Here is a 56,501-nt window from a genome sequence, read left to right as displayed (position 1 = left end):
GCGACCTCGGCGCTAGATGCCGAAAGCGAGACGCTGGTGCAGACGGCGCTGGACCGGCTGATGAAGGGCCGCACCACGATCGTCATCGCCCATCGGCTGGCAACCGTGCTGAAGGCCGATCGCATCCTGGTCATGGATGGCGGCCGCATCGTCGAGGAAGGCACGCATCAGAGCCTGGTCGCCAAGGGCGGCATCTATGCGCGGCTGGCCAAGCTGCAGTTCGACACCGGGGCGAGTGCTTTCAGGGGCGCGGCCGAGTAGCATCGCTCCATCCCGATGAAATCGGGATAAGGCTCCATCTTCTTGTTTGACCATGATCTTTTCCGAAAACCGGCATCCACTTTTCGGGATCATGGAGCCCCGCGGCGGCCGAGATTCTTCAGCTACCGAAAGCTCGGCGTTTGCCGCGTCGATAGGCGATGAACAGGGGAACGCCGACAAGCAACGACAGCAAAAGCATGCTGGCGACGGTCTGTCGCTGCTCCTTTGCCGGATCGCTGAGCTGCACATCGGCAGGCGGCTCTTCATAGGTAAAATCGTACTGCCAGCGAACCTGGTCTGCGAGGTCATCGACGGTTTTCAGATAATCGGCAATCGCCTTGGCCGGTACTTCAGTCGCCAGCGTCTGAAAGTTCCATTCAACTTGAAATTCGGTGGGCGTGTTGGACCAGGATGCCTTGAGAGACAGATAGGGCGTCACGACGTTTTTCATCGACTCGCCGGAAAACCTCGCCTTGAGGTTGCGCACGGTCACCTTGTGGCGGCGGTAGAACTGGGGGCCGAGGGAGACGGGCCCGGTTCGGTCGACGATTGTCGGGGTTGGAAGAGAGTTGTTGCCGAGATCGGCCGCGCGGATCGGGAAATTCTTTGCCAGATCGTTGGCCGTCAGCGCTTCCGCCGGCAAGCGATAACTTTCCTTCACGCTCACTATGTTGCCGTCGCGGCGATCCACGATTTCCGGCTTGGCGATGGTTTGGATGCCCGGATATTGCTTGTTGTAGTATTTCAGGTAGGCGTCCGACACCTCGCTCAGCGACCGGCTGGCGAAATTGCCGCGCATCCAATCGGCATCGGCGTCCTCATATGTCGAGAAGACCGTCAGCACGAGGGGATCGCCCGGTTTCCGCGGAAAGTCGAATTCCTCGGCGATCTGGATTGATGGGCTGGTAAGCACAGGGCTCGGCATCTTCTCCAACCCGCCGGTGCTGGAAAGCGGCAGCGCGAAGCCGTAGTCGGGCTGTGCGAGATTGTGCGCCCCGCCGCCCTGAAGATAGTTCGTGGCGTCCAGCCAATATGTCTTTGCTCCGATCCTTGCCTTGACGATGGCATGGTCGAAATCGCGGAGCGCCGGCAGATGCTGGTCCAGGGCCCGTCCCTCGTCGAGATCGGCCAAGGCGACCTCGGCAGCAATGCCAAGCCGCACAAGCGACGAAACCAGCAGCAGGGCCTTGTCCTTGCAGTCACCGAACCCGCTCAGGATGACCGTCGCGGGATCACGCGGAACGTAGGAACCGGCACCCATCGACAGGCTTACATAGCGGATCTGGTCCTGCACCAGCCGCATTGCCTCGACCATCCGGTCTTCGGGCACCGGATGCCGCAGAGCGATGTCGTCGAGCTTTGCGGCAAAAGCCGGGGGAAAAACGGTCGCTGGCTTGTAATAGGGCGCAACGGCATCGACCACACTTTGCCAATTCGCGGTAGACGCGACATCGATGGAGCCCCAGCCTGGATAGGTCACGGGCAGGTTGTCGTCGACATTGACCGGTTTCGGGTTTGGAATCTCCCACAGATAGGTGGTATCCGGCCCAGTCGGGGAGATTGAGGGCTTGAGTCGGGTTCCCCTTGTCTTGATCTGGAGCGGCTGGTCCGAAGGCCAAATGATGCTTGTGCGGATAAGCGCTACCGGCTCTTCCCATTCGGTGGAGAAATTCTTGAAGAAAAGGTCCTTGCCGACCAGCGGCGTTATCTCATAGGTCGACCCGTAGTCGACGATGTCGCCGGTGCGCACATCATCGATGTTGACATGTGCTGTCAGCCAGCCGTCGAAGACACCCTTCTCGGCGTCTCTTTCCCTGCGGAAGATGTCGAATTCGACGCCTTCCAGCCGGTCCAGAACGGCACCATCGCGGATGATGTGAAGATGGTTGAGCGTGACCTTGTGCCGGGACGGATCGAACTGCAGATCGATACTCGCGCCACGATCCAGGCCGGGACGGTCGACGATTTTATAGACGGTGCGCGAGTACTCGACATAGCCGCCGGCGCGATGCGTGATCTGGTCGTCCGAGAGCAGCCATGAAACGCCATTCTTGATTTGATCCGATCGGGTGGGATCGGCAGCCGGAATATCAAGCTGCTTTACCCAGCTTTCTGCCGGCCCCTTGAGAACCATGTCGTCGGCCATGGCCGGAGAACTCAGGCCGATCAATAAGATGAAAAATACCAAGCGGGGCCAGAAAGACTTCATCCTATGAAAACTGTAACAGACAGACATCTACGCTCGCCCAACTTGGAAGAACTCCTTTTTCAGAGGCTTTCCCACCAAAGTAAAGGCCAGTTTCGCGGATTTCTGCAGTCACCGCGGCAAGAACCTGGAATAGACGAAGCGGCTCAGTTCCCGTACCGCTTCTTCAGGTGATCGGTGAAATGCACGGCATTGAGCTTTTCGCCGGTAGCGCGTTCGAGCAGTTCTGGCGTCGACCAGCGCGAGCCTTGCGACCAGATCCTTTTGCGGCGCCAGTCGTTGATCGCGGCGAAATCTCCCTTGGCGAGGTCTTCGTCGGCTGAAGGATGATCCCTGGTCAGCGCCGCCCATTGCTGCGCCGCCATCATGGCGCCCAGCGTGTAGGAGGGGAAATAGCCGAAGGCGGCACCCGGCCAGTGGACGTCCTGCATCGGACCATCAGCCGGATTGTCTGATGTCGACAGGCCGAGATAATCGCGCATCTTGGCATCCCAGGCTTCGGGCAGCTCGGCTGCTTCCAGCCGTCCCGAGACAAGCTCCTGCTCCAGCTCGTAACGCAGGATGACGTGCAGCGGATAGGTGACCTCGTCGGCATCGACGCGGATCAGGCCGCGCTCGACCCGGTGCACATGCGGCAGGATGTCGTCGATCCTCCAGCGCTCGCCGAGGTGTCTTTCGACCACCGGCAGCGCCCAGCGCCAGAATTCTGGATTGCGGCCGATCTGCTTTTCGACGAACAGGCTCTGGCTTTCATGCACCGCCATGCCGCGCGCTCTGCCGAGCGGCCAGTGCGCCCACGCCTTCGGCAGATTCTGCTCGTACAGCGCATGGCCGGTCTCGTGCAGCACGCCCATCAGCGCCGACAGGAAATCCGAGGTCTTGTAGCGGGTGGTGATGCGCACGTCGCTCGGCACGCCGCCGCAGAACGGATGGTGCGAAACCGACAGCGAGCCGTGGGTGAGGTCGAAGCCGACTGCCGCCATCATGGCGAGGCCGAGCTCGCGCTGTTTGTCCAAGGGGTAGCTGCCGGAAAGCGGCTTCAGCGGATGTTTCGCCAGCCGCTCTTCCTGCACGGCCAGTGCCTCCGGCACGAAACCTTTCAGGAAGGTCTTCAACTCGGCAAACACAGGCGTGACGTCGGCGGTGCGATTGCCCGGATCATATTGCTCCATCAGCGCGTCGTAAGGCTCGAGCCCGAGCACCTCGGCGCGAAGGGCCGCCTCCTCGCGGACCAGCGCCACGACGCCTTCCAGCGCCGGCAGGAAGCCGGCCCAGTCGTTCTTGGCGCGCAGGTCGCGCCACAGCTGCTCGGAGCGCATGCGCGCGGTCGTCTGGCGCTCGACGAACTCGACCGGCAGGCAGGTCAGGTTGGTATATTGCCGGCGGAATTCCCTGACCGCGGCCTGCTGCTCTTCGTTCAGCGCTTCCTGCTTGGCCGCCGCGATCCAGTCGGCAATCTCCGGCGCAGTTGCCCGGGCATGGTGCATGCCGGCAAGCGCCGACATTGCCTCTGCGCGCTTCTCGCCGCCGCCGACCGCCATATGGGTCGCCTCGTCGGCGCCGAGGATGGCGAGGGCGTGTTCCAGTGCTTCGAGCTTGTGGCCGAGGTCGTCGAGTTTTTGAAAGGACATTGTGGGTTCCGCTGATTTGACGGCGGGAAAAGATACCAATGCAAAACTGTTGGCAACCCCGAAGCCGTCCGCGATCGATGCATCGACTGCCGGCCGCGACGGCCGAAAAGCAACTAGCGGAAGCGGTGGCGTGCGTGATCAATGTCATCCGCGGCGGCAGACCGCGATGGGGAGACGAAACATGATCGCCAATGTGCTGGTCGGGCTGGTGACCGTGATCCACCTCTGCATCGCCTATCTGGAGATGGTGCTGTGGGACACGCCGCGCGGCCACATGGTGTTCAGGCTGACGCCAGAATTCGCCAGGGCCTCGAAAGTGCTTGCTGACAATCAAGGGCTTTACAACGGCTTTCTCGCAGCCGGGCTGATCTGGGGCTTTACCTCGGCGAAGCCGGTTTCCCGTTCAAAGTCTTCTTCCTGCTCTGCGTCGCCGTCGCCGGCCTTTACGGCGCGGCAACGGCGGGCCGCAAAATCCTCTTCATCGAGACAGTGCCGGCAGTACTGGCGCTGATTGCGCCGGCGTTGGACTAGCGCATGATCCCTGAACCGAAAGCTGGAAAAGGATCATGGGCAAAATCAATTGCCACAGCGCCGGGCATTGCGGCCGATTTCAGCCGCCTGGATAAGTTGGGCCATAGCCGTTGGGATAGTATCCGCCATCGGCGCCGTTGCCGATGAGGAAGGCACTGCCGGTGTCAGCGCGCAGCTTTTGGCTGATATCGTCGAGCTGCGCCATCAACTGCTGATATTGCGTGCTCGGCATCGTTCCACGGCGAGCGGCCCTCTGGGCGGCCCGATCGAGCTGAGCGACCTGCGTGCGCAAGTCACGTGCCTCGCCCGGCTCGAGCTTGTTCGCCCGGATGGCGCCCTGGATACCGGTCTCCACACTCTGGATCTGATTGATCAAGGCCGTCTCACGCGGGCCGGCGTAAGCGCCAGCAAACGGAACGGCGAGGAGAAGTGTGGCGAGCGTAGCAGTCCTGAGATTCCTGGGAGCGAAGAAGCGCATGGTTGCGTCTCCTTTACTGGGGAAGGCGGTGGTTGGGAGGGTTCTGCCTTCCGGCCTCGGGCCGTCAGGTTCCGTCGCGTCGCGATGAGCGGTTCCACCGCCGGCGGTTCTCGGCCCATGACCAAGGCTAAAAGGCCACGGCGGCATAGTGTAATTAAAAAAAGGTAATTTTTTTCAGCTCTTGCCGCTGCCGCACCAGTGCCCTAAATGCCGCCGACTTGAGCCGGCTCGACCTGGCGCATGATACAAGCCAAAGGCTTGCAGATCACCGCTCGGTCAGCTTCAACTCGATGCGGCGGTTCTTGTTGCGCGCCTCTTCGGTATCGGCGGGGTCGAGCGGCTGGAATTCGCCGAAGCCGGCCGCGACCAGCCGGTTGGCCGGCACGCCGTTCTCGATCAGGAACTTGACCACCGATGTCGAGCGCGCCGTCGACAATTCCCAATTGTCGCGGTAGCGGCCGGTACCGGAGAGCGGCTTGTTGTCGGTGTGGCCATCGACGCGCAGCACCCAGTTGATCTCCGGCGGGATTTCCTTTTGCAATTCGATGATGGCATCGGCAAGCTTCTTCATCTCGAGCTTGCCGGCATCGTTGATCACCTCGGAGCCGGTCGGGAAAAGCACTTCCGACTGGAAGACGAAGCGGTCGCCGACGATGCGGATGTTCTCGCGGTCGGCAAGAATTTCACGTAAGCGGCCGAAGAAATCGGAGCGGTAGCGGTTCAGCTCCTGCACGCGTTGCGCCAGTGCGACGTTGAGGCGGCGGCCGAGATCGGCGATCTTGGTGTTGGATTCGCGGTCGCGCGTTTCGGACACGTCGAGCGCTTGTTCGAGCGCTGCGATCTGCCTGCGCAGCGCCGAAATCTGCTGGTTGAGGATCTCGACCTGGCTCAACGCCTGCTGGCTGATCTGGCGCTGGCTGTCGAGCTCGCCGGAAAGTGCCGTCGCGCGCTGGTTGGCGGCATCGCCGGCACCGGCGCCTTGCGCCAGCAATTGCTCGAGCCGGCTCTTTTCCGCCTCCGATGCGGACAGCGATGCCTGCAAATTGGCAAGGGTGTCCTCCTTGTCCTGCGTCGTCGAGCGTTCCAGCGCCAGAAGCTGGGTCAACTCGTTGATCTGCGAATTGAGGCGGTTGAGCACCGTGTCCTTGCCGGAGATCTCGCGGCCGAGCAGGAACTGCGCCAGCACGAAAACAGTCAGCAGGAACATGATCGCCAACAGCAGCGTCGACAGCGCATCGACGAACCCCGGCCAGTAATCGATGCGGCGGTCGGAGCGCCGGCCTCGTGCCAACGCCACGTCAATGCACTCCAGGCTTCTTCAAGGCGTCGGCGATCTTCTCCAGGGTGTTGCGCATCGCCTTCTGCTCGTCCGACTGGGCCTCGACCCAGTCGCGCATGATCTGCTGTTCCGAGCGCATGTTCTTGACCAGGCCGGAAATGCCGTCGGCGAGATTGGCCATGGCGGTGGCGACGCGCGGATTGGAGCCGCCGCCATTCTCCTGCAGAGTGCGCAGCTTTTCCGACAACAGCCGGATTTCCTCGGAGGGTTCGGTCTTGGCCGTGTCGGCAACGACGATGTCGGAGGACAGGTCGGTGACCGAGGACAGCCAGTTTTCGAGTTCGGTATAGAAGCGCGTCTGGGCGCGGCCGGCCTGCAGGTCGAGGAAGCCGAGCACCAGCGAGCCGGAGAGGCCGAACAGCGAGGACGAGAAGGCGGTGCCCATGCCGGCCAACGGAGCGGAAAGCCCCTGCTTCAGGGATTCGAGCACGGCCGCGGCATCGCCTGTGCCGGGATCGAGCGACTCGATGGTTTCGCGGATCGAGCCGATCGTGTTGAGCAGGCCCCAGAAAGTGCCGAGCAGGCCGAGGAACACCAGCAGTCCGACAAGGTAGCGCGACGTGTCGCGGCTTTCGTCGAGCCGGGTGGCGATCGAATCCAGCATGGTGCGCATCGAACTGGTCGAGAAGGCAATCGTCGAGGAGCGGCCGATCATCGCCTTCATCGGCGCCAGCAGCACCGGTTCGGTGGTTTCGGAACCGGCACGAAACGAGTTGACCCAGCGCACCTCGCGGAACAGCCGGCCGACCTGGACGAAGGCCAGCAGGATGCCGACCGCCAGCACGCCGATGATCAGGCCGTTGAGGCCGGGATTGGTGACGAAGGCGGTCGAGATCTGGCGGGTCAGGATGGCGGCGATGAAGGCCACGATGAACAGAAAGATCACCATGGTCAGCAGAAACACCTGAGGGCTCGACAATTTGTGCGGGTCGTAGATCAGAACGTCGGAGCGCCTGCCCATGCCGAAGGATCTGAGAAGAGTCATCCGTGCCCCGTTTCCGATGCCGTCGCCGCCGATCAATTTGTGTTTGCGACTCTAAACGGAATTGTGACGAAATTGAATGGCGCTTGGCAATATTGCCACTGTCCGCGACCGGAGGTCAAAGCCGGTTGATGACCAGGCAGTCGACCATGGCGGCCAGATGCAGGCCGGCGCCGGTGACGACAAAGCCATGCCACAGCGCATTGTGGAAGCGCAGGCCCTTCCAGGCGAAGAAGATCACGCCACAGGAGTAGACGATGCCGCCGGCAACGATGAGCGCGATCGATGTCGCCGGCAGCGTCCGCACGAGCGGCTCCACCAGAACGATACCGCTCCAGCCGATGGCTAGGTAGAAGACGATAGCCAGCCGGTCGAAACGGCCGGGAAGAAAGACCTTGATGGCGATGCCGACCGCCGCGGCGGTCCAGACCAGGACGATCATGGAAACGGCCAGCGGCGCGCCGCCGAGCTGCGCCAGGAAAGGCGTGTAGGTGGCAGCGATCAGCAGATAGATCGCGGCATGGTCGAAGCGCCGCAATATCCATTTTGCCGGCGACGACACCGGCCAGACATTGTAGGCCAGCGAAACCGACAGCACGGTGAGCAGCGAGACTACATAGAAGGCGGCGGCGACGTATTCGCCGGGGCCGGTTCGATAGGCGGCCAGTGCCAGCAGCGTCGAGCCGGCAGCGATCGCCAGCACGATGCCCACGGCGTGGACAATGCCGTCGGCGATGATCTCGGCGCGCGAGTAATGCCAACGCCCCATGAAGGGAATGTCGAGCTGGGAGAGTTCGCTCTGGGGTTGGGGCCGGCTGTTCGTCATCGATGATCCTGCGCCACCTTATCTGGGCGGCAGCGGGACAGTATTTCAAGCTTTGGTTGCGGTTTTGCGACTGCGGCGGTTCAGCGCGGCGTGCCTCTATCAGCCGGCTGAGAGTGGCCTTTTGATAGTCTTCAACAGCGCGCGCTGGATGAGTTCGTTGCCGGCGACGAGTGAACCGGCGTTCAGCACATCCTGTCCCCCGGCGAAATCGGAGACGAAACCGCCTGCCTCGCGGATCAGCAAAATGCCGGCGGCGACATCCCAGGCCGACAGGCCGGTTTCCCAGAACCCGTCCATGCGGCCAGCGGCGACGTAGGCGAGATCGAGCGAGGCGGAGCCGAGACGGCGGACGCCAGAGACCTCGGCCATGACATTGCGCAACTCGATGAGGAAATTGCCGTGCTGGCCACGCCCGAGATGCGGCATGCCGCAGCCGATCACCGCATCGACCAGCTTGGTGCGGCCGGCGACGCGCAGCCGGCGGTCGTTCATGAAAGCGCCGCCGCCGCGCTCGGCGGTATAGAGCTCATCCATCGCCGGATTGTAGACGACGCCGGCGACGATCTGGCCCTGGCGCTCCAGCGCGATCGAAACGGCAAAGAGCGGAATGCCGTGCAGGAAATTGGTGGTGCCGTCGAGCGGGTCGACGATCCAGCGGTGCTGGCCGTCGTCGCCCTCGATCACGCCGCGTTCCTCCATCAGGAAGGCGTAGCCGGGCCGCGCCTTGGAGAGTTCGGCAAAGACGATGTCTTCGGCCTTGCGGTCGGCCTGGCTGACATAGTCGCCCGGCCCCTTCATCGAGACCTGCAGGTTCTGCACTTCGCCGAAGTCACGCGACAGCGAGCGGCCGGCCTTCATTGCGGCCTGGACCATGACATTGAGGATCGCGGAACGCGCCATTGCTGTTCTTCCTGTCGCTGCGCCTATTTGCCTTGACGCATGATCTTATCCAAAAAGTCTGCAACTCTTTGGGATCACGCCTTAGTCGGCGCGGCGCACGTAAGTGATTTCGTTGGTATCGACGATGATGCGCTCGCCCGAGCCGATGAACGGCGGCACCAGCACGCGGATGCCGTTTTCGAGTATCGCCGGCTTGTAGGACGAGGCTGCCGTCTGGCCCCTCACCACCGGGTCGGCCTCGGTGATGGTCAGCGTCACCTGGTCGGGCAGCGAAATGCCGATCGGCCTTTCGTCATAGAGCTGGACCGTCACCATCATGCCGTCCTGCAGGAAGGCGGCGCGATCGCCGACGAACTCCTTTTGCAATTCGAGCTGCTCGTAGCTTTCGGTGTCCATGAACACCAGCGCGTCGCCCTGCTCGTAGAGGAAGGAAAAATCCTTCAGATCGAGCCGGATCTGCTCGACCGTCTCGGCCGAACGGAAGCGCTCGTTGAGCTTGGTGCCGTTGATCAGGTTCTTGAGTTCGACCTGGTTGTAGGCGCCGCCCTTGCCGGGTTTGACGGTGTTGGTCCTGACCGCCACCCAAAGGCCGCCATCATGCTCGATGACGTTGCCGGGACGGATTTCGTTGCCATTGATCTTGGCCATGGTGAGGTGATCCGGAAATGAGATGATCGCCGCAAAGGGCAATTTGGCGCCTCCAAGACCACAAATCGCCAGCAGAGGCAAGGAGCGCCTTCCGATGAAGCGGGAACGAAGCTGGCCCGGCAGCGCGGCGTGGTGGCCTCAGTCCGCCCTGACAGTCGCGGTGACGGCCTCGGTCACCGCGTCGGCGACCTCTCTCAAAAGATGCAGGTGCGGCGAACGCAGCACGACAATTCGCAGCGACAGCTCGAGGCCGGGAGCGTCGACCAGGGCAATGCCCTCAGGCAGCTTTTCCCGCAGCAGCCGCCTGGGCAGCAGGCCAAGGCCTTGGCCTCGACGAACCCAGTCGATCTGCAGCGCGCTGTCCTGAATCTCGGCGCCGACCATCAACCTGTGGCCGCCCTCGGCCAGGGCAGCCGCCAGCCGCCGGCGCGCGTCGCAGGGTTCAGGGCTGAGGATCCAGGGCATGGTCTTGACGTCGGCTTGCCGGACAGTGCTTTCGGCAGCGATGACGCCGAGGGCCTCGGTTCCGACAACGCCGTCGCCAGCTTTGGAATTGCTGCCGTCCAGGATGACGGCGAGGTCAAGCTGTCCGCGCTTGTGCTGGTCGGCCAGCTCAAGGCTCCAGCCGCTCTTCAGACGCAGCGAGACCTTCGGAAACCGCGCCACGGCATCACCAATGGCGGCGGCCACGGCTTTGTCGCAAAGTCCATGCGCGAGGCCGAGCCGCAGCAGGCCCCCCGGCTCGTCGCCCTTGGCGAATGATCTCAGCGCGTCGACGGCGGCGAGAATGTCCTTGCCGCGTGCCAGCACCTCTACGCCGGCCGGGGTCAGTCGCGACGGCTTTAGCCGGCGGTCGAGCAATTCCGTGCCGAGCATCTCCTCCAGCCGCTGGATCTGGCGGGTGACGGCCGGCTGCGTCAATGGCAGGCGTTGCGCCACCTTCTGAATCGAACCCTCCTCGGCAAAGAGCGCCAGTGTTTTCAGTTCTTCAAGCACGACACACCCGAACATGTCAGAGAAGCATAATTATCCTGAACATTATGAATTTGAAATCCGATCGATGGCAAGCGATTTTCCTCTGGCAGGACCCAGCTGGAAAGGAACGACGATGAAGGCGATCGAATTGCAGAGCCCGGGCGGCCTCGAGAGCCTCAGAATGGTCGAGCGGCCGATGCCTGAGCCAGGGCGCCAGGAGATGATTGTGAAGGTCAAGGCGACGGCGCTGAACTACCGCGATGCCGAGATCGTTCGCGGCAGCTATCACACGAAGTTTGCATTGCCGCTGGTGCCGCTGTCGGACGGCGTCGGCGAAGTCGTTGCCATCGGTGCCGAGGTCAGCCGGTTCAAGATCGGCGACCGGGTCTGCGGCACGTTCTGGCAGCGCTGGGTCGGCGGCAGTTTCGCCATGGCCGAGCCATCCTATCAACGTGGCGGCCCGATCGACGGGCTGCTCAGCGAATTTGCCCGGCTCGACGAACAGGCGGCGGTGCTGGCGCCGGCCAATCTGAGCGACCTCGAGGCGGCGACGCTGCCATGCGCCGGCGTGACGGCATGGCATGCGCTGTTTACGGAAGGCAGCGTCAAACCCGGCGACACCGTGCTTTGCCTCGGCACCGGCGGCGTTTCGCTGTTTGCGGTGCAGTTCGCCGCCGCTGCCGGGGCGCGCGTCATCGTGACGTCGAGCAGCGACGAGAAGCTTGCGCGGGCAAAGCAACTTGGCGCGCAGGATGGCGTGAACTATCGCAGCGTCCCCGATTGGGCATCGGCCGTGCTGGGATTGACGGATGGCCGCGGCGCCGACCATATCATCGAGGTTGGCGGACCGCAGAGTTTTGCACAATCGCTGAGGGCAGCGGCGCGCGGCGCCCAGATCAACGCCATCGGCTATCTCGGCGGCAGTGACGGCGCCATCAACCCGCTCGACATCTTCCGCCGGCAGGTCAGGGCGCGAGGCATACCGGTGGGCTCACGCGAATCCTTTGAAGAGATGAACCGCGCCATTGTCGTCAACCGGTTGAGACCGGTGATCGACCGGGTCGTGCCATGGAGCCGGGCCGCCGAAGCCTTTCGGTACCTTGAACACGGCTCTCCCTTCGGCAAGGTCGTGCTCGATCATACCCAATGAGCCCGCCTGACGAGCCCGGTGCGATGAGTCTCGAGACCGCGGTCAGGGCAGGCGGTTGGCCCGTTGCAGCGCCTGCTGCGTCTGGTCGTCGGTCAGGCCCTGCAGGAAATCGTCCATCTCTTGGTCGATGAGCCCGGCGCGGCGGGCGACAACATACCAGGCGCCAGCGAGGATCAGATCCGGGTCGGTGCCGATGCCGTTCATGTAGAGCTTGGCGAGACGGTTCTGGGCGGCGACATTGCCGCCCTCGGCGGCCTGCTTCATCCAGTTGAAGCCGGATTTCAGGTCGCGGGCGCCGCCGCGCCCCTCGATCATCCAGGTTGCGAGATCGATCTGTGCCGTGTCGTAGTTCTGCCGCGCGGCCTGTGCCAGCAGGCTGCGGGCGCGGACATCGTCGCGCGGCTTGCCGCCGGCGCCATTGGCGTAGACCTGTGCCATCGCATATTGTGCGTCGGCAAGCCCGGTCGCGGCAGCGCGCTCGTAATAGGATACGGCTTTGGCAATACCGGCATCGCCGGGCTCTTGTTCGACCATCAGCTGCGCAAAATTGAACTGCGCCAGGCGGTTGCCGGCCTCGGCGGCGGCCTGCATCAGCGCATAGGCCTCCTTCTCGTCCTTTTTGACGTAGCGGCCGTCGAGCAGCATCAGCGCATACTGGAATTGCGATTCCGGGACGCCCTGCTCGGCGGCAAGCGCATACCACTTCGCCGCCCCTGCCGCGTCGACCGGCACGCCGAGGCCGCGCGACAATATCTCGGCCACCAGCGTCTGTGCCGCCGGATCGCCGTTTTGAGCGCGCGAAAGCGCAAGGTTGTAGGCCGTCTTGTAGAGCCCGCGCTGAAAGGCGCCGTAGGCAGCATCGGACGGCTTTGCGCCGAAGCGGTCGGGGTTGATGGTATCGGCCGACGGCAACGGGGCGGTGGTGGCGGGCTGCGGCAATTGTGCGGCGATCGGCTTGTCGGCGGGTTCGCTGGAATCCGGCCTGGGCTGCGGCAGCGGAACGGGTTCCGCCGCTATCGCCTGCGTCACGGCCGTTGCGAGAAAGGCGCTGAAAAGGATTTTCCGCGAGAGCACGTCAGTCCTCGAAGCGCGGCGCGGTTTCGTCGAGCAGCGCGTTGGCGGCGGCAACCGCCATCTTCGGATCGACGCCGTCGGCAAAAACGGCGCTGGACAGCGCCACGAATTCAGCGCCGGTGGCGGCGACCGCTTCCACCGAGGCAAGATCGGATCCGGCCATGACGATGCAGGGGATCTGGATGACGTCCGCCCACCATTGCCCGAGCGACAGGTTGCGGGGGTGCGGCTCAGGCTTGTTGTCGTAACCGAAACGGCCGAAGAAAATGTAATCAGGCCTGACCTCGCCGAGTTCCAGCGCATCATCGCGGGTCTTGGCGCCGCCGGTGCCGACCATCATCCTGGCCTGGAAGTGTTCGATCGTTTCGGCGAGCTCGTCCTTGCCGACCTCGACATGAATGCCGTCGGCCTGGACGCGGCCGGCGATGCGGGTGTCGCCGGCAATGATGACGGCAATGCCGGCCGCTTGCGCCACCGGCACGATCTGCTCGGCAAAGGCTTGGAAAGAGGCCTCGTCCATACCGTTTTCCGGCAGGATAAGCGAGGCGACGTCACCGCCCTCGAAGGCCGCGGCGATGCGCTCGGCCGGCACGTTCGGCGGCGCGATCAGCACGATACGGCAGCGGTTGGGCGGCGTTGCGTCATTCATTGGTGTTCGATCCCGGTTATCGCCTATGCCGGGCGAAGATGGTTGCATTGCGGCATAGAGCAAAGTGCGGGGATTGAACAGGCGGCAGGGGGATCACGATTGCCGTCAACGATTCCATAGGGCTCGGCGCATGACTGCCGTTGGCCGAAATTCTCCTCGCCTGGTCGCCTGCGGCCCTACGCAGGCACCTTCGATTTCCACAGCGACCAGCCGAGATTCATGCCGGCCGCGGCGACCAGGATGGCGGCGGCGCCGACGATCTGCGCCGGATGCAGCCGATGGCCGAAGGCGACGACATCGACGAGGATGGCGACGACGGGATAGATGAAGGACAGCGATCCCTGCAGATGCGTCGGCAGCTTCTGGATGGCGCCGTACATGAGGATGTACATCAGGCCGGTATGGACGATGCCGAGCGTCGCCAGCATGACCCAGCTTCGCGCATCGGCGGGAAGGTGGGTGAGATTGGCGAAGGGTGCCAGCATGAGAACGCCGACGCAGACCTGGATCAGGGCGATCAGGTGCGGCGGCGTGCCTTTGAGCTTCTTGGTGACGATAGCCGCAACGGCCCAGAAGAAAGCCGCGGCCAGCGCCATCGCAATGCCGGTAAAGTAATCCGTACCATGATCGCCTGCATCGGGCGCGGCCTGCACGATCAGCAGCATGCCGGCAAAGGCGATGCCGAGCCAGGTCAGCTTGGTCACCGTCAGCCGTTCGGAGAAGAAGAGCGCGCCAAAACCTACCAGCATGAAGGGCTGCGTGTTGTAAACGGCCGTGGCGATCGAGATCGACGCGCGGGAAAACGCGCTGAACAGCAACAGCCAGTTGATAACGATGGCAGCACCGCCGAGAGCCGCGATCGCGACGATGCGAAGCGACAGCCTGCCACGCAGCAGTCCCAGCGCCGCGCAGATGATCAGCAGCGTTACCGCACCGAAAGCACAGCGCCAGAACACCACGTCCATGATGGGCTGGCCGGAAAGGACGACGAACCAGCCGATCGTGCCGAGGATCGCCATCGCCGCCGTCATTTCGATCGTGCCGCGTACCGTGTTGTCCATGGATGCTCCTGAAACCCGTTGAGATTTTATAATCCCACGGCGGATCGGGTATTTCCATGACTTGCAGCTGGTGATATGCAGGACGAACCTCATTTAATTAGGTAGACATCGGCTTTTTCTTGGAATTGTAAAATGCTGGACGAGCTCGACAGAAAGCTCCTCGATATCCTGGTCAAGGATTCACGGACCTCGCTGAAGGAACTGGCGCTGCAGGTCGGGCTGTCGTCACCAAGCGTTTCGGAGCGGCTTCGGCGGCTAGAGGATCGCGGCGTCATCCGCGCGTTCACCATCGACATCGATCCGCAGGCGCTCGGCTACGCCTTGCAGGCGATCGTTCGCATCCGGCCATTGCCGGGCAAGCTGCACATCGTCCAGAAGCTGATCGAGGAAATCCCGGAATTCGGCGAATGCGACAAGGTGACGGGCGATGACTGCTTCGTTGCCCGGCTGTTCGTCCGCTCGATCGGCGAGCTCGACGGGATTCTCGACCGCATCGCCGACAAGGCCGAAACCAGCACCGCCATCATCAAGGCGCAGCCGATCCGGAGACGCCCGCCGCCGCTCGACATGCCAAACATGTGACGGATTTCGGTGGCGTGGCCCACATATTTGCGTTTGCGGTCGCGGTCTGGCCATTTCTGGTCTATTCCAGAGTTCAACTTTCCCTCCAGCGTCCCTTCCCCATGTCAGGCCTGCTCGTCGATCCCTGGTTCTATGCCGCGGCCATTCCGGCCGTCATCCTCGTCGGCCTGTCGAAAGGCGGCTTCGGAGGCGCCGTCGGTTTTGTCGGCGTGCCGTTGATGGCGCTGACCATGCCGCCGGTTCAGGCTGCCGCAATTCTTCTGCCAATTCTGTGCCTGATGGACATTGTCTCGGTGTGGACGTGGTGGGGTATCTTCGACCGCAAGATGCTGGCCGACATGATGCCGGGCGCCGTGATCGGCATTGCCCTTGGCTGGCTGACGGCGGCACTTGTAACCGAAGAGATGGTGCGGCTGATCGTCGGCGCGGTTGCCCTGATCTTCGTGCTGCGCTGGCTCTATTTGCAACTCCGCCACGGTGCCGGCCACGCAGCGGAGCCCAACCGCGTCGCCGCCGGCTTCTGGGGTACCGTTGCCGGGTTCACCAGCTTCGTCGCCCATGTCGGCGGCCCGCCTTTTCAGGTCTATGCGCTGCCGATCAGGCTCGATCCGAAGGTGCTGTCGGGCACCGCGGCGATCTTTTTCGCCGTCACCAATGCGCTGAAGCTCATCCCTTATTTCGCGCTCGGCCAGTTCGATACCACCAATTTGACGGCGTCGGCGGTGCTGATGCCACTGGCGCCGCTGTCGACCATCGCCGGCGCCTGGCTGGTGCGGCGGATGCGGCCGGAGCTGTTCTATCCCTTCACCTATGCGACCGTGGCGGTCGTCGCGGTCAAGCTTCTGTGGGACGGCATCGCCGGCCTCCTGTAAGACGGCGGCCCCATTCGGCCGCCGCCGGATATCCTTACACCTCAGGCGGCACTCGGCAGCAGCTGCCGCGTCCTGCCAAGCGCCAGGGCAATGCCGGTTGCGAGTACGAGCGCCATGCAGCCCAGAATGGTGATGTCGTGCAGCGTCGGCTTCAGCACCATGTCCGCGATGATCACCAGCATCACCGAATAATCGAAGCGCGCGGCGCTGAGGACGCGCTGGCCCTGGGCAAGCACTGCCGGCGTCAGGCCATCCTTGGCGATCATGCCTGCCATGCGGTCGGCAGTCGGCTTGAAGATGAACATGCCGATGCAGAAGGTCGTCGCATAACCGGCAAGGCCGATCAGCACCCACAGATCGGAAAAGCCGACCCAGAAGCCGCACATGATGAGGCCGAAAAGCAATGTCAGCATCGACATCGGCGCGAAGAACCGGTTGCCGAGCTCGCCGGTGGCGCGCATCGCCTGCAGCATGCCTTCGACGTTTCCAGCGCGGTCGGCGCGTACCGCGAGCAGCATCAGCGTGAAGCCGCCGCCGACCCAGAGGATCGCCGAGACGATGTGCAGAAATTTAACGGCCGAGTACCAGTCCATTGTTCGCTCCTTGAGAGATTGTCATGATTGCCGGAGCGCAAGGTTTGCTCCGCCTCGTTGCGAGGAACGGGCGTTTAGCGCGGCGCCTGTTTCGGAACGATGTCGCGCGGCGAGCGGATCTGTTTCGATATGTCGGTCACGATCTGGAGGAAACATGGCGCAAGCGCGTCGCCCCGACTTTCCAGCCGGTAGTGGGAACGGGTGCCGTGGCCAGTCAGCTGTGCTGTTACGGCACAGATGCTGGGCGCTTGATCGAAAAATATGCCCTGCGTTAAGGCTTCGTTAAGCTTTACAGGCGTTTACTATGTCCATCCAGTGATCTGGATTCTTACCGAGTGGTTGGAGCCACTTTGTTTGACGCCTCCCTGTTAAACTCCTGAGAGCCGCCTTATCCGCGGCTCTTTTTTTGTCCGCCGGCATGGGCGTCCTTCCGGCTAAATGCGTCCGTTAACCGTTTGTTAAACATGTGCTTGCCTTCGCTGGCAGCGAAGCGCATTTTCAAGCTTCAGTCGTTTAGGCTGCCGGATATGGCGGCCAAGAGCCGAATCGGCCGGCTGTCAGGCAAGTGCAGGGGCGTAGCGATGAACGAGCCTTCGAAGGCGAGCGCGAAAACCATCAAGCTGGCGGAGCGCCGGGTTTTCTCCCAATCCTTCAAGCCGCTCTATCAGGAAGGCATGGGCCTGGTCGAGCAGGCGGCCGAATATCTCGACGGCAAGGGCCGCGCCGAGGCCAAGAAGCTGTCGAGGCTGGCGGCGACGCTTTATGCGGCCGAATCGATGCGGCTGACCACCAGGCTGATGCAGGTCGCCTCGTGGCTGCTTTTGCAGCGGGCGGCGAATTCCGGCGAGATGACCCGCGATCAGGTGGCCTCAGAAAAATCCAAGGTGCGTCTCGACACTGCCTCGGCGCATGACGAGGCGCCCGGCTGGGCCGAGCTGCCGAAGGATTTCATCGACCTCGTCAACCGTTCGCTGCGGCTGCAGGCGCTGGTGCGCCGCATGGACGAGGAGATCTATGGCGGCCTTGCCGAGGTGCCGCCGTCGAGCCGTCGCCTCAATCCGGTCTCCGACCAGATCACGCTGCTCAACACGGCTTTCGCCCGCGGCTGAGAGACCGTTTCATAATTCTACTCCGGCGGCCATCTAGACTAACCGCGAAGGGATGGGCTCGCGATCATCAGGCGGGGAGAATCACGCAGCAGCAGGCGCGATCCGACCTCCACGATAGACCTGATCGCTGGGAGCAGCTCCTGCCCCAATGACGTCAGCTCATACTCCACGGTCGGCGGCGATGTCGGCATCACGTGGCGTGCGAGGACGCCACGCTCCTCGAGATCGCGCAACCTGCCGGTCAGCACCTTCGCCGAAATGGCTGGGATATCGCGGCGCAATTCGGAGAACCGGCGCGGGCCGTCGCTCAAGGACCAGAGCACCTCGGGTGTCCAGCACCCGCCAAGCAGCGCCATGCACCTCGACATGGGGCAGCCGGGAAGCGCCTTCACCTTCGTTCGCATCCTGAGGACCATCGCGCATCTTCCATGAGAGTTTCCAGTTGGTTACCGGAAAATGATGGTAACTACAAGATACGTGGTTTCCGCGGGTAACGAGAGCCGCTATCTGAGGCTCTCAATCCATCCAACCACGAAATGGACAGAACGATGTACGCAATAACTGGAGCAACAGGACAGCTTGGCCGTCTCGTGATCGACGCACTGCTGAAGACAGTTCCGGCCAGCCGGATCGTTGCGGCGGTTCGTGATCCGGCAAAGGCCAGCGATCTTGTCCAACGCGGCGTAGTCGTGCGGGAGGCGGACTATGATCGTCCCGACACGCTCCCGATGGCGCTGGCCGGCGTCGATAGACTGCTGCTGATTTCCTCGACCGAAGTCAGCGGCCGCTTGCCGCAGCATCGGTCAGTGATCAAGGCCGCCCAACGGGTGGGGGTTTCGCTGATCGCTTACACAAGCATGCTGCATGCGGACACGTCTCCCGCGAGGCTCGCGGTCGAACATCGGCAGACGGAGGAGGTCATCGCGGCCTCCGGCCTACCCGCCGTCATCCTGCGCAACGGCTGGTACACCGAGAACCATCTGATGGCGCTCCCGGCGGCTCTGGAGCACGGCGCCTTCATCGGCGCCGCAAATGAGGGGCGCTTCTCGTCCGCGGCGCGGCAGGATTATGCCGAGGCCGCGGCCGTGGTGCTGACGAGCGAGGATCAAGCAGGGAGGATTTACGAGCTCGCGGCGGACCAAGCGTTCACGCTCGCCGAGCTTGCGGCGAAGGTCTCGCGGCAATCGGGCAAGGCGATCGCCTACAACGATCTTGCCGGGGTGGCCTATGAGGGCGTGTTGACAGGCGCCGGGCTGCCCGCCGATCTCGCCGCTATCCTGGCCGATGCCGACATTGCAGCCTCACGCGGAGCGTTGTTCGATGACGGCGGCGCCATGAGCCGGCTGATCGGTCGACCGACAACGCCACTGGAGAGCGTCGTTGCGGCAGCATTGCGCGGTTGAAACCGAGATGGCTGTCACATCCGCCAAAGGATCAGAGGACCGTCTGTCGCTCGCGCCAACAGTTATTCAAACGACGAGACTAGCGCCGCTTTCTGCGCTTCCGGTGCTCGCGTACTTATGTACGCTCCGCTCCGGTTCTCGAAAACCAAGCCATCTGTCTCGCCAGAGCGACTCTCAAACATTCTCTAAACAGACTCGGCTTGCTGTTTCTGGTTTGTTCACATTTCGCTGGCATCGCTGTCCCCCCGAAGGTAGACTTGACGGATGGGGGAAGCGATTCGCATCATCGGCATCGATCCGGGGCTGAGGCGCACCGGCTGGGGCATCGTCGAGAGCCTCGGCAATTCGCTGCGCTTCGTCGCTTCCGGCACGGTGCGGTCCGACGACAAGGCCGCGCTGGCGGTGCGTCTTTGCCAATTGCATGACGGGCTCGCCGAGGTCCTGCATGCCGCGATGCCGCACGAGGCGGCGGTCGAGCAAACTTTCGTCAACAAGGACGCGGCGGCGACGTTGAAACTTGGCCAGGCACGCGGCATCGCCATGCTGGTGCCGGCGCGTGCCGGCCTTGTCGTTGCCGAATATGCGCCAAACGCCGTCAAAAAGGCGGTGATCGGCGTCGGCCATGGCGACAAAAAGCAGATCCACATGATGGTCAAGGTGCTGATGCCGAAGGCGACGTTCGACAGCGATGACGCTGCCGACGCGCTGGCTATCGCCATCTGTCACGCGCATCACCGGCAGAGCATCGCCTACAGGATGGTGGCGCTGGCCGGATAAGGTTGTTCTTGACTTGTTCTCCAGTGGGCAATAAGTAATACCAACGAGGTATTACCATGCGCGTTACCACCAAGGGCCAAGTGACCATCCCGAAGGAAATACGGGATCATCTGGGTATCAGCCCGGGCTCGGAGGTGGAGTTCGTCCCCACCGAGGACGGGGCTCGTGTCATAGCCGTCGACGAAAACATGTCGGAGGAGGAAGCCTCGCGCAGATTCAGCCAGATGCTCGGCCGTATGGCCGGTACGCTGGATCTGGGAGGCATGACGGCGAACGAATATATGGAATGGCTGAGGGGCCCACGTGAAGATCTCGACATTGATTGACACAAATGTCCTGATCGACGTTTGGGGTCCTGCCGGACGGGAGACGAAATGGTCGGCATCCGCGATTACCGCATGCCGGCGCGACGGCGCACTCGTAATCAATGCAATCGTCTGGTCCGAGCTCGCGCCGTTGATTGCGACCGAACAGGCCCTTCGCCAAGCAGTCGACATGCTCAAGATGGATCGCGAATTCCTGCCGTGGGAAGCAGCCTTCCTCGCTGGTCTCACGCACTCGCGCTATCGCCGGGCCGGCGGCATTGGCGAACGAACGCTGCCGGATTTCTTTATCGGCGCCCATGCGGTTGTCGCCGGGCATCGGCTGCTGACGCGCGATGCCGCGCGCTATCGCAGCTATTTCCCGGACCTCGATATCATCTCTCCGGAAACCCACCCGGCATGATCGGCAAGCTCAAATGATCGGCAAGTTAAAAGGCACGCTGGACGAGATCGACGAGGATTTCTGCGTCGTTGACGTGCATGGCGTCGGCTACGTCGCCTACTGCTCGGCGCGCACGCTGGCGGCATTGCCGCGGCCGGGCGAGGCGGTCGTGCTGTTCATCGAGACCTATGTGCGCGAGGACATGCTGCGGCTCTATGGGTTCCAGTCGGTGCTGGAGCGCGAATGGTTCCGGCTGTTGATGAACAATGTGCAAGGCGTCGGCGCCAAGGTGGCGCTGGCCATCCTATCGACGCTGGCGCCGGCCGATCTCGCCAATGCGATTGCGTTGCGCGATATCGCCATGGTCAGCCGTGCGCCGGGCGTCGGCAAGAAGGTGGCCGAGCGCATCGTCACCGAATTGAAGAACAAGACGCCGGCCTATGCGGGCACTGCCTCCGGCACCATCGGCCTGAAGCAGGAGCTCGGCGAGGGCGTCGCCTCGGCGCCGATCACCGATGCCGTCTCGGCGCTGGTCAATCTCGGCTATTCGCGAGACACCGCCGCCAATGCAGTGGCGGCGGCGCTGAAGACGGCAGGCGAAGAGGCGGACGCGTCGAAGCTGATCCGCTTCGGGCTGAAGGAGCTGGCACGGTGAGACGTTGCCCGACAAATAAATTCCGACTAGGAACAAGAGCATGGTCGGATATGCAAGCTTGACCTCCAGGGGGCAGCTTACGATTCCAAAGAAAGTCCGGAACGAGTTGTCGCTCAAGTCAGGCGATACTGTTGCGGGGACGGTCGTGGATGGTCTCCTGATAGGAACGCCGCGCAATCTCGAATTTGCCGACGTCGCTGGATTTCTAGGCGATCCACCTGACGGGCCTGCTGCGCTGGAACAGATCGACGCGGTGGTAAGAGATGCAGTGGGCCGCCATGTTGTTGGCAAGGAGCACGGCGACGAACGAGAGGGTGCCGGGTGACGTTGATCGGTATCGATACAAACTTTTTCTTTCGGGCGGTATGCGCATGAGCCTTTCGCCACGCCTCATTGCTCCCGACAGACGCGGCGAGGACGCCGAGCAGACCTTGCGGCCGCAGACGCTTGGCGACTTCGTAGGCCAGGCGGCGGTGCGGGCCAATCTCAAAGTCTTCATCGAGGCCGCCAAGGGCCGCAGCGAAGCCCTCGACCATGTGCTGTTCGTCGGCCCGCCCGGCCTCGGCAAGACGACGCTGGCGCAGATCATGGCGCGCGAGCTCGGCGTCAATTTCCGCTCGACCTCGGGTCCGGTCATCGCCAAGGCCGGTGATCTCGCGGCGCTGCTCACCAACCTCGAAGACCGCGACGTGCTGTTCATCGACGAGATCCACCGGCTCAACCCGGCGGTCGAGGAAATCCTCTATCCGGCGATGGAGGATTTCCAGCTCGACCTGATCATCGGCGAGGGGCCGGCGGCGCGCTCGGTCAAGATCGACCTGGCCCGCTTCACGCTTGTCGCCGCCACCACCCGGCTCGGCCTTTTGACCAACCCGCTGCGCGACCGCTTCGGCATTCCGGTGCGGCTCAATTTCTACTCGGTCGAGGAACTCGAGCAGATCGTGCGGCGCGGCGCCCGCATCCTTGCCATGCCGCTCGGCGGCGACGGTGCCTTGGAGATCGCCCGGCGGGCGCGCGGCACGCCGCGCATCGCCGGCCGGCTGTTGCGCCGGGTGCGCGACTTCGCCAGCGTTGCCGGCGACGGTCATGTCGACCGCAAGGTCGCCGACGAGGCGCTGACGCGGCTGGAGGTCGACGGGCTCGGCCTCGACGCGCTCGACCGCCGTTATCTGTCGATGATCGCCCGGAATTTCGGCGGCGGGCCGGTCGGCATCGAGACCATCGCGGCCGGGCTTTCCGAGCCACGCGATGCCATCGAGGACATCATCGAACCCTTTCTGATCCAGCAAGGCTTCATCATGCGTACCCCGCGCGGCCGCGTGCTGGCGGCCAATGCCTGGCGGCATCTCGGCCTCGACGCGCCAAAGGACCTGGCGCAGCAGCAGATCAGCCTGTTCCAGGAAGAACCCTAAGTTCCGCTGCTTATGGCTTCGGTGCTGGCAGTCCCCGGCCCAGCCCTCCAGGTCTTGATCATCGCCGGTCTATGCGCAAAACAGGTGTTGCTTGAAACAGGGCCTGTCGGGCCAAAAGGACAGCAATGGACGATCACGGTGAATCGGCATTGTCCGCCGGACTTTCCGGCGCGCTCACGGAATTCGGCCATCGATTGATGGCGCGGGTCTATTATGCAGACACCGATTTTTCCGGCGTCGTCTACCACGCGCGCTATCTCGAATTCTTCGAGCGCGGCCGGTCCGACTATCTGCGGCTGGCCGGCGTCCACCACACCGAGCTTGCCGACGGCAAGCATGGCGAGAAAATAGTCTGGGTGGTGCGGCGCATGGAGATCGATTTCCGCGGTTCGGCCCGCATGGATGACATCCTGACCATCGATACGCGCACCGAAGACATTTCCGGCGCCCGCATCGTCATGGCGCAGCAGTTGAAACGCGGCAGCGAAGTGCTGGTCGAGGCGCGGGTCGAAGCGGCGATCGTCGGCGAGAACGGCCGGCCGCGGCGCTTTCCCAAGGATTGGGTGGCAGCCTTCATGCCCGGAACGCGCAAATAAGAGTTCAGAGGCGGAAGATCCGGAGCTCCCGGTCGAGGCGAGGATCGCCGGGCTGGTCGTCGGGGCGCGGCAATGCGCCGCGCTGTACGTCCTAACCCATCCTTAACCATAACGGTCCATGAAGGGATTGGTTAAGATTGGAAGAATCCAAGCGCCTTCCTTTCACCAATATTTGCCCCGAAAAGGCCGCCAACGGTGCATTTGGGGTTATTCCGCAAGCTTAACGCGAACGGACCACAAGGGATGCCCATGGGCCAGCCGCCAGCCACGCCCGGAAAATCTTTAAGGACGTAACATGGAAAACATCGCTCTCGCCGAACCGGGCGCGCATTTATCGATTTGGGCCTTGTTCATGCAGGCCGGTTGGGTGGTCAAGCTGGTCATGATCGGGCTGCTTGGTGCCTCGATCTGGACCTGGGCGATCATCGTCGACAAGCTCGTCGCCTATGCCCGCATGCGGCTGGCGCTCAACCGCTTCGAACAGGTGTTCTGGTCGGGGCAGTCGCTGGAAGAGCTTTACCGCACGCTCGCCGACCGCAAGACGACCGGCATGAGCGCGATCTTCGTCGCCGCCATGCGCGAATGGAAGAAGAGCTTCGAGAAGGGCGCAAAATCGCCGCTCGGCCTGCAGACCCGCATCGACAAGGCTATGGATCTGGCGCTGACCCGCGAGATGGAAAAGCTGGAAGGGCGGCTCGGCTTCCTCGCCACCACCGGCTCGGCGGCGCCCTTCATCGGCCTGTTCGGCACCGTGATCGGCATCATGACCTCGTTCCAGGCGATCGCCGCTTCGAAGAACACCAGCCTGTCGGTGGTCGCGCCCGGTATCGCCGAAGCGCTGCTGGCGACGGCCATCGGCCTGCTCGCCGCCATCCCCGCCGTCATCGCCTACAACAAGCTGTCGTCCGACGCGAGCAAGATCGCCGTCCGCATGGAAGGGTTCGCGGATGAGTTCTCCGCCATACTCTCGCGCCAAATCGATGAAAAAGTCGCGCAGAAGGCCTGAGGAACGATCATGGGAATGTCTGTAGGCGCGGGTGGCGGAGGACGCGGTGGTCGAGGCCACAGGCGGCGCGGCCGCCATCACGCGATGATATCGGAAATCAATGTCACGCCGATGGTCGACGTGATGCTGGTGCTGCTGATCATCTTCATGGTCGCCGCACCCATGTTGACGGTCGGCGTGCCGGTCACCCTGCCGGAGACGAAGGCCAAGGCGATGAACGCCGATACCCAGCCGATTACGATTACGATCGACGGCACAGGCAAGATCTTCGTACAGGAGACCGAAATCCCGCAGGAGGAGCTGATCGCCAAGCTGAAGGCGATTTCTAAGACCGGCTACGAAGAGCGCATTTACGTCAAGGGCGACAAGACCACCAATTATGGCGACGCGATGGTGGTGATGGGTCTCATCCAGGACGCAGGCTACAAGAACCTCGGCCTGATTACACTGCCGAAACAGGATCAATAAACGCGAGATGAGGACCGGCCTCACCACATCGGTGATCTTGCATACGGTGGCGATCGCCTTCGGGCTGTTCACGCTGTCGGCGCCGGCTGCGCTTCCGTCGTCCGATGTCGAGTCGGTCGCAGTCGACATTGTGCCGATGGAGGCCGTCTCGCAGGTTTTGCAGGGCGACAAGAAAGCCGTGATGCACGAAAAGCCGGCGCCGCTGCCGACACAGCGTCCCGACATCGTTCCCGATGCCCAGAAAGTCGGCGAGAACAGCATCGATACCGACAAGCCGCCGACGCCTGAGGCCAAGCCCAAGCCGGTCGATATGACGGCGGCTCCGCCACCCGCGCCGACGCCGGTCGAAAAGCCCAAGCCCGAGGACGTGCCGAAGCCGCCGGAAAAGCCGAAGCCTATTCCCGCAACGGAGGTAGCGCCGGTGCCGCAGCCGAAGGAAGAGGTCAAGCCCGAACCGGTCAAGCAGACCGATCCCAAGCCGACGCCGGCCAAGGAGCCGACGCCCACGCCGCCGCAGGACAAGACCGCCGCGATCGATCCGCAGCCCGAGGTCAAGCCGGATGCCGTCGCCGAGGCGATTGCCAAGCAACCGCCGACCGAGGAGGCGCAGCTTCCGGACTCGGCGCCGGCGCCCGAGGCTCGGCCGAAGCCGCAGCCGGCCCAGGCTGAAAGCGCGAAGGCGCCGGAGCGCAAGGACACCGACAAGCCGGTCAAGGAAGCCTCGTCCAGGCCGAAATCGGACGACAAGCAATTCAATGCCGACGAGATTTCGGCGCTGCTGGACAAGCAGAAACCGTCCGGCGGCGGCGCCAAGCGCTCGACCCAGCAGGCTTCGCTCGGCGGCGAGAAGAACCAAGGCACCAAACTCTCGCAGAGCGAGCTTGATGGCCTGAAGGCCCAGATCAAACGCTGCTGGAGTGTGACACCCGGCACATTCGATGGCGACAGCCAAAAAGTCACCATCAGGATGAAGCTCACTCAAAATGGCGAGATCGACGGCGCTCCGGAAGTCGGATCCGCAGGCGATGGCTCAATGGGCTCCCGAGTTGCCTCGGAAGCAGCGCGGCGCGCAGTGCTGCGATGTGCGCCCTACAATCTGCCCGTCGCAAAGTATGACGGCGAACTGGGATGGAACGAGGTCGAGGTCAATTTCATCCCCAGCGACATGTATTGATTGCCGAGAGAACAACGAGGCTGAACGAATGAAGAAGTTGCTTACGACGCTGATGCTGATCGGCACGATTGCGACCGCCATGAGCGGGCTCGCCACGCTGCCGGCAAAGGCGTTGGTCCAACTCGATTTGACTCAACCCAATATCGAGCCTCTGCCGATCGCCATCACCGACTTTCAATCGGGCGACGCGTTGGGCGCGGAGATATCGGGGATCGTCATCGACGATTTGAAGCGCTCGGGCCTGTTTGCTCCGATCGACAAGAGCGCTTTCATTGAAAAGATCTCCAACCCGGATGCCACGCCCCGCTTCGAGGACTGGAAGGTAATCAACGCCCAGGCTTTGGTCACCGGCAGCGTCGGCAAGGAAGCCGACGGCCGTGTCCGCGCCCAGTACCGGCTGTGGGACGCCTTCGCCGGCCAGCAGCTCTCGGGCGAACAGTTCTTCGCCAACGACGCCAATACCAGGCGCGTCGGCCATATCATCGCCGATGCGATCTACGAGCGGCTGACCGGCGAGAAGGGCTATTTCGACACGCGCGTCGTCTTCATCGATGAGTCCGGTGCCAAGAATGCGCGCAAGAAGCGGCTTGCCATCATGGACCAGGACGGCGCCAACGTCCGCTATCTCTCGAACGGCAAATCGATCGTGCTGACGCCGCGCTTCTCGCCGAACCGGCAGGAAATCACCTACATGTCCTACGAGAGCGGCCAGCCGCGGGTTTACCTTTTGCAGATCGAGACGGGGCAGCGCGAGCTGGTCGGCAATTTCCCCGGCATGACGTTTGCGCCGCGCTTTTCGCCGGACGGCCAGAAGGTGATCATGAGCCTGCTGCGCGATGACGGCAATTCCAACATCTTCGCCATGGATCTGAGAAGCCGCTCGACGACCAGGCTCACCAATTCGACCGCGATCGACACCTCACCGTCCTACTCGCCTGACGGCAGCAAGGTGGTGTTCACCTCGGATCGCGGCGGCCGCGCGCAGATCTATGTGATGGGCGCCGACGGCTCGGGCCAGACCCGCATCTCGTTTGGCGACGGCGTCTATTCGACGCCGGTGTGGTCGCCGCGCGGCGATCTCATCGCCTTCACCAAGCAGACCGGCGGCGAATTCCAGATCGGCGTCATGCGCACCGACGGTTCGGGTGAGCGCATCCTGTCCACCGGCTTTCAGCAGGAAGGGCCGACCTGGGCGCCCAACGGCCGGGTGCTGATGTTCTTCCGCGATTCCAATGGTGGACCAAAACTTGTTTCGGTCGATCTCACCGGCCGCAACGAACAGTCGATCCCGACGGCGAACTTCGCCTCGGATCCGGCCTGGTCGCCGCTGCTGGAGTGATGGAAGAAGAACTGAGGAATTGAAGAACTGACGAGTTGACGAGTTGAAGAACTGAAGAATGGAGAAGGCAGGGGTCTACATCGAGCACGCGAGGGATTTAGAAGTCTATAAGCGTGCCTATGCGGTTTCCCTTGGGGTACACAGAGCCACGCTTGCTTTTCCGAAATGGAGCAATACGCGCTCGCCGATCAACTACGTCGTTCCAGCAAGGCGATCTGCGCCAATTTCGCCGAAGGCTTTGCTAAACAGACTCACTCCAAGCCCGAATTCGCACGCTTCATTTCGATGGCCATAGGATCATACAGTGAGGTGGAGACCTGGATTTCGTATGCGTTCGACCTCGAGTACATCACGCAGGCGCAACGCGACGATTGGTTGCAATCCTATGCCCGTATCTACGGAATGCTGGTCAATCTCAGAGAGAAGCTGAGGTGATCTCTTTGCTCAATTCCTCAATTCCTCAATTCCTCGGTTCTTCAGTTCCTCAATTCCCTCTTTTTCATGTTTTAGCCGCATTTCCGCCTACGGTCCGCGCTCATTGTCGCCCCTCGGCAGAACGGTTGCGGACGGCAGCCGAAAACCAAATTTTAACCGTGTTTCTTGAGCGCCGGTTAACCCAAACGTGGTTACTGGACGATCAATGAAATCACTCGAATTGCGAAGGAGAGGCGGCATGGGCCGTATCGCAGCACTTACCACAAACCCGGTCATGATCGCGCTGGTCGCGATGCTCGCGATCACCGGTTGCGCCTCGAAGAAGACGCCGAACAGCGCCGCCGATCTCGGCCTCAACGGCGCCGGCGCGGCAACGCCCGGATCGGCCCAGGACTTTACCGTCAACATCGGCGACCGCATCTTCTTCGACACCGATTCGTCCTCGATCCGCGCCGATGCGCAGACGACGCTGTCGCGCCAGGCGCAGTGGCTGAACCAGTACAAGCAGTATGCCATCGTCATCGAAGGCCATGCCGACGAGCGCGGCACGCGCGAATACAATCTGGCGCTCGGCGCCCGCCGTGCTGCCGCCACACGCGACTTCCTGGTCGCCAAGGGTGTTTCGGCGCAGCGCCTGAAGACCATTTCCTACGGCAAGGAGCGTCCGGTCGCGGTTTGCGACGACATCTCCTGCTGGTCGCAGAACCGCCGCGCCGTTACCACGCTGGGCGGCGCCGGTTCTTGATCGGCAAAAATGCAACACTTGGTGCGAAAGGCGGCCGCAGGGCCGCCTTTTTCATATCTGCTCGCTCCAAACAAAATTTGGCCGAAGTCTCACGTCCTGTTAAGAGCCGAGAGCGTCTGGCTAGTCCCAGTTGGCTGGTCTACTTCGAATGAGAGGCGCGCAACAATGGTTTCACGGCGAGAGGCACATGCATTTCAGATCGGTCTTGAGCGGCACGCTTGCGCTGCTGCTCGTATCAAGTATCGCGGCACTTGCTGACGGGGCAAACGGCACCGGGCAGTCATCGGAAAGCGGTTTTTCCTTCCACCTGCCGACGATCAAACTGCCCGGCATTTTTGGCGAAAAGAAAAAGCCGGATCAGGTTCAATTCGCGCAACAGGATGGCACCGGCACTCCGGCGCTGGAGGAACAGCTCCGGCAGATGAATGGCAAGATCGAGGAACTCAATTTCCAGGTCCTGCAGATGCAGGAGCAGATCCGCAAGCAGCAGGAAGACAACGAATTCCGCTTCCAGCAGCTGGAAGGCGGTCCGCAAGGCGCGCAGCAGCCGGCCGAGCAGAAGAAGTCCGAGGCCGCGCCCAGCAGCGACAGCCCCAATGGCGACGGTAACGTGGCGGAGGCGCCGGCAACGCCGGCTCCAGCCGCTGCGGACGCGCCGCCAGCAGGCGATAAGAGCGTCGAGGACGTCATCGTCGAATCGCCCAACGGCGATCCCGGCAAGCTGATCCCCGGCGCGCCGCCCAAGACGTTCGGCACCATCACCGTCGACAAAAACGGCAATGTCGTCGAAGCCGATGGCAATGCGCAAGCGAATGCGCCGCGGCAGAATACGGCCCCAGCCAACGGCGCCAGCGCAGCCGGCAACAAGGCCGGTAAATCCGATGATACGGTGGTCGCGGCACTCCCGTCGACCAACGATCCGGAAGAGCTTTACCGCAATTCTTACCAGTTCATCCTGTCGGGCGACTACAGCACCGCCGAACAGGGCTTCCGCGACCATATCGCCCGTTTTCCCAAGGACGCCAAAGCAGCGGACGCGCATTACTGGCTTGGTGAATCGCTGCTCGGCCAGCAGAAATACCGCGATGCGGCCGAGACTTTCCTCGCTGCCAGCAAGGACTATCCCAAGGCCAAGAAGGCGCCAGACATGCTGCTGAAGCTCGGCGTTTCACTGGTCGGGCTGAAGCAGCGCGACGTGGCCTGTGCCACTTTCAGCGAGATCGGCAAGCGCTACCCCGATATTTCCGGCGCGCTCAAGGAGCGGGTCAAGCAGGAAAGGGCACTCGCGGCGTGCTAGTTTTTCCGTTGCGTGTCGTTGCCGCAAAACCGGGCCCACGCTTGGGCGACATGCATGACGCTCGACAGCGAGCCTGACCTTTCGGATTTTTCGCGGATCGACTTTTCCAACGGCGCTGTTGCGGCCGTGTCCGGCGGCAGCGACTCGACCGCCCTTCTCCTCCTCCTCAAAGCCCATCTCGATCGTAACGCCCCGGCAACGAAATTGCTGGCGGTAACGATCGATCATCAATTGCGGCCGCAAGCGGCAGCGGAAGCGCAAGCCGTGGCCAGGCTGTGCGCGGCGCGCGGCATTGCCCATCGCATCCTCGCCTGGTCGGGGCACAAACCATCGACCGGCCTGCCCGCCGCCGCGCGCGAAGCCCGCTACCGGCTGCTCGCCGAGGCCGCCGAAGCGGCAGGCATCGGCCTGATCCTGACCGGCCACACCGCCGACGACCAGGCCGAGACCGTGCTGATGCGGCAAGCACGTGACGACGGGCCAGGTGAGGAGAGGCCGCGCGACGAAGCGCGGGGCCTTGCCGGCATGGCGCCGGCAACCCTCTACGAGTGGCGGCACTGGATCGTGCGGCCGCTGCTCGGCGTAAGGCGTGCTGAGCTGCGCGAATTCCTGCGGCGTGAACAGGTTGTCTGGATCGAAGATCCGACCAATGCCGACACCGCTTTCGAGCGGCCGCGCGTCCGCGCAGCACTTGTTGAAGGCGACGATGCGCCTCGCATGGCTGAAGCTATGGCGCTGGCCAGCAAGGCGGCGGTCGAGCGTGAGCAGCTGGGACATCGCGCGGCCATGCTGATCCGCAGCTTGGCCTCCAGGCCGGCCGCCGGCCTCGTCCGGCTCGATCGGGATTTTGCGACGGCCGCCGACAGCCGGTCGGCCATTTATGCGCTGCGCATCCTGCTGGCGGCGACCGGCGGCACCGCCTTCCTTCCCGACCAGGCCCGCAGCGAAGCCCTTTTCGGCCGGTTCCGCACCGGGCCGCTTTGTGCCACATTGTCGCGGACCGTGATCGATGCCCGGCGTACCGGCATCTTTCTGCACCGCGAATTGCGCGATCTGCCGCCCCCTGTTGCGGTTTCCGGCAGTGCCCTGTGGGACGGCCGCAGACGGATCACATTGGGCGACAGTCCAGGTGCATTGTTGATCGCGCCGCTGTTGGTAGCACCGCTCGGGGCGGCTCTTGCCGCAAAGCGGGCAATTGCCGGGCATGGCACGCCGGCAAGCCTTGTGCGTGCCGCCCTGGCCGCCGAGCCGGCGCTCTGGCGGGATGGCGAATGCCTTGGTTTGCTGGGGGAAGGCCCGGGTTTGCCCGGGGAAGGCCCGATGCCGGCGGCTGTCGCCGCATATCCGGCAGTCGCGCCCTTCGCCCGTTTCCTGCCGTCCTTCGATCTGGCGCCGGCCGATGCCGTCGCCGCGTTGCTTGGCGCGGCGCCCGTTCCAGCCGTGCCGTTCGGCGGCCACAATGCCGGCCTACCACGGGCGAAAGCTTAACCGAGACCTGCTGTTATGCTTGGCAATGGGAGACGCTCTCCCTATGTTAGGGCCAAGTTTCCTCTCACGACGCGTGTCCGCCCAGCGGGCACCAACGGGACAATTGATGAATCCGAATTATCGCAACCTCGCGCTCTGGGCGATCATAGCGGTCCTGCTCATCGCTCTCTTCAATCTTTTCCAGACGCCGCAGACGCGTGGAGCCTCGAGCGATGTTCCCTATTCGCAGTTCCTGCAGGAAGTCGCGGCGGGACGGATCAAGTCGGTGACCATCGCCGGCGCCCGTATCTCCGGCAACTACACGGACAGTTCCAACGGTTTCCAGACCTATTCGCCTGGGGACCCGTCACTGGTTTCGCGGCTGCAGGACAAGAACGTCACCATCAACGCGCGTCCTGAATCCGACGGCTCCAATTCGCTGTTCGGCACCCTGATCTCCTGGCTGCCGATGATCCTCATCCTCGGCGTCTGGATATTCTTCATGCGCCAGATGCAGTCCGGTTCCGGCCGCGCCATGGGCTTCGGCAAGTCGAAGGCCAAGCTTTTGACCGAAGCACATGGCCGCGTCACCTTCCAGGACGTCGCCGGCGTCGACGAAGCCAAGGAAGATCTGGAAGAGATCGTCGAGTTCCTGCGCGACCCGCAGAAATTCCAGCGGCTCGGCGGCAAGATCCCGCGCGGTGTGCTGCTCGTCGGTCCTCCTGGAACCGGCAAGACGCTGCTCGCCCGCTCGGTCGCGGGTGAAGCCAACGTGCCGTTCTTCACCATTTCGGGCTCGGACTTCGTCGAGATGTTCGTCGGCGTCGGCGCAAGCCGCGTTCGCGACATGTTCGACCAGGCCAAGAAGAACGCGCCTTGCATCATCTTCATCGACGAAATCGACGCGGTCGGCCGCCATCGCGGCGCCGGCCTGGGCGGCGGCAATGATGAACGCGAGCAGACGCTGAACCAGTTGCTGGTCGAGATGGATGGCTTCGAATCCAACGAAAGCATCATCCTGATCGCCGCCACCAACCGGCCAGACGTGCTCGATCCGGCGCTGCTGAGGCCGGGCCGCTTCGACCGCCAAGTGGTGGTGCCGAACCCCGACATCGTCGGCCGCGAGAAGATCCTGAAGGTGCATGTGCGCAACGTGCCGCTGGCGCCCAATGTCGACCTCAAGGTGATCGCGCGCGGCACGCCGGGCTTTTCCGGCGCCGATCTGATGAACCTGGTCAACGAGTCCGCCCTGATGGCGGCGCGGCGCAACAAGCGCCTCGTCACCATGGCCGAATTCGAGGACGCCAAGGACAAGATCATGATGGGCGCCGAGCGCCGCTCGTCGGCGATGACACAGGCCGAGAAGGAGCTGACCGCCTATCACGAGGCTGGTCATGCCATCCTGGCGCTCAACGTGCCGTCGGCCGATCCGCTGCACAAGGCGACCATCATTCCGCGCGGCCGGGCACTCGGCATGGTCATGCAGCTGCCGGAAGGCGACCGCTATTCGATGAGCTACAAATACATGATCTCGCGCCTCGCCATCATGATGGGCGGCCGTGTCGCCGAGGAGTTCAAGTTCGGCAAGGAGAACATCACCTCCGGCGCCTCCTCCGATATCGAGCAGGCGACCAAGCTGGCGCGTGCCATGGTGACGCGCTGGGGCTTCTCCGACAAGCTCGGCCATGTCGCCTATGGCGACAACCAGGAGGAGGTGTTCCTCGGCCATTCGGTGGCGCGCACGCAGAACATCTCGGAAGAGACGGCGCAAATCATCGACGCCGAAGTGCGCCGGCTGATCGACGAGGCCTATTCAACGGCAAGGTCCATCCTGACCAAGAAAAAGAAGGAATGGATCGCGTTGGCGCAGGGCCTGCTCGAATACGAGACGCTGTCCGGCGAGGAGATCAAGCAGCTGATCGCCGGCAATAAGCCCGCGCGCGACCTTGGCGACGACACGCCGCCGAGCCGCGGGTCGGCCGTGCCGAAGTCCGGCCGCCGCAAGAAAGGCCCCGAGCCCGAAGGCGGCATGGAACCTCAGCCGTCAAGCTAGGCTCCGGCCCGGCACAGATCGACTTCGAAACGCCGCGGCTCTAACCGCGGCGTTTTCTCTTGGGGAATGCGACCCTTCCTGCATCGCAGGAAATTGGCGAAAGTGACGATGACGGCCAATCTCCCGCCTCGCGGGGGAGATGTCCGGCAGGACAGAGAGAGGCGCGAAGGAATGGGGGCCTTCTATCGGCCTCGTTGACGACTTCGGGAAGATCGACAAGGCGCGCCGGAGAATGAAGCTCGCATTTTTTGCCGGCGGCGCCACATTTTGTTCTTGCTTTGTGCCGGCAGCTATGCTACTAATCTGAGTATGGTGCCAATTGGCGCTGATGACCCGCCCGCCGAGGCGGGTTTTCTGCTTCTGGCTATGAGAGTTCCGGTGGTGCCGAGATCGATGTCGGCCGGACAGAGCCAAGAAACACGATCTGACAGTTGGTTCGACCTCGGAAGGCCCTCTCACTTGTTCGGCAGCAACAAAAAGCCCGCGAACCTTGCGGCTCGCGGGCTCATGTCGTCGGATGGTGGCGCCGGTCAGCTCTTCAGCTTGGCGTTGCAGAGGCTGTAGAAGCCGCCGCCCTTCTGGATCCACCTGAGGCCGCCCAGCGTGTTGGCGTCCTTGTTGGCGTAGTAGAGGTCGAGACAGGTGTGCATGCGGCCCTTGGCCGGGGTCTCGGTTGCATACTTCTTGGAGATCGCCGTCGGGAATTTCACGCCCTGGGGGGCGGTGATGGTCGGCGGTTGCGGATCGCCGGTGTATTTGGCATCGGGAGCCGGCAGGGTGTCGTCGTCGGCTGCGCCGGCGCCGCATTGGCTCTTGCGGAAGTCGTTCCACTTCATGCCGTTCAGCGTGTTGCCGGCCTTGGCAGCCTGATATTTGGCGCTGCAATCCGCCATGCTGACGCCTTTGCCGGTATCGGTCGCGGCGGCTGTCGTCGCCTTGGCAGGTGCCGCGGCGGGTTGTGCGGCTGCACTTGCGCCGGCGGCGCATTCACTCTTGCGGAAGTCGTTCCACTTCATGCCGTTGAGCGTGCCGGCAGCCTTGGCGGCCTGGTATTTGGTGCTGCATTCCTTGGCCGTCAGCCCAGGCGCTGCGTCATCGCTGCTGGCCGCCGCTGCTTTGGTCTTGGCGGCGGGTTGTGCGGCTGCCGTCGCGCCGGCGGCGCACTGGGTCTTGCGGAAATCGTTCCACTTCATGCCGTTGAGCGTGCCGGCAGCCTTGGCGGCCTGGTATTTGGTGCTGCACTCCTTCGCCGTCAGGCCCGGCGCCGCATCGTCGGCGGCGGCTGCCTTGGTCGTGTCGGCAGCCTTGGCCGTGGCTTTGGCTGGCGCGGGTTCGGTTGTAGCGGCGGAAGCATCGGTGCCGCATTGGGCCTTGCGGAACTGGTTCCAGTTCTGCCCGCCAAGCGTTCCCGCGTCCTTGGCCGTGTTATACTTGGTGCTGCACTCGGCCATGGTCAGCGCGCTGGCAGGCGCCGCCAGGAATAAGGTCGCGACGGCAAGACCCGTCAAAGTGGCAAGTCGGTGGATGAGCATGCGTTTTCTCCCTACGGCGGTTCATGATATGTCCCAGTGCAGCAATAGCGCTCAACGGCTGGTTGCGCCAGATGCTAAGTAGCGTAGAGACAAATTTAGAAGTGCATTCTTTTCTTTAAGGTGATGAATTCGTTGCCGGGACCGTCTCCCCGCCAAGTTCGTCCGGGTGCATTGCACGGAGCGCGCGCCTATGGCTGGTTCCCAGCGAGGACACTGCGTCGAATGACAGCCAGTCAAATCGGCGGCTGCGGCGGACCTGAGCCCACCGCTGTCTGGAGCAGCACGATGCGGATTCGGGTTCAAGGCCACACTGCCACAGCCCAAAGGATCCAGATGAGGTTTGAGTTGATGTTTCTGATGCTGCTGCCGCAACAAGGGCTCGGAACTTGAAAATCAACACACTAGCGTGACGTAAAACACACAAAACAACAATTTTCTAAGGATTGGTCGTCCATAATCATACAATGTGATGACGGGGCTTGGGCCATTTTATGGCATGAGATGCTCGGAAAGAACCATCGGGAAGCTGGCGAACATGGCAGGACATTATTTCGGTACGGACGGCATTCGTGGGCGCGCCAACAAGTTTCCAATGACGGCGGAGGTCGCCATGCGGGTCGGCATGGCCGCCGGCCTCTCGTTCCAGCGCGGCAGCCACCGCCACCGCGTCGTGCTCGGCAAGGATACCAGGCTTTCCGGCTACATGATCGAGAACGCCATGGTGTCCGGCCTGTGCGCCGCCGGCATGGATGTCTTCCTGCTCGGCCCGATCCCGACGCCGGCTGTTGCCATGCTGGTGCGCTCACTGCGCGCCGATATCGGCGTGATGATCTCTGCCTCGCACAACCCCTATTACGACAACGGCATCAAGCTGTTCGGCCCCGATGGCTACAAGCTGTCCGATGAGATCGAGGAGCGTATCGAAGGGATGCTCGACAAGGATATCGAACTGGCGCTCGCCGATTCCGATGGGCTTGGCCGCGCCAAACGCGTCGACGGCGTGCATGACCGCTATATCGAATTCGCCAAGCGCACGCTGCCGCGCTCGATGTCGCTGTCGGGCCTGCGCATCGTCGTCGATTGCGCCAATGGCGCCGCCTACAAGGTGGCGCCCGACGCGCTGTGGGAACTCGGCGCCGAGGTCGTTGCCATCAATGTCGAGCCCAACGGCTTCAACATCAACAAGGAATGCGGCTCGACTCATCCGGCCGGTCTGCAAAAGAAGGTGCACGAGGTGCGCGCCGATATCGGCATTGCGCTCGACGGCGATGCCGACCGTGTCGTCATTGTCGACGAGAACGGCGCGATCGTCGATGGCGACCAGATCATGGCGCTGATCGCCGAATCCTGGCAGCAGAGCGGACGGCTGGCCGGCGGCGGCGTCGTCTCGACGGTGATGTCCAATCTCGGCCTCGAACGCTTCCTCGGCGACATGAACCTGCAGTTGCATCGCACCAAGGTCGGTGACCGCTATGTCGTCGAGCACATGCGTGCCCATGGACTCAATGTCGGCGGCGAACAGTCGGGCCACATCGTGCTGTCCGATTTCTCGACCACCGGCGACGGCCTCGTCTCGGCGCTCCAAGTGCTCGCCTGCATCAAGCGGCATAACCGACCGGTCAGCGAACTGTCGAAGAAATTCGAGCCGGTGCCGCAGCTTTTGAAGAATGTGCATATTTCCGGCGGCAAGCCGCTGGAGGAGGCGCCGGTCAAGGCGGCGATCGAAGATGCGCGCAATCGCCTCGGCAAGGCCGGGCGCCTGGTCATCCGGCCATCCGGCACGGAGCCGCTCATCCGCGTCATGGCGGAGGGCGACGACCCGCAGCTTGTCGAGTCCGTGGTCAACGACATCGTCGAGGTCATTTCGGAAACGCGCAGCGCCGCCTGATCTCCCTCCAACATCGGTTCAAAAGCCCGCCTTGCCGGCGGGCTTTTTTATTGGGTCGCGGCCAGCTCCGCCTGCAGCAACGGCCGCCAGATTGCTCGACTTTTAGAGATTCGTGGTTAATCAATACGGTTAAACGCCTTTTAACCTTTCCGATTCATTATCCACAACTGAGGTCAATCACATTTCGGGCGCGTTCGCCGTTCGAGGGTTCTCAGGGGTGATAAGCATGTTCAACACAGCTAGAATGGCTCTTCTGGCCGCGCTGTTTGCCGGCGTCGGACCGGCATTCGCCGCCGATTTCGTCGAGCCGCCCGTCGTCGAGGAGGCACCGCCACCGGTTGCCTATGAGCAGCCGGCCGAATTCGGCGGCTGGTATATCCGCGGCGACATCGACTATCACTGGTCGAGGTTTCGTGGTGGCGACTACATCACCTACGGTGTGGCGCCCCAGAATCCCGGCAAGTTCGATACAGGCAAGCTGGATGGCGCCTTCTCGGCCGGCGGCGGTGTTGGTTACCAGATCGACGAGCATTTCCGCACCGATCTCACCCTGGACTGGATGAGCAAGTCCAAATTCCGCGGCTCGACCAACGGCTTCTGCGGCCCACAGCAAACGCCTTGCACGTCCGTCGATACCTCGTCCTATTCGGCGCTGCTGCTCTTGGCCAACGCCTATGTCGATATCGGCACCTGGCATGGGATCACGCCTTACGTCGGCGCCGGCATCGGCGGTGCCTGGGTCAAGTGGGATGAACTGCACAACGTGGACAGCGACGGTTCATTTGATCATGCCGGTGGCAAGGGCTGGCGGTTTGCCTATGCTGCCATGGCGGGCGCATCCTACTGCCTGACTGACCGCGTCAAACTAGATGTCGGCTACCGCTTCAGCCACATCAACGGCGGTAAGATGTTCGACTATGCCTCCCTCCCCAATGTCGGCCCCGGCTATGACAAAGGTATCAACGTTCACGAAGTGCGCGGCGGCCTGCGCTACCAGTTCGGCAGGTCGGACTGTGCGCCGCCGGAGCCTTACGTCCCGGAACCCGAGCCCGTCTACACGAAGTAGTCGCTTCGAAATCGAGGAATTCGTCGACCGCCCGGCTGATGCCGGGCGGTTTCGTTTGGCTGCCTAAAGATGCTGCGTTGCCCTGTAACACCGTCCGGCTCGAGGAGCGAAAACGGATCAAATCAATTGCTAACGCCTTGTTATCCTTAACCCGCACTTAACCACTATGGTTAACAATGCTGTCTGAAACGGCGCGCGCGATCGCGAATGCGCCAAGTTCGGGAGCCGAGGACCATGACATTCAAATCGCCTATAGCACTGGCGCTTGCAGCAGTCGTCCTGGTGCCGCTGACGCCGGCGCTTGGCGCCGATTACGAACCGCCGGTCTATGTCGACCAGGCGCCCGACTATGTACCGGTCGAGGTTGGCTCGGGATGGTATCTGCGCGGCGATGTCTCCTATCTGGTGCAGAAGAGCTTCAAGGATGAGCATTTCGCCTTTACACCCGCGAGCTTCGACGAAAAGGAAGATCCCATCTTCGCCAGCATCGGCTTCGGCTACCATTTCAACGACTATCTGCGCGCCGATCTCAATGTCGGCTATCTTCCCGGCAACAAGATCGACGTCGGCTATAACGACGGAACGACCGTGGCATCGGCGACCCTGAAGAACTATGCCTTCTCAGGCATACTCAACGGCTATGTCGACCTTGGCACCTATGTCGGAATCACACCTTATCTCGGCGCTGGTGTCGGTATCCTGCAGAGCAAGCGTCGCCTCTCGGCGAGCTACTTCACCGACAACGCCGACCCCACCGACGATTTCGTCCTGCGTGACAACAAGACCCAATACTCCTTCGCCTACACGCTGAATGCCGGCCTTGCCTACCAAGTGTCCAAGAACGTCTCAGTCGATCTGGGCTATCAGTATTTTTCCGCGCCAGACGCCGAATATGTGACTGCCGAGAGCCTGACTTCCTTTCCGATCCGCAAAGGAATCAACAATCATCAAGTCAAAGTCGGACTACGCTACGATCTCTGGTAGGCTCGATCGAAGCCGAGGCGTTGACAATGGCGGGTCGCAGGCCCGCCGTTTGCGTTTCGTCGCCGGCAATATCCCGGCAGCGACAAAAACTTTCCCCTTGACGCCGAAAGCCTGAACGCATATCGCCGTCCGTGGGCCACCCCTCCCCAACGAGGGGCCACTATCTGGAAGGATAGACCACGATGACGACGCATACGAAGCCCGGATTCCGTCCGGCAAATCCCAATTTTTCCTCAGGTCCCTGTGCAAAACGCCCCGGCTGGTCGGTCGAGGCGCTCAAAAATGCCGCGCTCGGGCGCTCGCACCGTGCCAAGATCGGCAAGACCAAGCTCGAACAAGCGATCGAGCTGACCCGGGAAATCCTCCAGGTTCCGGCGGATTACCGCATCGGCATCGTGCCGGCCTCGGATACCGGCGCGGTCGAAATGGCGCTGTGGTCGCTGCTCGGCGAGCGCGGCGTCGACATGGTGGCCTGGGAGAGCTTCGGCTCCGGCTGGGTCACCGATGTGGTCAAGCAGCTGAGGCTCGCCGATGTGCGCAGGTTAGAGGCGGACTACGGCGCACTGCCCGACCTGACCGAAATCGACTTCGACCGCGACGTGGTCTTCACCTGGAACGGCACGACGTCGGGTGTGCGCGTGCCGAACGGCGATTTCATCCCGGCCACCCGCAAGGGCCTGACCATCTGCGACGCGACTTCGGCGGCCTTTGCGCAACAGCTCGATTTCAGGAAGCTCGACGTCGTCACCTTCTCCTGGCAGAAGGTGCTGGGCGGTGAGGGCGCGCACGGAATGCTGATCCTCAGCCCGCGCGCCGTCGAACGCCTGGAAAGCTACAAGCCGGCCTGGCCGTTGCCGAAAATCTTCCGCCTCACCTCGGGCGGCAAGCTGATCGAAGGCATCTTCAAGGGCGAGACTATCAACACGCCGTCGATGCTGTGCGTCGAGGACTATCTCGACGCGCTGCGTTGGGCGAAGTCGATCGGCGGCCTCGACGCGCTGGTCACCAGAGCGGATGCCAATGCCGCCGTTCTCGATCGCTTTGTCCGGAAATCTTCCTGGCTCGGCCATCTTGCCGTAGACCCGGCGACGCGTTCGAACACGTCGGTCTGCCTTTCCTTCACCGACCGGCAAGTCGCTGCACTCGACGCCGATGGACAGGCTGCGTTCGCCAAGGCAATTGTCTCGGCGCTCGACAAGGAAGGCGTCGCCTACGACATTGGTGCCTACCGCGATGCACCGCCCGGCCTGCGCATCTGGTGCGGCGCGACAGTCGAGACCTCCGATCTCGAAGCGTTGCTGCCCTGGCTCGACTGGGCCTTTGCCGCGCAAAAGGCGTCGCTCAAAGCGGCGGCCTGACTCCCTCCCCCTCGAGGGGAGGGTGGCCCGAAGGGCCGGGTGGGGTCGCCTCCACCCGTTCAACGATCCGCCATCCAGAAAGAAAAAGATTTGGCCGCATCCGGCCGCAACGACCCCACCCCGGCGCTTCGCGCCGACCCTCCCCTCAAGGGGGAGGGACGCCAATCGCAAAGGACCAAGCCAATGCCCCGCGTTCTCGTCTCAGACAAACTTTCCACCACCGCCGTGCAGATTTTCAGGGATCGCGGCATCGAGGTCGACTATTTGCCGGATCTCGGCAAGGACAAGGAAAAACTGCTCGAAGTGATCGGCCAGTATGATGGGCTGGCCATCCGCTCGGCGACAAAGGTCACGGAGAAGCTGATCAATGCTGCGACCAGGCTGAAGGTCGTGGGCCGCGCCGGCATCGGCGTCGACAATGTCGACATACCGGCGGCGAGCCGCAAGGGCATCATCGTGATGAACACGCCCTTCGGCAATTCGATCACCACCGCCGAGCATGCCGTCGCCATGATCTTCGCGCTGGCCCGCCAGATACCGGAGGCCAACGCCTCGACGCATGCCGGCAAATGGGAAAAGAACCGCTTCATGGGTGTCGAGATCACCGGCAAGACGCTGGGCATCATCGGCTGCGGCAATATCGGTTCGATCGTCGCTACGCGCGGCGTCGGCCTGAAGATGCATGTCATCGCCTTCGATCCATTCCTGTCGGACAGCCGCGCCGAGGAGCTCGGCGTCGAAAAGGTCGAGCTCGACGAGCTGTTCGCCCGCGCCGACTTCATCACGCTGCATACGCCGCTTACCGACAAGACGCGCAACATCATCGACGCCGCGGCGATCGCCAAGATGAAGACCGGCGTGCGTATCATCAACTGCGCCCGTGGCGGGCTGATCGTCGAGGCCGACCTGATCGCGGCGCTGAAGAGCGGCAAGGTGGCCGGCGCCGGCATCGACGTGTTCGAGGTCGAACCGGCGGAGAGCAACGCACTGTTCGGCATGGAGAACGTGGTGGCAACGCCGCATCTGGGGGCCTCGACGATGGAGGCGCAGGAGAATGTCGCGCTGCAGGTCGCCGAGCAGATGTCGGACTATCTGATCAAGGGCGCCGTTTCCAATGCCATCAACATGCCATCGATCACCGCCGAGGAAGCGCCGCGGCTGAAACCTTTCGTCAAGCTCGCTGAAGTGCTCGGCGCCTTTGTTGGCCAGGTCACCGAGGATCCGATCAAGGAGGTCGAGATCCTGTTCGACGGCTCGACCGCGACGATGAACACGCGGGCGCTGATCAGCGCCACTCTTGCCGGGCTGATCCGGCCGCAGGTCTCCGACGTCAACATGGTGTCGGCGCCGATCATGGTGAAGGAGCGCGGCATCATCGTCGCCGAGGTCAAGCGCGACAAGTCGGGCGTGTTCGACGGCTATATCAAGCTGACGGTCAAGACCGAGCACAGGACGCGCTCGATCGCCGGCACGTGTTTTTCGGACGGCAAGCCGCGCTTCATCCAGATCAAGGGCATCAATCTCGACGCCGAGGTTGGCCAGCACATGCTCTACACGACCAATGCCGACGCGCCCGGCATCATCGGTCTGCTCGGCACGGTGTGCGGCGAGAACGGCGTCAACATCGCCAATTTCCAGCTCGGCCGCAACCGGCCGGGCGGTGATGCCATCGCATTGCTCTATCTCGATGCGCCATTCCCGGAAAACGTGTTGGCGCAGGTGCGCTCGCACAAGTCGATCGACTCTGCCAAGCGGCTGCATTTCGATGTTGGGATAGCCTGAAATTCGGTCGCCCCGTGTGCAGCAGCACGCGGGGCGGTGGAACGTCGCGGCAAGCGACTTCATTCAGCAGCGGATGCCGCCATCTTCCGTCCGCTGTATTCGGCGAGGCTGATGCCACCGAGCACCAGCGCGAGAGCCAGCGCCTGATAGAGCTGGAATGTCTCGCCGACAATCAGCACCGATAGCAGCGTGCCGAAGATCGGCACCAGATTGATGAACAGGCCGGCGCGGTTGGCGCCGATCAGCTCATTGCCCCTGATATAGAAGATCTGCGAGATGACCGAAGCACCGATGGCGGTATAGAACGCGACCGCCCAGCCGCGGGCATCGGGGACGATGACTTTGCCGGCGGCAATCTCCCACAGGAAGAAAGGCAGCGATGTGACGAGTGCGGCAACCGACAGCGCCAGCATCAGGCTCTGCCAGCGGATGACCGGCTTCAGCCGCAACCCCACCGAATAGAAGGAGTAGCAAAGCACGGCGACCAGCATGATCGCGTCGCCAAAGTTGAGATCCAGCTTGAGAAGCTGGCGCAGGTCGCCATGGCTCGCCGTCACCGCGACGCCAATGATGGTCAGCACGACGCCAGCGATCTGCACCCGGTTCACCCGCAGGCGAAACAGCACGAAATTGGCGATGATGATCACGATCGGTATCGCCGCCTGCTCGATCGAGACGTTGATCGCCGTGGTGTAGTTGAGCGCCGTGTAGAAGATCGCATTGAAAAAGGCGAAGCCGCAAGCGCCGAGCCCGCCAAGCAGCAACCAGTGCCTGCGCACCACCGGCCAGTCTTGGCGTAGCGTTCCCCAGCCGATCGGCAGCAGAATCAGAACCGCCAGCAGCCAACGCAGGAAGACCAGCGTCATCGGCGAGATATGACCGACCGCCAGCTTTCCCGCCACGGAGTTGCCGCCCCACAGCAAGGTGGTAAACAGCAGGAACAGATAGGCGGCTCGATGCATCGTGAACTCCCGGCCAGGCAGAGGGAATTTGACGGTCGGTGTGGGCCTATTGCGACCGCCAGCCCAAGTAAATGATGTCAAAGGCGAAAATTGTTGTGCCTCGGAGCGTTTTCGGCGGCAAAGAGTGGTCGCACTCGCCGGGTCTTGACGCTATAGAACGACGTGCGTGCAATTGGACGCTACAAAGTACGCGTCGGAAGGCTTTAATCCTCGCGTCGTGCTTTCCGAAAATCGATTCCGATTTTGGGGGCCGATGCGATAGAGGCCTGTCGTTTCGAACTGTTTCAAGCTGCTCGTGCGGCGTCTCAAGGGAAAAGAAATATGGCCAATGTGGTGGTCGTCGGCTCGCAATGGGGCGATGAGGGCAAAGGCAAGATCGTAGACTGGCTGTCGGAGCGCGCCGATGTTGTCGTGCGCTTCCAGGGCGGCCACAATGCCGGCCACACGCTGGTCGTCGACGGCAAGGTCTACAAGCTGTCGCTGCTGCCGTCCGGCGTGGTGCGGCAAGGCAAGCTGTCCATCATCGGCAATGGCGTCGTCTTCGATCCGCACGCTTTCGTCGCGGAGGTTGCGAAATTGAAGGCGCAGGGCGTCGAGGTGACGCCAGACCGCCTGAAAATAGCCGAAAACACCGCGCTTATCCTGTCCTTGCACCGGGAGCTGGACGGATTTCGCGAGGACGCCGCTTCCAATTCCGGAACGAAGATCGGCACGACCCGTCGCGGCATCGGTCCCGCCTATGAAGACAAGGTGGGCCGGCGCGCGGTCAGGGTGATGGATTTGGCGGATTTGGAAACGCTGCCCTTGAAGGTCGACAGGCTGCTGACGCACCACAATGCGCTGCGGCGCGGGCTCGGCCATGCCGAGGTCACGCACGAGGCGATCATGAGCGAGCTGATCTCGGTGGCCGACGAGATCCTGCCCTATATGGACCGCGTCTGGAAAATCCTCGACGACAAGCGCCGCGCCGGCGAGCGCATCCTGTTCGAGGGCGCGCAAGGGACGTTGCTTGACATCGACCACGGCACCTATCCGTTCGTCACCTCGTCCAATACGGTTGCCGGCCAGGCCGCCGCCGGGTCGGGTGTCGGGCCGGGCGCCATCGGTTATGTACTCGGCATCACCAAGGCCTATACGACGCGCGTCGGCGAAGGCCCGTTTCCAACCGAACAGAAGAACGAGATCGGCGAGTTCCTGGGCACGCGCGGCCATGAATTCGGCGTCGTCACCGGCCGCAAGCGCCGCTGCGGCTGGTTCGATGCCGTGCTGGTCCGCCAGGCCGTCGCCGTCAACGGCATCAAGGGCATTGCGCTGACCAAGCTCGATGTGCTCGATGGGCTGGACGAGATCAAGGTCTGTACCGGCTACCGACTCGACGGCGAGGCGATCGATTACCTGCCGGCCAGCCAGGGTGCGCAGGCCCGCGTCGAACCGGTCTACGAGACGCTGGAGGGGTGGAAAGGCACCACCGCCGGTGCGCGCAGCTGGAACGACCTGCCGGCCCAGGCGGTGAAGTACGTCCGCTACATCGAGGAGCTGATCGGCGCGCCGGTCGCACTCCTTTCCACCAGCCCTGAACGGGACGACACGATACTTGTGACCGATCCGTTTCAAGACTAGTTTCTCAGCCTTTCCGGGCATTGCGGCTGATTTGCGGGGGCCGGCCCAGAAACAAATGCAGGTCGACTGACGTATGGTAGATTTTGTTCCTATTCTGAAAAAGGCGCTCGATAAACTCGGTGAGCCGTCGGCGGAAGTGCGCGCCAGGGTCTATGACAGGGCCCGTTCGTCAATCGCGAAACAACTCGCAGAGAAGGCCACGATGACGCCTTCCGATGTCGACCGGCAGATGCGTGCACTGGAAGACGCCATCGCCAAAGTCGAGCGGGACTATGCCAAGCCTGCGCCGCCACCCGACCCGCTGGCGGAACTGGAGGACATCTTCTCCTCCATCGACCGCAACAAGAACCAGTCCAGCCATATCCGACAGCCAGCAAAGACGGAGCCGGCATGGCAGCCGGCAAAGACCGGGCCGGCCTGGCAGCCCACGCCCGCCAAGGCGGCGCCGAACTGGCAAAAGCCGCAGCCCGTCGCTCTTTCTCAGGAGCGCGCTGGTCCGCCGCCGTCCGATATGGAACTTCCGACGGCTGACGGCCAAGACGGCGTTTTTCCGGGCGACGACTTTTCCAACGACGGCGGCCCCGCGGAGGACAGGTTCCAGCGGCTCTATCCTGCGGAGCGCAGGCGCAGCTATGGCGGTGTGATCGCCGCCGCCATTGCCTTGCTCGTCATTGCCGGTGGTGGCTATGGCATCTGGCTGAACAAGGATGCGTTCGGCAGCATGCTCGGCCTCGACTCGACCACAGCCGTCGCCACCGAACCGCTGGTAAAACCAGCCCCGGCCAAGCCGGTGGCCGATGCGGCCGTACCGGCCGCCGCGCCTCCGACGGATTCCGGCGAGGGCGCGAAGTTCACGCAGCGCCTGACGCCCGAGGGCCACGAAGTCGATCCCGGCCCCGCGGCCGGGCAGGCGGGCATCGGCGAAGGCGAATCCGTCGCCGCACTGACCACGCCGCCATCGGCCGCACAAGCGCCGACCACCCCGGCACCGACCACCCCGGCACCGGCCGCGCCGGCTCCGGCCGCACCCGCCGACACGCAAGCCACGGCCAATGCTCCAGCAGTCGATGGGTCCGCTGCACCAACTCCCGCAACGCCGCCCGCCAACGGGGCAGCAGCGCCTGCAGCGGCCGCCCCGCCGCCAGCACCGGCAGCGGCACCAACGGCAGTTCCGCCGCAAGCCACGTTGGCCGTCGGCCAGAAGGCGATCTTCTATGAGGAGCGCACCAGCACCGCTCAAGGCTCGGCCGAGCCCGGCAATATCGTCTGGTCGCTGGTGCAGGAATCGCCCGGCGGCGACCTGCCGCCCGAGCCGGCGATCCGCGCCGAGGCGACCATTCCAGGCAAGGATATCCAGTTGCGCATGACGATCCGTCGCAACACCGACCAGACGCTGCCGGCCAGCCATATTATCGAGATGATCTTCCTGACGCCTGACGGCTTCGAGGGCGGCGGCGTCGACAACATCCTGCGTGTCGCCATGAAGGGCTCCGAGCAGGATGCCGGAAGCCCGCTGATCGGCATCCCGGCCAAGATCGCCGACGGTTTCTTCCTGGTTGCGCTCAACGATACCAAGGCGGATGAAGACGCCAATCTGACCTTGCTCAGAGGTCAGGACTGGATCGACGTGCCGGTCGTCTACAAGACCGGGCGGCGGGCGCTGCTCACCATGGAAAAGGGCATTCCAGGCGAGAAGGTGTTCGACGAGGCGCTGAAGGCCTGGCAGACTAAGACGGCGGGGTGAAGACGGTCCGCCACCCCGAAGCTCCCCAGCAGTTCAGAAGCCCTGGAACAGCATATCGAGCGCGGCCACGATCTCGTCGTGATGCCTCGTCAGATTCAGTCGGCTCTCGCCCAGTTCCGTCGCCGCAACCGTGGCGATCAAATGGGTGGCCATGACCAATTTCCGACCATTGATCTCGAAAATCGGATGGAGCTTTCGCATTGGTGATGGCGCCATCGCAGCCGGCAGAAGCGGGACGACCACCCGGGTCTTGAAATGGTCTAGCAGATCGGCCTGGACGTCGAGGAGATAGCCGCCTTCGATGCTACCCGCGAAGACGTCGTAGCGCGCCATCAGAATTGCCGATGTTCTGCCAGCGGAATACCGTGTTTTTCGACATATTCGTTCCACGCATCTATCGTCGCGCGGTTCTCAAGCTTCCACAGCCGCGTCTTTTCGGCGGCCACGGCCTCGGCGATGCCGGCTTCAGCGGCGCGCGAGACATTCACATCGAGCCCCTTGGCTTCCTTCATGAGCTTTGAGTCGATCGACAGATTTGCCGGCTGGCGAACCGCATTCACAGCTATCTTGCGCATGATCACCTCCACAGTATGCGCATAACATATGCGCATTCCTCTCTAGTCGCAATGACAAGGTGCTTGAACTCGCGAATTACCCCTCCATCTCCTCGCGCAGCATTTCCAGTTCCAGCCATTCCTCCTCGAGCGCTGCCAGTGTGACGCGCTCCTTGTCGAGCGCGGCAATCGTCTTCTGGAACGAGGCCGGATCGCGCTCGTAATAGGCCGGATCGGCGATGTTGTTCTCCAGCCGCGAGATCGAGGCCGACACCGCCTCGATCTTCTTGGGCAGCGATTCCAGCGCGAATTTCTGCTTGAACGACAGTTTCTTGGCCGGGCCCTTCGGTGCGGCCGCTTCGTTCCTGCTTGCCGCCGTCGCGTCGCCCGTCTCGGCCTTTGGTCGCGCCTTGCGGTCGTCCAGTCTGGTGCCGCCGCGCTGCGCCAGCATGTCGGAATAGCCGCCGGCATATTCGATCCAGCGGCCGTCACCATCCGGCGCGATGATGCTGGTCACGGTGCGGTCGAGGAAATCGCGATCGTGGCTGACCAGGATCACCGTGCCGGCAAAGCCGGCGACCAATTCCTGCAGCAGCTCCAGCGTCTCCATGTCGAGGTCGTTGGTCGGCTCGTCGAGCACAAGCAGGTTTGCCGGCCGCGCCAAAACGCGGGCGAGGATCAGCCGCGCCCGCTCGCCGCCCGAAAGCTCGCGCACCGGCGTGCGCGCCTGTTCCGGCTTGAACAGGAAGTCTTTCATGTAAGAGACGACGTGGCGCTGCTCGCCATTGATGACGAGGTTCTCGCCGCGCCCGTCGGTGAGATACTGCGCCAATGTCTCCTGCGGGTCGACGGCTTCGCGCTTCTGGTCGAGCGTGGCGATCTCCAGATTTGTGCCGAGCCGCACCGTGCCCGCGTCCGGCTTCAATTCGCCGGTCAGCATCTTCAACAGCGTCGTCTTGCCGGCGCCGTTCGGCCCGACCAGACCGACGCGATCGCCGCGCTGGATTCGGGTCGAGAATCCCTTGACCACGGTCAGATCGCCAAAGGTCTTCTCGATGTTCTTGGCTTCGATCACCAGCTTGCCGGATTCGGCGGCGTCGCTGGCTGTCATCGTCGCCGCACCCTCGGCGCCGCGATGACCACGAAAGCGCTGGCGCATGGTCTGCAACTCACCGAGCCGGCGCATGTTGCGCTTGCGCCGCGCTGTCACGCCATAGCGCAGCCAGTGCTCCTCGCGCACGATCTGGCGACCGAGCTTGTGCTGCTCGCGCTCTTCCTCCTCCAGCACCGTGTCGCGCCATTCCTCGAAATAGCCAAAGCCCTTGTCGAGACGGCGGGTCTGGCCGCGGTCGAGCCAGATTGTGGCGCGTGACACGCGCTCGAGAAAACGGCGGTCATGCGAGATGACGACCAGTGCCGAGGAGGTGCGGGCAAGCTCCTCCTCCAGCCATTCGATGACCGAAAGGTCAAGATGATTGGTCGGCTCATCGAGGAGGAGAATGTCGGGCTCCGGCGCCATGACGCGGGCGAGGGCGGCGCGCCGCGCCTCGCCGCCGGAAAGGTCGTTCGGCCGTTCCTCGCCGGTCAGGCCGAGATGCTCCATCAGATAGGTGGCGCGGTAGGGATCGTCGGCGGGCCCGAGCCCCGCCTCGACATAGGCGCGGACGGTCGCAAAACCGTCCATGTCGGGCATTTGCTGCAAGTAGCGCACGGTTGCCGAGGGCTGGCGGAAGACTTCGCCATCCTGCGGTTCGATTAGCCCGGCGGCGATCTTGAGGAGCGTCGACTTACCAGAGCCGTTGCGGCCGACCAGGGCGATCTTGTCGCCAGCCGAGGCCGTCAGGGCGGCACCGTCGAGCAACGGCGTGCCGCCAAAGGTCAGCTTTATCCCGTCGAGATTGAGAAGCGGCGGCGCCATATCAGCTTTCTGGGCTCAGCTTTCCGGAAGAGGGTAGGGATGCGCGAGCAGCAGCGCCCGGCCGCTGGCCAGCGCGATTTCCAGCCGGCCCCTGACCTCGTTGGAAATGGTCAGCGACGAGCCGAACGCAACCTCGACATGGTCGAGCGGCCATTTGGCGCCGGTGACTGTCAGGCCGGCGAGATCCGAGAAGCCGAGCACCGAAAACAGCGTGCCGTCGGCATAGTCGAAGCCAGTCTTTCCAGGCAGCAAAGGAATGCCTTCCTGTGCGCCGCTGGTCAAAAGCACTTCCGTTCCGCCTTCCGCCAGCCGGACGCTCAGCGCCAGATGCAGGAAGATGTGGTCGGTGCGTTTGCCGCCGAAGGCGCCTGCGAGCACAAGGCTTGTCGCACCGCGTTCGAGCGCGGCGGCGATAGCGAGTTCACCGTCGGTCTTGTCCTTTTCAGCGGGAAATACCTGCCGTGGCACGGCGGCCAGATCTTCCGGCAAATCGGCAGGCACCGAATCGAAATCGCCGACCCAGAGTTCCGGCCTCAGGCCCAGCATGCGGGCATGACCGATGCCGGCGTCGGCGGCGATGACGCGCGAGCCTTCGACCTGGCGGTCGAGCAGCGGTGTGCGGATGAGATCGCCGCCAAGCAGGATGGTGAATGTGCTCATATCTCGTGGCCCTTACCAGCCCTGCCCCGGAAACGGAAGATGAAACGGCAGACGAAACGGAAGGCTGGGCTTTGGATGCCCGGCAAACTTCCGCTTGCGCAGCACTTCGGCCGGGCCTATGTGTCGCAACGCTCTAACGGGGTGCCGGACGCGATCTTCGCGGACCGGCTGAGAGGCAAGACTGCCAACCCGCTGAACCTGATCCGGTTTGTACCGGCGGAGGGATTAGACGTTTCGGACAGCCCGACGCCTCAATTCCTTTCAACGCGAACGAAGGAGGCGCCGATGCGCAGTTTTTTCCACTCTCTTGTCTCAATTGTCCTGCTTGCGGCATCCGCGCTCGCCCTGCCGGGGCAGGCATCGGCACAGGATAGACTGACGGTCTATACCTATGAAAGCTTCACCGCCGATTGGGGTCCGGGACCGGCAGTGAAGAAGGCCTTCGAGGCCGAATGCAGTTGCGTCGTCGAATTCGTCTCGGTCGCCGACGGCGTGGCGCTGCTCAACCGTGTGAAGCTGGAAGGCGCCGCGACCAAGGCCGATATCGTACTTGGCCTCGATACCAACTTAACCGCCGACGCCAAGGCAACCGGCCTGTTTTCGCCGCACGGCGCCGTCTCGGGCGTCAATGTGCCGGGCGGCTGGAGCGACGATATTTTCGTGCCGTTCGACTATGGCTATTTCGCCGTCGTCTACGACACCGAAAAACTGAAGAGCCCGCCGAAGAGCCTCAGGGAATTGGTCGAGGGCGATGCCGGAGAGAAGATCGTCATCCAGGATCCGCGCACCTCGACGCCGGGCCTTGGCCTGCTGCTGTGGGTCAAGTCGGTCTATGGCGACAAGGCGCCGGAAGCCTGGGCCAAACTCAAGGCGAAGGTGCTGACGGTAACGCCGGGCTGGAGCGAGGCCTACGGCCTGTTCACCAAGGGCGAGGCGCCGATGGTGCTGTCCTACACCACCTCGCCGGCCTACCACATGGTCGCCGAAAACACCGAGCGCTACCAGGCGGCGTCCTTCGAGGAGGGCGAATATCTGCAGATCGAGGTCGCGGGGATCACCACCGAGGGTGCGAAGAACCCGCTGGCGGAAAAGTTCATCGCCTTCATGACCGGACCGAAATTCCAGGATGTCATTCCCGAAACCAACTGGATGTTCCCGGCCGGCAAAACCGACAAGCCGCTCAACCCGGCGTTCGACAAGCTGGTCAAGCCGACCAAGACCTTGCTGTTCAGCCCGGAAGACGTCGCGGCCAACCGCAAGGCCTGGGTCGATGAGTGGCTTGCGGCGATGAGCAAGTAGGGCTCAAGCCTCGTCGGATGTTTGCGCCAAGCCACCCCCCTCTGGCCTGCCGGCCATCTCCCCCTCAAGGGGGGAGATTGGCAGCTTCATTGCTGGCTCTTCCTTGGCAACGTTGGAGTGAGGCGAACGCGTGGGTGACACCCGATCTCCCCCCTCGTGGGGGAGATGTCCGGCAGGACAGAGGGGGGCGCGAAGGAACGCTGTCCTCGCTAAGAATCTCGAATCTGGTGGTCTAGCGTGCAACGCGCGGCATCATTGGACTCCCGCGTCACTGCCGGTATCGTCGCGCTCGCCGCCATCGCGCTGCTGATCGGCGGTGCATTCGCCGGTCTCGTCGTCGAAGCCACACGCGACCTGTCCGGCGCCGCCTCCGCTTTCGATTCCTATCTCTTGCGTGTCGTCCGTTTCACGCTCTGGCAGGCTCTGCTGTCGACCCTGCTCTCCGTTGCACCGGCGCTGTTCGTCGCGCGCGCCCTGTCGCGGCATCCGCGTTTTTTCGGGCGAGCCTTCATCCTCCAGCTTTTCGCCGTGCCGCTGGCGCTGCCGGCCATTGTTGCCGCACTCGGTGTCTTGGCGCTCTATGGCCGCGCCGGCTATTTTGCCGGCACGCTCGGCGCGCTAGGCGGCCAGAGCTGGCCCGGCATCTATGGCCTGTCGGGCATACTCGTCGCCCATGTCTTCTTCAACCTGCCGCTGGCGACGCGGCTGTTCCTGGAGGCGTTGCAGACCGTGCCGGCCGACCAATGGCGGCTGGCGAGCCAGCTTGGCATGGGTGCTGCGCCGGCCTTCCGGCTGATCGAATGGCCGCCGCTGCGTGCGGCCTTGCCCGGCGTTGCCGGGCTCGTTTTCATGCTGTGCATCACCTCCTTCACCATCGTGCTTACGCTCGGCGGCGGACCCAGCGCGACGACGCTCGAGGTTGCCATCTACCAGGCGCTGCGTTTCGACTTCGACCCGGCGCGGGCTGTGACGCTGACCCTGCTGCAGATTGCCCTGACCTTCGTCGTCGTGCTGGCCTTGACGCGGCTTAGCGCCAATATGACCGGCGATGCCAATCTGCCGGTGGCGCCGCGCCGGTATTTTTCAGCCGGTGCGGCCGAGACCGTGCTGAACGCATTGGCGATCGGGCTGGCACTGCTGTTTGTCGCCGGGCCGATGGCGGCCACGTTGGCAGCCGGGCTTGGCGCCGATCTCGGCCGCCTGGCCGGCGAGAGCGCGGTGCGGCAAGCGACGGCGACCAGTGCCGTGCTCTCCCTCCTATCGGCGCTGCTCTCTGTGGCGTTGTCGCTGTCGCTGGTCATGGCGCGCCGGGCGCTGGCGCTCACCCGGCGGAGCGGCAGGAGGACGCTGCTCGAACATCTGGCCGACACCGGTGCGGGGTTCGTCCTGGTGGTGCCGCCCATCGTCATCGGTGCCGGCTGGTTCTTGCTCTTGCGCACCGTCAGCGATGTCTTTGCGATCGCCCCTGTCATGGTCGTTGCGGTCAATGCGGTGATGGCGATGCCGTTCGCCATCCGCGCCATCCGCCCCGCCTATGACGCGGCGAGCGAACGCCACGAACGGCTCTGTGCACAGCTTGGCATCTCGGGCTGGAACCGGTTGCGGCTGGTCGACTGGCCGTCGCTGCGGCGGCCGCTCGCCACCGGCTTCGCTTTCGCCATGGCGCTGTCGCTCGGCGATCTCGGCGTCATTGCGCTATTCGGCAGCGATTCCGTACAGACCTTGCCCTATCTGCTGCTGGCGCGCATGGGCAGTTACCGCACCGAGGATGCCGCCGGCCTGGCGCTGCTGCTCGGCCTTGTCTGCCTGGCGCTGGTGTTGGCCGCGGACTGGCTGGGAAGGAGGGAGAAATCATGATGCCGATCAGCCCGGAACGGTCCATTTCGGTGGAAAAAGGCGCGGCCGTGCGGCTCGATAATGTCTCGTTCAGCTATGGTGAAACGCCGCTTATATTCGATGTCGATTTCCCGGCGTCGGAAATCACCGCCATCATGGGGCCGAGCGGTTCGGGAAAGTCGACGCTGCTCAATCTGGTGGCCGGCTTCGAGACGCCGCGGTCGGGCCGCGTGCTGATCGGCGGCGCCGACGTCAGCACTGCGCCGCCATCAGCGCGGCCGGTATCGATGGTGTTCCAGGAAAACAACCTGTTTGCCCATCTGTCCCTCGAGCAGAATGTCGGGCTCGGCCGCTCGCCTTCGCTCAGGCTGAGCGAGGCTGACCGCGCCGCAATCGCCGCAGCGCTGAAGCGCGTCGGCCTTGCCGGCAAGGAAAGCCGGCTGCCGCGCGAACTCTCCGGCGGCGAGCGGCAGCGCGTCGCGCTCGCCCGGGTCCTGGTGCGCGACCGGCCGGTGCTGTTGCTCGACGAGCCGTTCGCTTCGCTCGGACCGGCACTGCGCGACGACATGCTCGACCTGGTGGCCGACGTCCATTCGGAGCAGCGCATGACGGTGCTATTCGTCACGCACCAGCCGGACGATGCGCGCCGTATCGGCCAAAACATGGTTTTCCTGGATGGTGGCACGGTTGCCGCGACGGGCACCGCGGCCGATTTTTTCGTCGGGGCTGGACCGGAGGCATTCCGACGCTATATCGGCTCGGGTCCGTTTGCGGCTGGATCACGAGATGTTGCCCGGAAGCGGACATAATTTATGGTCAAACCGGCGGAAGGCGAAGCGGCGCTTGCTTGCCATGGTCGAGGTAGTGTGGCTAGGTCCGCCAGGAGCTGGTCCGGCCTAGAGCGTGATTTGCCCTTGCTGCCTCGTATCCGTCGGACGCACGAAGGACGCCGTAGCACTTGATTTGCGCGTGATGCTTTCCGGAAATCGCGCCCGATTTTCGCGGTCACGTGCCAGGACTTGAAAGGAAGCCGATCTGCCGACCGGCATCGACAATCGGAGGGTGAAACCGCTGGCGCGCTTTCTGGCGCTGGCCGGTCTTGCCGTGGCGCTGGCAAGCTGCCAGATGTTCACGCCTCCCGACGTGCAGGAATCAGGCTTTCAGCCCTCAGACAAGCCGATCACGGTCGACAATGTCGCCGCCAACGGCAAGCTCGCCCAACTGGCGAAGGCGCAGCACCCGCGCATCCTCGCCACCTATGGCGGCGAGTATTCCGACCCCAAGCTCGAGCGCATGGTGGCCAAGATCGTCGGCAGACTGACCGTGGTGTCGGCCAACCCAACCCAGACCTACCGCATCACCATCCTCAACTCGCCCAACGTCAATGCCTTCGCGCTGCCGGGCGGCTATCTCTACATCACCCGCGGGCTGCTGGCGCTGGCCAACGATTCCGCCGAGCTGGCCGCCGTCATCGCGCATGAGATGGGCCACGTTACGGCCAACCACGGCCTGCAGCGCCAGCAGCTGGAAGCCGAAGAGGGGTTGGCGACCAAGGTCGTTTCGGACGTGCTCGGCGACAACCCGACGGCCAAGGCGGCGCTGATCCGCGGCAAGCTGAGGCTGGCCCAGTTCTCGCGCAATCAGGAGCTGGAGGCCGATGCCATCGGCATCAAGTCGATCGGCGAAGCCGGTTTCGACCCCTACGCCGCCGGCCGCTTCCTGCAGTCGATGTCGGCCTATACCGATTTCCGCTCAATCAGCGGCGCCACCGACGCCAGCCTCGACTTCCTGGCGACGCACCCCAACACGCCGCAGCGTATAGACCTCGCGCAGCGCCACGCCCGCCAGTTCGGCGCGCCTGGTGTCGGGTCGCGCGACCGCGATTCATTTCTTGCCGGCGTAGACGGGCTGCTTTACGGCGACACGCCGGAGGAAGGCTACGTGCGCGGCGAAACCTTCCTGCACCCTGGCCTCGGCGTGTCGTTCTCGGTGCCCAACGGTTTCGTCATCGACAATTCGGCGGCGGCGGTGACGGCGACCGGCCCGGGCGACATGGCGATCCGCTTCGACGGCGTTTCGATCGACAAGAACCGCTCGCTGACCGACTACATCCGCAGCGGTTGGGTTGCCGGCCTCGACGACAGCAGCGTGCGCCAGGAGACGATCAACGGCAACGAAGCGGCAACCGCGCATGCCGGCGCCGATGGCTGGCAATTCGACATTGCGGTGATCCGCGCCGGCGGCCAAGTCTACCGCTTGCTGACTGCTGCGCCGTCGGCCAGCACCTCGCTGAGCACGGTGGCGCGCTCGGTCAGCGGCTCGTTCCGCATCCTGAGTGCTGCCGAGAAGGCAGCACTGAAGCCACTGCGTATCCGCATCGTCACCGTGCAGCCCGGCCAGACGATGGGCTCCCTGGCCGCACAGATGGTCGGCGTCGACCGCAAGCTGGATTTGTTCAGGGTGCTCAACGCGCTGTCGCCGGGTGCCGCGGTTTCGGCCGGCGACAAGGTGAAGATCGTCACCGACAAATAGCAGACGACGCGATTCAGGCTGCGAGAAATTCCGGATTCTGCTTTACCAGCGCCGCCTTGAGCTTTTCCATGGCGCGCGCCTCGATCTGCCGGACACGTTCCTTGGAGATGCCGAGCGTCTCGCCGAGCGCTTCGAGCGTCGCGCCCTCGTCGCTCAGCCGGCGTTCCTCGATAATCCTGAGCTCGCGCGCATTGAGAGCGCCGAGTGCCGTCTTCAGCCACACCGAGCGGCGTTCGACGTCGATCGTATCGCCGACGACCTCATCGGGCAGCGGGTCATCCGAAACCAGGAACTCCATCCGCTCGGTTGCGCCCGCATCGTCGGCAAGCGGCGTGTTGAGCGAGCTGTCCGGCGCCGAAAGGCGGGAATCCATCATCGCCACATCGGCCTCCGATACCCCGAGAGCCGCCGACACTTCGCGGTAGAGCGTGGCATTCGACGTCTGCTCGGCGCCGTTTGCCAGGCGGGCGCGCAGACGCCGCAGGTTGAAGAACAGCGCCTTTTGCGCCGAGCTGGTGCCGCCGCGCACGATCGACCAGTTGCGCAGGATATAGTCCTGCATCGAGGCGCGAATCCACCAAGTCGCGTAGGTCGAGAACCGCACCTCGCGCTCGGGTTCGAAACGGGCCGCGGCCTCCAGCAGCCCGACATGGCCTTCCTGGATCAGGTCGCCCAGCGGAAGGCCGTAGTGGCGAAACCGCGACGCCATGGAAATGACCAGCCGCATATGCGCGACGGTGATGCGGTGCAGCGCGTGCTGGTCATTGTTCTCCTTCCAGCGCAGCGCCAGGAGATGCTCTTCGTCACGTTCCAGATAAGGGGCTTTCATCGCCGCGCGAACCATGGTCCGTCCTGCACTGTCTTCCATCATGCCGCGCTCCTGCTTCAGGCGTTGCGGTGCGATCGAATCGTGAGTTGGCGCCGATGGTTGAAATGGCGGCGCCGCGCCCTACAACAGCGAAGAACGTGCCATGCGGGGGAATGTTCCCCCGGACTGTCATGTCGATTGCGCTGTTCCAGGCGATTCGCCACCGGCCTTGACTCAGCCGGATGGCGCCGGAAGATGCTGGTTGAGAATTGGATTTCAAGGGCGCGGGATTTTTGAAATTCAGTTTCTTATTCTGGCATCGCGCATCTGTCATTTTCCGGCACTCGCAATGACGCCGGACACCGGCCAAGGACGGATCACAGAAAAATGAAATGGCTCAAATCGCTCATCATCGCCGGAACGCTGCAGGTTCTGGCCATCGCCGCCGGTCACGCCGGCGCCAATCTCGACCAGATCAAGCAGTCCGGCGTCTTCAAGGTCGGCACAGAAGGAACCTATGCGCCCTTCACCTATCATGATGCTTCCGGCGCGCTGGTCG

General features: G+C 63.1%; 55 protein-coding genes, 1 pseudogene and 1 riboswitch (2 of these 57 only partly in view). Of the genes and pseudogenes, 35 read left to right on the top strand and 21 right to left on the bottom strand.

The features are described from left to right. Positions 1–261 carry the end of an ABC transporter transmembrane domain-containing protein gene (locus tag NKH93_RS22020; protein WP_352814883.1) on the top strand. It extends 1,542 nt beyond the left edge of the window, so the window shows 261 of its 1,803 coding nt (coding positions 1,543–1,803); the start codon falls outside the window, past its left edge; its stop codon occupies positions 259–261. 118 nt (positions 262–379) lie between these two features. Here the strand turns inward: NKH93_RS22020 and NKH93_RS22015 are convergent, their stop codons facing one another. Beyond that, positions 380–2,407: a DUF3857 domain-containing protein gene (locus NKH93_RS22015; protein ID WP_352972047.1), complete on the bottom strand. Its 2,028-nt coding sequence runs from the start codon at positions 2,405–2,407 to the stop codon at positions 380–382. Positions 2,408–2,613: 206 nt separating this feature from the next. Further along, positions 2,614–4,098, bottom strand: coding sequence for a carboxypeptidase M32 (locus NKH93_RS22010; RefSeq protein ID WP_352972046.1), 1,485 nt, complete (start codon positions 4,096–4,098; stop codon positions 2,614–2,616). Between the two features lie 181 nt (positions 4,099–4,279). Here NKH93_RS22010 and NKH93_RS22005 point away from each other — a divergent pair. Next, positions 4,280–4,629, top strand: a pseudogene (locus NKH93_RS22005) (DUF1304 domain-containing protein). A 79-nt stretch (positions 4,630–4,708) separates the two neighbouring features. Here NKH93_RS22005 and NKH93_RS22000 read toward each other — a convergent pair. The 7 genes from NKH93_RS22000 to NKH93_RS21970 all read right to left on the bottom strand — a co-directional run bounded on the left by NKH93_RS22000 (position 4,709) and on the right by NKH93_RS21970 (position 10,798). Beyond that, positions 4,709–5,107, bottom strand: coding sequence for a hypothetical protein (locus NKH93_RS22000; protein WP_352683346.1), 399 nt, complete (start codon positions 5,105–5,107; stop codon positions 4,709–4,711). Positions 5,108–5,372: 265 nt separating this feature from the next. Then, positions 5,373–6,404, bottom strand: a complete 1,032-nt coding sequence (locus tag NKH93_RS21995; protein ID WP_352683348.1) for a peptidoglycan -binding protein — start codon at positions 6,402–6,404, stop codon at positions 5,373–5,375. Between the two features lies 1 nt (position 6,405). Then, positions 6,406–7,431 carry a MotA/TolQ/ExbB proton channel family protein gene (locus NKH93_RS21990; protein WP_352471212.1) on the bottom strand — a complete coding sequence of 342 codons (1,026 nt, stop codon included), beginning with the start codon at positions 7,429–7,431 and terminating at the stop codon, positions 6,406–6,408. A 115-nt stretch (positions 7,432–7,546) separates the two neighbouring features. Next, positions 7,547–8,254 (bottom strand): PAQR family membrane homeostasis protein TrhA, encoded by a 708-nt coding sequence (gene trhA / locus NKH93_RS21985; RefSeq protein WP_352972044.1) that lies wholly within the window; start codon positions 8,252–8,254, stop codon positions 7,547–7,549. Positions 8,255–8,353: 99 nt separating this feature from the next. Then, positions 8,354–9,154: an inositol monophosphatase family protein gene (locus NKH93_RS21980; RefSeq protein WP_023678017.1), complete on the bottom strand. Its 801-nt coding sequence runs from the start codon at positions 9,152–9,154 to the stop codon at positions 8,354–8,356. 81 nt (positions 9,155–9,235) lie between these two features. Next, complete coding sequence (efp, locus tag NKH93_RS21975; protein ID WP_023678016.1) at positions 9,236–9,802, bottom strand: elongation factor P; 567 nt, start codon at positions 9,800–9,802, stop codon at positions 9,236–9,238. A gap of 138 nt (positions 9,803–9,940) precedes the next feature. Next, the gene (locus NKH93_RS21970) at positions 9,941–10,798 is read right to left on the bottom strand and encodes a LysR family transcriptional regulator (protein ID WP_352972042.1); all 858 of its coding nucleotides are present in this window, start codon (positions 10,796–10,798) and stop codon (positions 9,941–9,943) included. Positions 10,799–10,910: 112 nt separating this feature from the next. Here NKH93_RS21970 and NKH93_RS21965 point away from each other — a divergent pair, with 112 nt between their 5' ends. Further along, on the top strand, positions 10,911–11,927 hold the full coding sequence (locus NKH93_RS21965) for a zinc-dependent alcohol dehydrogenase family protein (RefSeq protein ID WP_352972040.1): 1,017 nt from the start codon (positions 10,911–10,913) through the stop codon (positions 11,925–11,927). A gap of 42 nt (positions 11,928–11,969) precedes the next feature. Here NKH93_RS21965 and NKH93_RS21960 read toward each other — a convergent pair whose 3' ends face one another. The 3 genes from NKH93_RS21960 to NKH93_RS21950 form a co-directional block, all read right to left on the bottom strand. Continuing rightward, positions 11,970–13,001: a tetratricopeptide repeat protein gene (locus tag NKH93_RS21960; RefSeq protein ID WP_352814895.1), complete on the bottom strand. Its 1,032-nt coding sequence runs from the start codon at positions 12,999–13,001 to the stop codon at positions 11,970–11,972. A gap of 1 nt (position 13,002) precedes the next feature. Then, positions 13,003–13,650 (bottom strand): thiamine phosphate synthase, encoded by a 648-nt coding sequence (locus tag NKH93_RS21955; RefSeq protein ID WP_352471207.1) that lies wholly within the window; start codon positions 13,648–13,650, stop codon positions 13,003–13,005. Between the two features lie 176 nt (positions 13,651–13,826). After that, positions 13,827–14,711, bottom strand: a complete 885-nt coding sequence (locus NKH93_RS21950) for a DMT family transporter (protein WP_352540309.1) — start codon at positions 14,709–14,711, stop codon at positions 13,827–13,829. 132 nt (positions 14,712–14,843) lie between these two features. On the opposite strand from NKH93_RS21950, the gene NKH93_RS21945 reads away from it, so the two are divergent. Both NKH93_RS21945 and NKH93_RS21940 read left to right on the top strand, forming a co-directional pair. Next, complete coding sequence (locus tag NKH93_RS21945) at positions 14,844–15,293, top strand: Lrp/AsnC family transcriptional regulator (protein ID WP_023678010.1); 450 nt, start codon at positions 14,844–14,846, stop codon at positions 15,291–15,293. 101 nt (positions 15,294–15,394) lie between these two features. Further along, entirely contained in the window at positions 15,395–16,165 is a 771-nt protein-coding gene (locus NKH93_RS21940; protein WP_352450835.1) for a sulfite exporter TauE/SafE family protein, read from the top strand. Between the two features lie 41 nt (positions 16,166–16,206). Here NKH93_RS21940 and NKH93_RS21935 read toward each other — a convergent pair whose 3' ends face one another. Continuing rightward, entirely contained in the window at positions 16,207–16,758 is a 552-nt protein-coding gene (locus tag NKH93_RS21935) for a DUF2269 family protein (RefSeq protein ID WP_352972038.1), read from the bottom strand. Positions 16,759–17,339: 581 nt separating this feature from the next. On the opposite strand from NKH93_RS21935, the gene rcdA reads away from it, so the two are divergent. After that, positions 17,340–17,867, top strand: a complete 528-nt coding sequence (gene rcdA, locus NKH93_RS21930) for a protease adaptor protein RcdA (RefSeq protein ID WP_352450833.1) — start codon at positions 17,340–17,342, stop codon at positions 17,865–17,867. A 38-nt stretch (positions 17,868–17,905) separates the two neighbouring features. On the opposite strand, the gene NKH93_RS21925 is transcribed toward rcdA, so the two are convergent. Then, positions 17,906–18,223 (bottom strand): winged helix-turn-helix transcriptional regulator, encoded by a 318-nt coding sequence (locus NKH93_RS21925; protein ID WP_245274745.1) that lies wholly within the window; start codon positions 18,221–18,223, stop codon positions 17,906–17,908. 192 nt (positions 18,224–18,415) lie between these two features. Between NKH93_RS21925 and NKH93_RS21920 the strand changes: the two genes are divergently transcribed. From NKH93_RS21920 to ftsH, 17 genes are all read left to right on the top strand, one after another. Then, positions 18,416–19,270 (top strand): SDR family oxidoreductase, encoded by an 855-nt coding sequence (locus NKH93_RS21920; protein WP_352814899.1) that lies wholly within the window; start codon positions 18,416–18,418, stop codon positions 19,268–19,270. A gap of 264 nt (positions 19,271–19,534) precedes the next feature. Next, entirely contained in the window at positions 19,535–20,047 is a 513-nt protein-coding gene (gene ruvC / locus NKH93_RS21915; RefSeq protein WP_352972034.1) for a crossover junction endodeoxyribonuclease RuvC, read from the top strand. 56 nt (positions 20,048–20,103) lie between these two features. Next, a complete protein-coding gene (locus NKH93_RS21910; protein WP_352972031.1) occupies positions 20,104–20,373 on the top strand; it encodes an AbrB/MazE/SpoVT family DNA-binding domain-containing protein in 270 nt (89 codons plus the stop codon). Continuing rightward, the gene (locus tag NKH93_RS21905) at positions 20,351–20,773 is read left to right on the top strand and encodes a type II toxin-antitoxin system VapC family toxin (protein ID WP_352767618.1); all 423 of its coding nucleotides are present in this window, start codon (positions 20,351–20,353) and stop codon (positions 20,771–20,773) included. The genes NKH93_RS21910 and NKH93_RS21905 overlap by 23 nt, the downstream gene beginning before the upstream one ends. Before the next feature lie 13 nt (positions 20,774–20,786). Then, a complete protein-coding gene (gene ruvA, locus NKH93_RS21900) occupies positions 20,787–21,407 on the top strand; it encodes a Holliday junction branch migration protein RuvA (protein WP_352972028.1) in 621 nt (206 codons plus the stop codon). A 40-nt stretch (positions 21,408–21,447) separates the two neighbouring features. Further along, entirely contained in the window at positions 21,448–21,732 is a 285-nt protein-coding gene (locus NKH93_RS21895; RefSeq protein ID WP_352972026.1) for an AbrB/MazE/SpoVT family DNA-binding domain-containing protein, read from the top strand. Between the two features lie 46 nt (positions 21,733–21,778). Beyond that, positions 21,779–22,819 carry a Holliday junction branch migration DNA helicase RuvB gene (gene ruvB, locus NKH93_RS21890; RefSeq protein WP_352972023.1) on the top strand — a complete coding sequence of 347 codons (1,041 nt, stop codon included), beginning with the start codon at positions 21,779–21,781 and terminating at the stop codon, positions 22,817–22,819. A gap of 125 nt (positions 22,820–22,944) precedes the next feature. Continuing rightward, positions 22,945–23,415, top strand: coding sequence for a tol-pal system-associated acyl-CoA thioesterase (ybgC, locus tag NKH93_RS21885; protein WP_352471199.1), 471 nt, complete (start codon positions 22,945–22,947; stop codon positions 23,413–23,415). 295 nt (positions 23,416–23,710) lie between these two features. Beyond that, positions 23,711–24,421: a protein TolQ gene (gene tolQ, locus NKH93_RS21880; protein ID WP_023677997.1), complete on the top strand. Its 711-nt coding sequence runs from the start codon at positions 23,711–23,713 to the stop codon at positions 24,419–24,421. Positions 24,422–24,430: 9 nt separating this feature from the next. Then, complete coding sequence (tolR, locus tag NKH93_RS21875) at positions 24,431–24,889, top strand: protein TolR (RefSeq protein WP_023677996.1); 459 nt, start codon at positions 24,431–24,433, stop codon at positions 24,887–24,889. Between the two features lie 7 nt (positions 24,890–24,896). Next, positions 24,897–26,063: a cell envelope integrity protein TolA gene (tolA, locus tag NKH93_RS21870; RefSeq protein ID WP_352500781.1), complete on the top strand. Its 1,167-nt coding sequence runs from the start codon at positions 24,897–24,899 to the stop codon at positions 26,061–26,063. A gap of 28 nt (positions 26,064–26,091) precedes the next feature. Further along, entirely contained in the window at positions 26,092–27,402 is a 1,311-nt protein-coding gene (tolB, locus tag NKH93_RS21865; RefSeq protein ID WP_352471197.1) for a Tol-Pal system beta propeller repeat protein TolB, read from the top strand. Between the two features lie 165 nt (positions 27,403–27,567). Beyond that, the gene (locus NKH93_RS21860) at positions 27,568–27,837 is read left to right on the top strand and encodes a four helix bundle protein (RefSeq protein ID WP_352972020.1); all 270 of its coding nucleotides are present in this window, start codon (positions 27,568–27,570) and stop codon (positions 27,835–27,837) included. A gap of 238 nt (positions 27,838–28,075) precedes the next feature. Next, positions 28,076–28,582, top strand: coding sequence for a peptidoglycan-associated lipoprotein Pal (gene pal, locus NKH93_RS21855; RefSeq protein ID WP_023677992.1), 507 nt, complete (start codon positions 28,076–28,078; stop codon positions 28,580–28,582). A gap of 187 nt (positions 28,583–28,769) precedes the next feature. Further along, the gene (gene ybgF / locus NKH93_RS21850) at positions 28,770–29,879 is read left to right on the top strand and encodes a tol-pal system protein YbgF (protein WP_352540300.1); all 1,110 of its coding nucleotides are present in this window, start codon (positions 28,770–28,772) and stop codon (positions 29,877–29,879) included. A gap of 54 nt (positions 29,880–29,933) precedes the next feature. Further along, positions 29,934–31,367, top strand: a complete 1,434-nt coding sequence (gene tilS, locus NKH93_RS21845; protein WP_352972017.1) for a tRNA lysidine(34) synthetase TilS — start codon at positions 29,934–29,936, stop codon at positions 31,365–31,367. A 106-nt stretch (positions 31,368–31,473) separates the two neighbouring features. Then, positions 31,474–33,399, top strand: a complete 1,926-nt coding sequence (gene ftsH, locus NKH93_RS21840) for an ATP-dependent zinc metalloprotease FtsH (RefSeq protein WP_023677989.1) — start codon at positions 31,474–31,476, stop codon at positions 33,397–33,399. 530 nt (positions 33,400–33,929) lie between these two features. Here the strand turns inward: ftsH and NKH93_RS21835 are convergent. Continuing rightward, positions 33,930–34,592 (bottom strand): hypothetical protein, encoded by a 663-nt coding sequence (locus NKH93_RS21835; RefSeq protein WP_502893708.1) that lies wholly within the window; start codon positions 34,590–34,592, stop codon positions 33,930–33,932. 874 nt (positions 34,593–35,466) lie between these two features. Between NKH93_RS21835 and glmM the strand changes: the two genes are divergently transcribed. The 5 genes from glmM (at position 35,467) to serA (ending at position 42,009) form a co-directional block, all read left to right on the top strand. Further along, positions 35,467–36,819 (top strand): phosphoglucosamine mutase, encoded by a 1,353-nt coding sequence (gene glmM / locus NKH93_RS21830; protein ID WP_352471193.1) that lies wholly within the window; start codon positions 35,467–35,469, stop codon positions 36,817–36,819. A gap of 226 nt (positions 36,820–37,045) precedes the next feature. Further along, positions 37,046–37,885 carry an outer membrane protein gene (locus NKH93_RS21825; RefSeq protein WP_352471192.1) on the top strand — a complete coding sequence of 280 codons (840 nt, stop codon included), beginning with the start codon at positions 37,046–37,048 and terminating at the stop codon, positions 37,883–37,885. A 234-nt stretch (positions 37,886–38,119) separates the two neighbouring features. Then, complete coding sequence (locus NKH93_RS21820) at positions 38,120–38,869, top strand: outer membrane protein (protein WP_352972014.1); 750 nt, start codon at positions 38,120–38,122, stop codon at positions 38,867–38,869. Positions 38,870–39,051: 182 nt separating this feature from the next. Beyond that, complete coding sequence (locus tag NKH93_RS21815; RefSeq protein ID WP_352683368.1) at positions 39,052–40,227, top strand: phosphoserine transaminase; 1,176 nt, start codon at positions 39,052–39,054, stop codon at positions 40,225–40,227. A 183-nt stretch (positions 40,228–40,410) separates the two neighbouring features. Beyond that, positions 40,411–42,009 (top strand): phosphoglycerate dehydrogenase, encoded by a 1,599-nt coding sequence (serA, locus tag NKH93_RS21810; RefSeq protein ID WP_352918478.1) that lies wholly within the window; start codon positions 40,411–40,413, stop codon positions 42,007–42,009. Between the two features lie 59 nt (positions 42,010–42,068). Here the strand turns inward: serA and NKH93_RS21805 are convergent, their stop codons facing one another. After that, positions 42,069–42,971: a DMT family transporter gene (locus NKH93_RS21805; RefSeq protein WP_352454884.1), complete on the bottom strand. Its 903-nt coding sequence runs from the start codon at positions 42,969–42,971 to the stop codon at positions 42,069–42,071. A gap of 321 nt (positions 42,972–43,292) precedes the next feature. Between NKH93_RS21805 and NKH93_RS21800 the strand changes: the two genes are divergently transcribed. Next, positions 43,293–44,591 (top strand): adenylosuccinate synthase, encoded by a 1,299-nt coding sequence (locus NKH93_RS21800; protein ID WP_023680654.1) that lies wholly within the window; start codon positions 43,293–43,295, stop codon positions 44,589–44,591. Between the two features lie 73 nt (positions 44,592–44,664). After that, positions 44,665–46,335, top strand: coding sequence for a hypothetical protein (locus tag NKH93_RS21795; protein WP_352972009.1), 1,671 nt, complete (start codon positions 44,665–44,667; stop codon positions 46,333–46,335). Between the two features lie 33 nt (positions 46,336–46,368). Here NKH93_RS21795 and NKH93_RS21790 read toward each other — a convergent pair whose 3' ends face one another. The 4 genes from NKH93_RS21790 to NKH93_RS21775 form a co-directional block, all read right to left on the bottom strand. Next, positions 46,369–46,668: a CcdB family protein gene (locus NKH93_RS21790; protein ID WP_352450813.1), complete on the bottom strand. Its 300-nt coding sequence runs from the start codon at positions 46,666–46,668 to the stop codon at positions 46,369–46,371. Continuing rightward, on the bottom strand, positions 46,668–46,910 hold the full coding sequence (locus NKH93_RS21785) for a type II toxin-antitoxin system CcdA family antitoxin (RefSeq protein ID WP_254816484.1): 243 nt from the start codon (positions 46,908–46,910) through the stop codon (positions 46,668–46,670). Before NKH93_RS21785 ends, NKH93_RS21790 begins: the two co-directional genes overlap by 1 nt. 76 nt (positions 46,911–46,986) lie before the next feature. Next, on the bottom strand, positions 46,987–48,807 hold the full coding sequence (locus NKH93_RS21780) for an ABC-F family ATP-binding cassette domain-containing protein (RefSeq protein WP_352972006.1): 1,821 nt from the start codon (positions 48,805–48,807) through the stop codon (positions 46,987–46,989). A gap of 15 nt (positions 48,808–48,822) precedes the next feature. Then, positions 48,823–49,467, bottom strand: a complete 645-nt coding sequence (locus NKH93_RS21775; RefSeq protein WP_352613415.1) for a thiamine diphosphokinase — start codon at positions 49,465–49,467, stop codon at positions 48,823–48,825. A 127-nt stretch (positions 49,468–49,594) separates the two neighbouring features. Further along, positions 49,595–49,709: riboswitch (TPP riboswitch) on the top strand. Between the two features lie 43 nt (positions 49,710–49,752). Between NKH93_RS21775 and thiB the strand changes: the two genes are divergently transcribed. The 4 genes from thiB (at position 49,753) to NKH93_RS21755 (ending at position 55,134) form a co-directional block, all read left to right on the top strand. Then, positions 49,753–50,766, top strand: a complete 1,014-nt coding sequence (gene thiB / locus NKH93_RS21770; RefSeq protein WP_352972002.1) for a thiamine ABC transporter substrate binding subunit — start codon at positions 49,753–49,755, stop codon at positions 50,764–50,766. A gap of 237 nt (positions 50,767–51,003) precedes the next feature. Then, positions 51,004–52,623 carry a thiamine/thiamine pyrophosphate ABC transporter permease gene (thiP, locus tag NKH93_RS21765; RefSeq protein WP_352971999.1) on the top strand — a complete coding sequence of 540 codons (1,620 nt, stop codon included), beginning with the start codon at positions 51,004–51,006 and terminating at the stop codon, positions 52,621–52,623. After that, entirely contained in the window at positions 52,620–53,411 is a 792-nt protein-coding gene (thiQ, locus tag NKH93_RS21760; protein ID WP_352613421.1) for a thiamine ABC transporter ATP-binding protein, read from the top strand. Before thiP ends, thiQ begins: the two co-directional genes overlap by 4 nt. A gap of 253 nt (positions 53,412–53,664) precedes the next feature. After that, positions 53,665–55,134 (top strand): M48 family metalloprotease, encoded by a 1,470-nt coding sequence (locus tag NKH93_RS21755; RefSeq protein WP_023680559.1) that lies wholly within the window; start codon positions 53,665–53,667, stop codon positions 55,132–55,134. Positions 55,135–55,147: 13 nt separating this feature from the next. Here NKH93_RS21755 and NKH93_RS21750 read toward each other — a convergent pair whose 3' ends face one another. Continuing rightward, complete coding sequence (locus tag NKH93_RS21750; protein WP_254816490.1) at positions 55,148–56,005, bottom strand: RNA polymerase factor sigma-32; 858 nt, start codon at positions 56,003–56,005, stop codon at positions 55,148–55,150. A 324-nt stretch (positions 56,006–56,329) separates the two neighbouring features. Here NKH93_RS21750 and NKH93_RS21745 point away from each other — a divergent pair, with 324 nt between their 5' ends. Beyond that, positions 56,330–56,501, top strand: partial view of an amino acid ABC transporter substrate-binding protein gene (locus NKH93_RS21745; protein ID WP_352471184.1) — the beginning only. The gene runs 602 nt beyond the window's last position; the window shows 172 of its 774 coding nt (coding positions 1–172); it begins with the start codon at positions 56,330–56,332; its stop codon lies beyond the right edge, outside the window.

This window comes from Mesorhizobium sp. M0954, from assembly GCF_040319155.1.
Classification (GTDB): Bacteria; Pseudomonadota; Alphaproteobacteria; order Rhizobiales; family Rhizobiaceae; genus Mesorhizobium.
This window is presented reverse-complemented; position numbering and strand designations above follow the sequence as displayed.

Bases quoted from the DNA above. Each gene is read 5' to 3' on its own strand.
- NKH93_RS22015 (WP_352972047.1), bottom strand. From the start codon at position 2,407: ATGGCCGACGACATGGTTCTCAAGGGGCCGGCAGAAAGCTGGGTAAAG.
- NKH93_RS22010 (WP_352972046.1), bottom strand. From the start codon at position 4,098: ATGTCCTTTCAAAAACTCGACGACCTCGGCCACAAGCTCGAAGCACTG.
- NKH93_RS22000 (WP_352683346.1), bottom strand. From the start codon at position 5,107: ATGCGCTTCTTCGCTCCCAGGAATCTCAGGACTGCTACGCTCGCCACA.
- NKH93_RS21990 (WP_352471212.1), bottom strand. From the start codon at position 7,431: ATGACTCTTCTCAGATCCTTCGGCATGGGCAGGCGCTCCGACGTTCTG.
- trhA (WP_352972044.1), bottom strand. From the start codon at position 8,254: ATGACGAACAGCCGGCCCCAACCCCAGAGCGAACTCTCCCAGCTCGAC.
- NKH93_RS21980 (WP_023678017.1), bottom strand. From the start codon at position 9,154: ATGGCGCGTTCCGCGATCCTCAATGTCATGGTCCAGGCCGCAATGAAG.
- efp (WP_023678016.1), bottom strand. From the start codon at position 9,802: ATGGCCAAGATCAATGGCAACGAAATCCGTCCCGGCAACGTCATCGAG.
- NKH93_RS21965 (WP_352972040.1), top strand. From the start codon at position 10,911: ATGAAGGCGATCGAATTGCAGAGCCCGGGCGGCCTCGAGAGCCTCAGA.
- NKH93_RS21955 (WP_352471207.1), bottom strand. From the start codon at position 13,650: ATGAATGACGCAACGCCGCCCAACCGCTGCCGTATCGTGCTGATCGCG.
- NKH93_RS21950 (WP_352540309.1), bottom strand. From the start codon at position 14,711: ATGGACAACACGGTACGCGGCACGATCGAAATGACGGCGGCGATGGCG.
- NKH93_RS21945 (WP_023678010.1), top strand. From the start codon at position 14,844: ATGCTGGACGAGCTCGACAGAAAGCTCCTCGATATCCTGGTCAAGGAT.
- NKH93_RS21940 (WP_352450835.1), top strand. From the start codon at position 15,395: ATGTCAGGCCTGCTCGTCGATCCCTGGTTCTATGCCGCGGCCATTCCG.
- NKH93_RS21935 (WP_352972038.1), bottom strand. From the start codon at position 16,758: ATGGACTGGTACTCGGCCGTTAAATTTCTGCACATCGTCTCGGCGATC.
- rcdA (WP_352450833.1), top strand. From the start codon at position 17,340: ATGAACGAGCCTTCGAAGGCGAGCGCGAAAACCATCAAGCTGGCGGAG.
- NKH93_RS21925 (WP_245274745.1), bottom strand. From the start codon at position 18,223: ATGGCGCTGCTTGGCGGGTGCTGGACACCCGAGGTGCTCTGGTCCTTG.
- NKH93_RS21920 (WP_352814899.1), top strand. From the start codon at position 18,416: ATGTACGCAATAACTGGAGCAACAGGACAGCTTGGCCGTCTCGTGATC.
- ruvC (WP_352972034.1), top strand. From the start codon at position 19,535: ATGGGGGAAGCGATTCGCATCATCGGCATCGATCCGGGGCTGAGGCGC.
- NKH93_RS21910 (WP_352972031.1), top strand. From the start codon at position 20,104: ATGCGCGTTACCACCAAGGGCCAAGTGACCATCCCGAAGGAAATACGG.
- ruvA (WP_352972028.1), top strand. From the start codon at position 20,787: ATGATCGGCAAGTTAAAAGGCACGCTGGACGAGATCGACGAGGATTTC.
- NKH93_RS21895 (WP_352972026.1), top strand. From the start codon at position 21,448: ATGGTCGGATATGCAAGCTTGACCTCCAGGGGGCAGCTTACGATTCCA.
- ruvB (WP_352972023.1), top strand. From the start codon at position 21,779: ATGAGCCTTTCGCCACGCCTCATTGCTCCCGACAGACGCGGCGAGGAC.
- ybgC (WP_352471199.1), top strand. From the start codon at position 22,945: ATGGACGATCACGGTGAATCGGCATTGTCCGCCGGACTTTCCGGCGCG.
- tolQ (WP_023677997.1), top strand. From the start codon at position 23,711: ATGGAAAACATCGCTCTCGCCGAACCGGGCGCGCATTTATCGATTTGG.
- tolR (WP_023677996.1), top strand. From the start codon at position 24,431: ATGGGAATGTCTGTAGGCGCGGGTGGCGGAGGACGCGGTGGTCGAGGC.
- tolA (WP_352500781.1), top strand. From the start codon at position 24,897: ATGAGGACCGGCCTCACCACATCGGTGATCTTGCATACGGTGGCGATC.
- tolB (WP_352471197.1), top strand. From the start codon at position 26,092: ATGAAGAAGTTGCTTACGACGCTGATGCTGATCGGCACGATTGCGACC.
- NKH93_RS21860 (WP_352972020.1), top strand. From the start codon at position 27,568: ATGGAGCAATACGCGCTCGCCGATCAACTACGTCGTTCCAGCAAGGCG.
- pal (WP_023677992.1), top strand. From the start codon at position 28,076: ATGGGCCGTATCGCAGCACTTACCACAAACCCGGTCATGATCGCGCTG.
- ybgF (WP_352540300.1), top strand. From the start codon at position 28,770: ATGCATTTCAGATCGGTCTTGAGCGGCACGCTTGCGCTGCTGCTCGTA.
- tilS (WP_352972017.1), top strand. From the start codon at position 29,934: ATGACGCTCGACAGCGAGCCTGACCTTTCGGATTTTTCGCGGATCGAC.
- ftsH (WP_023677989.1), top strand. From the start codon at position 31,474: ATGAATCCGAATTATCGCAACCTCGCGCTCTGGGCGATCATAGCGGTC.
- NKH93_RS21835 (WP_502893708.1), bottom strand. From the start codon at position 34,592: ATGAAGTGGAACGATTTCCGCAAGACCCAGTGCGCCGCCGGCGCGACG.
- glmM (WP_352471193.1), top strand. From the start codon at position 35,467: ATGGCAGGACATTATTTCGGTACGGACGGCATTCGTGGGCGCGCCAAC.
- NKH93_RS21825 (WP_352471192.1), top strand. From the start codon at position 37,046: ATGTTCAACACAGCTAGAATGGCTCTTCTGGCCGCGCTGTTTGCCGGC.
- NKH93_RS21820 (WP_352972014.1), top strand. From the start codon at position 38,120: ATGACATTCAAATCGCCTATAGCACTGGCGCTTGCAGCAGTCGTCCTG.
- NKH93_RS21815 (WP_352683368.1), top strand. From the start codon at position 39,052: ATGACGACGCATACGAAGCCCGGATTCCGTCCGGCAAATCCCAATTTT.
- serA (WP_352918478.1), top strand. From the start codon at position 40,411: ATGCCCCGCGTTCTCGTCTCAGACAAACTTTCCACCACCGCCGTGCAG.
- NKH93_RS21805 (WP_352454884.1), bottom strand. From the start codon at position 42,971: ATGCATCGAGCCGCCTATCTGTTCCTGCTGTTTACCACCTTGCTGTGG.
- NKH93_RS21800 (WP_023680654.1), top strand. From the start codon at position 43,293: ATGGCCAATGTGGTGGTCGTCGGCTCGCAATGGGGCGATGAGGGCAAA.
- NKH93_RS21795 (WP_352972009.1), top strand. From the start codon at position 44,665: ATGGTAGATTTTGTTCCTATTCTGAAAAAGGCGCTCGATAAACTCGGT.
- NKH93_RS21790 (WP_352450813.1), bottom strand. From the start codon at position 46,668: ATGGCGCGCTACGACGTCTTCGCGGGTAGCATCGAAGGCGGCTATCTC.
- NKH93_RS21785 (WP_254816484.1), bottom strand. From the start codon at position 46,910: ATGCGCAAGATAGCTGTGAATGCGGTTCGCCAGCCGGCAAATCTGTCG.
- NKH93_RS21780 (WP_352972006.1), bottom strand. From the start codon at position 48,807: ATGGCGCCGCCGCTTCTCAATCTCGACGGGATAAAGCTGACCTTTGGC.
- NKH93_RS21775 (WP_352613415.1), bottom strand. From the start codon at position 49,467: ATGAGCACATTCACCATCCTGCTTGGCGGCGATCTCATCCGCACACCG.
- thiB (WP_352972002.1), top strand. From the start codon at position 49,753: ATGCGCAGTTTTTTCCACTCTCTTGTCTCAATTGTCCTGCTTGCGGCA.
- thiQ (WP_352613421.1), top strand. From the start codon at position 52,620: ATGATGCCGATCAGCCCGGAACGGTCCATTTCGGTGGAAAAAGGCGCG.
- NKH93_RS21750 (WP_254816490.1), bottom strand. From the start codon at position 56,005: ATGATGGAAGACAGTGCAGGACGGACCATGGTTCGCGCGGCGATGAAA.